Origin of the sequence: Streptococcus sp. HMSC34B10 (assembly GCF_001839505.1) — a bacterium.
GTDB classification, from domain to species: Bacteria; Bacillota; Bacilli; order Lactobacillales; family Streptococcaceae; genus Streptococcus; species Streptococcus peroris.
Genome location: NZ_KV841541.1, coordinates 1 through 56,108 on the forward strand (window position 1 = coordinate 1; position 56,108 = coordinate 56,108).

59 protein-coding genes, 1 tRNA gene, 2 pseudogenes and 2 other annotated features (1 of these 64 running past the window's edge) are annotated in these 56,108 nt (G+C 40.9%); of the genes and pseudogenes, 53 read left to right on the plus strand and 9 right to left on the minus strand.

The window, feature by feature from the left end; translation table 11 throughout:
- Positions 1-38 precede the first annotated feature (38 nt).
- From HMPREF3237_RS00005 to HMPREF3237_RS00020, 4 genes are all read left to right on the plus strand, one after another.
- Positions 39-126: transfer RNA gene (locus HMPREF3237_RS00005), tRNA-Ser, on the plus strand.
- A gap of 131 nt (positions 127-257) precedes the next feature.
- A complete protein-coding gene (locus HMPREF3237_RS00010) occupies positions 258-1,397 on the plus strand; it encodes a DUF4767 domain-containing protein (protein WP_070888390.1) in 1,140 nt (379 codons plus the stop codon).
- Positions 1,398-1,568: 171 nt separating this feature from the next.
- Positions 1,569-2,297, plus strand: a complete 729-nt coding sequence (locus HMPREF3237_RS00015; protein ID WP_070888391.1) for an ABC transporter ATP-binding protein — start codon at positions 1,569-1,571, stop codon at positions 2,295-2,297.
- The gene (locus HMPREF3237_RS00020) at positions 2,290-3,807 is read left to right on the plus strand and encodes an ABC transporter permease/substrate-binding protein (protein ID WP_070888392.1); all 1,518 of its coding nucleotides are present in this window, start codon (positions 2,290-2,292) and stop codon (positions 3,805-3,807) included. Before HMPREF3237_RS00015 ends, HMPREF3237_RS00020 begins: the two co-directional genes overlap by 8 nt.
- Positions 3,808-3,881: 74 nt before the next feature.
- On the opposite strand, the pseudogene HMPREF3237_RS09120 reads toward HMPREF3237_RS00020, so the two are convergent.
- The 3 genes and pseudogenes from HMPREF3237_RS09120 to HMPREF3237_RS00035 form a co-directional block, all read right to left on the minus strand.
- A pseudogene (locus HMPREF3237_RS09120) lies at positions 3,882-4,216 on the minus strand (glucuronide permease).
- Between the two features lie 35 nt (positions 4,217-4,251).
- Positions 4,252-4,722 carry an HXXEE domain-containing protein gene (locus tag HMPREF3237_RS00030; RefSeq protein ID WP_070888393.1) on the minus strand — a complete coding sequence of 157 codons (471 nt, stop codon included), beginning with the start codon at positions 4,720-4,722 and terminating at the stop codon, positions 4,252-4,254.
- A 15-nt stretch (positions 4,723-4,737) separates the two neighbouring features.
- Positions 4,738-5,274: a TetR/AcrR family transcriptional regulator gene (locus HMPREF3237_RS00035; protein WP_070888394.1), complete on the minus strand. Its 537-nt coding sequence runs from the start codon at positions 5,272-5,274 to the stop codon at positions 4,738-4,740.
- Positions 5,275-5,408: 134 nt separating this feature from the next.
- On the opposite strand from HMPREF3237_RS00035, the gene HMPREF3237_RS00040 reads away from it, so the two are divergent.
- From HMPREF3237_RS00040 to HMPREF3237_RS00050, 3 genes are all read left to right on the plus strand, one after another.
- On the plus strand, positions 5,409-6,308 hold the full coding sequence (locus HMPREF3237_RS00040; protein WP_070888395.1) for a cation diffusion facilitator family transporter: 900 nt from the start codon (positions 5,409-5,411) through the stop codon (positions 6,306-6,308).
- A gap of 96 nt (positions 6,309-6,404) precedes the next feature.
- The gene (locus HMPREF3237_RS00045) at positions 6,405-8,930 is read left to right on the plus strand and encodes an ABC transporter ATP-binding protein/permease (protein ID WP_070888396.1); all 2,526 of its coding nucleotides are present in this window, start codon (positions 6,405-6,407) and stop codon (positions 8,928-8,930) included.
- Positions 8,931-9,186: 256 nt separating this feature from the next.
- Entirely contained in the window at positions 9,187-10,224 is a 1,038-nt protein-coding gene (locus HMPREF3237_RS00050; protein ID WP_070888397.1) for a zinc-binding dehydrogenase, read from the plus strand.
- Between the two features lie 64 nt (positions 10,225-10,288).
- Here the strand turns inward: HMPREF3237_RS00050 and HMPREF3237_RS00055 are convergent, their stop codons facing one another.
- Positions 10,289-11,290, minus strand: a complete 1,002-nt coding sequence (locus tag HMPREF3237_RS00055; RefSeq protein WP_070888398.1) for a LacI family DNA-binding transcriptional regulator — start codon at positions 11,288-11,290, stop codon at positions 10,289-10,291.
- Between the two features lie 168 nt (positions 11,291-11,458).
- On the opposite strand from HMPREF3237_RS00055, the gene HMPREF3237_RS00060 reads away from it, so the two are divergent.
- The 5 genes and pseudogenes from HMPREF3237_RS00060 (at position 11,459) to HMPREF3237_RS09135 (ending at position 15,986) form a co-directional block, all read left to right on the plus strand.
- On the plus strand, positions 11,459-12,637 hold the full coding sequence (locus HMPREF3237_RS00060) for a galactokinase (protein WP_070888399.1): 1,179 nt from the start codon (positions 11,459-11,461) through the stop codon (positions 12,635-12,637).
- Positions 12,638-12,656: 19 nt separating this feature from the next.
- Positions 12,657-14,138, plus strand: a complete 1,482-nt coding sequence (locus HMPREF3237_RS00065) for a UDP-glucose--hexose-1-phosphate uridylyltransferase (protein ID WP_070888400.1) — start codon at positions 12,657-12,659, stop codon at positions 14,136-14,138.
- A 68-nt stretch (positions 14,139-14,206) separates the two neighbouring features.
- Positions 14,207-14,611 (plus strand): PaaI family thioesterase, encoded by a 405-nt coding sequence (locus HMPREF3237_RS00070; protein WP_070888401.1) that lies wholly within the window; start codon positions 14,207-14,209, stop codon positions 14,609-14,611.
- Positions 14,612-14,764: 153 nt separating this feature from the next.
- Positions 14,765-15,529 carry a DpnI domain-containing protein gene (locus HMPREF3237_RS00075; RefSeq protein ID WP_070888402.1) on the plus strand — a complete coding sequence of 255 codons (765 nt, stop codon included), beginning with the start codon at positions 14,765-14,767 and terminating at the stop codon, positions 15,527-15,529.
- Positions 15,526-15,986: pseudogene (locus HMPREF3237_RS09135) on the plus strand (DpnD/PcfM family protein). The gene HMPREF3237_RS00075 and the pseudogene HMPREF3237_RS09135 overlap by 4 nt, the downstream one beginning before the upstream one ends.
- A gap of 95 nt (positions 15,987-16,081) precedes the next feature.
- On the opposite strand, the gene HMPREF3237_RS00090 reads toward HMPREF3237_RS09135, so the two are convergent.
- Both HMPREF3237_RS00090 and HMPREF3237_RS00095 read right to left on the minus strand, forming a co-directional pair.
- The gene (locus tag HMPREF3237_RS00090; RefSeq protein ID WP_070888405.1) at positions 16,082-16,468 is read right to left on the minus strand and encodes a bleomycin resistance protein; all 387 of its coding nucleotides are present in this window, start codon (positions 16,466-16,468) and stop codon (positions 16,082-16,084) included.
- An 11-nt stretch (positions 16,469-16,479) separates the two neighbouring features.
- Complete coding sequence (locus tag HMPREF3237_RS00095) at positions 16,480-17,307, minus strand: exodeoxyribonuclease III (RefSeq protein WP_070888406.1); 828 nt, start codon at positions 17,305-17,307, stop codon at positions 16,480-16,482.
- 133 nt (positions 17,308-17,440) lie between these two features.
- Between HMPREF3237_RS00095 and HMPREF3237_RS00100 the strand changes: the two genes are divergently transcribed.
- The 13 genes from HMPREF3237_RS00100 (at position 17,441) to trpA (ending at position 31,066) form a co-directional block, all read left to right on the plus strand.
- Positions 17,441-17,896, plus strand: a complete 456-nt coding sequence (locus HMPREF3237_RS00100) for a DUF3290 family protein (RefSeq protein WP_070888407.1) — start codon at positions 17,441-17,443, stop codon at positions 17,894-17,896.
- A complete protein-coding gene (locus tag HMPREF3237_RS00105) occupies positions 17,893-18,528 on the plus strand; it encodes a DUF421 domain-containing protein (protein WP_006146015.1) in 636 nt (211 codons plus the stop codon). Before HMPREF3237_RS00100 ends, HMPREF3237_RS00105 begins: the two co-directional genes overlap by 4 nt.
- Before the next feature lie 63 nt (positions 18,529-18,591).
- Positions 18,592-20,337 (plus strand): ABC transporter ATP-binding protein, encoded by a 1,746-nt coding sequence (locus HMPREF3237_RS00110; RefSeq protein WP_025168736.1) that lies wholly within the window; start codon positions 18,592-18,594, stop codon positions 20,335-20,337.
- On the plus strand, positions 20,327-22,069 hold the full coding sequence (locus tag HMPREF3237_RS00115; RefSeq protein ID WP_070888408.1) for an ABC transporter ATP-binding protein: 1,743 nt from the start codon (positions 20,327-20,329) through the stop codon (positions 22,067-22,069). The genes HMPREF3237_RS00110 and HMPREF3237_RS00115 overlap by 11 nt, the downstream gene beginning before the upstream one ends.
- A gap of 105 nt (positions 22,070-22,174) precedes the next feature.
- Entirely contained in the window at positions 22,175-22,867 is a 693-nt protein-coding gene (locus HMPREF3237_RS00120) for a sugar transferase (RefSeq protein ID WP_070888409.1), read from the plus strand.
- Positions 22,868-22,907: 40 nt separating this feature from the next.
- Positions 22,908-24,134: a DegT/DnrJ/EryC1/StrS family aminotransferase gene (locus HMPREF3237_RS00125; protein WP_006146011.1), complete on the plus strand. Its 1,227-nt coding sequence runs from the start codon at positions 22,908-22,910 to the stop codon at positions 24,132-24,134.
- A gap of 37 nt (positions 24,135-24,171) precedes the next feature.
- Positions 24,172-24,404 (plus strand) — a binding site (T-box leader).
- A 90-nt stretch (positions 24,405-24,494) separates the two neighbouring features.
- Positions 24,495-24,729 (plus strand) — a binding site (T-box leader).
- A 71-nt stretch (positions 24,730-24,800) separates the two neighbouring features.
- On the plus strand, positions 24,801-26,162 hold the full coding sequence (gene trpE / locus HMPREF3237_RS00140) for an anthranilate synthase component I (RefSeq protein WP_006146010.1): 1,362 nt from the start codon (positions 24,801-24,803) through the stop codon (positions 26,160-26,162).
- A complete protein-coding gene (locus tag HMPREF3237_RS00145; RefSeq protein WP_070888410.1) occupies positions 26,159-26,725 on the plus strand; it encodes an aminodeoxychorismate/anthranilate synthase component II in 567 nt (188 codons plus the stop codon). The genes trpE and HMPREF3237_RS00145 overlap by 4 nt, the downstream gene beginning before the upstream one ends.
- A gap of 10 nt (positions 26,726-26,735) precedes the next feature.
- Positions 26,736-27,740 (plus strand): anthranilate phosphoribosyltransferase, encoded by a 1,005-nt coding sequence (trpD, locus tag HMPREF3237_RS00150; protein WP_070888411.1) that lies wholly within the window; start codon positions 26,736-26,738, stop codon positions 27,738-27,740.
- Positions 27,737-28,504: an indole-3-glycerol phosphate synthase TrpC gene (gene trpC / locus HMPREF3237_RS00155; protein ID WP_070888412.1), complete on the plus strand. Its 768-nt coding sequence runs from the start codon at positions 27,737-27,739 to the stop codon at positions 28,502-28,504. The genes trpD and trpC overlap by 4 nt, the downstream gene beginning before the upstream one ends.
- Positions 28,491-29,090, plus strand: coding sequence for a phosphoribosylanthranilate isomerase (locus tag HMPREF3237_RS00160; protein WP_070888413.1), 600 nt, complete (start codon positions 28,491-28,493; stop codon positions 29,088-29,090). Before trpC ends, HMPREF3237_RS00160 begins: the two co-directional genes overlap by 14 nt.
- Positions 29,068-30,291 (plus strand): tryptophan synthase subunit beta, encoded by a 1,224-nt coding sequence (trpB, locus tag HMPREF3237_RS00165; RefSeq protein WP_070888414.1) that lies wholly within the window; start codon positions 29,068-29,070, stop codon positions 30,289-30,291. Before HMPREF3237_RS00160 ends, trpB begins: the two co-directional genes overlap by 23 nt.
- Complete coding sequence (gene trpA / locus HMPREF3237_RS00170) at positions 30,284-31,066, plus strand: tryptophan synthase subunit alpha (RefSeq protein WP_070888415.1); 783 nt, start codon at positions 30,284-30,286, stop codon at positions 31,064-31,066. Before trpB ends, trpA begins: the two co-directional genes overlap by 8 nt.
- On the opposite strand, the gene HMPREF3237_RS00175 is transcribed toward trpA, so the two are convergent.
- Positions 31,035-31,697: a prepilin peptidase gene (locus HMPREF3237_RS00175; RefSeq protein ID WP_070888496.1), complete on the minus strand. Its 663-nt coding sequence runs from the start codon at positions 31,695-31,697 to the stop codon at positions 31,035-31,037. The two genes, trpA and HMPREF3237_RS00175, sit on opposite strands and share 32 nt — an antisense overlap.
- A 70-nt stretch (positions 31,698-31,767) precedes the next feature.
- On the opposite strand from HMPREF3237_RS00175, the gene HMPREF3237_RS00180 reads away from it, so the two are divergent.
- The 8 genes from HMPREF3237_RS00180 (at position 31,768) to HMPREF3237_RS00215 (ending at position 35,690) form a co-directional block, all read left to right on the plus strand.
- The gene (locus tag HMPREF3237_RS00180) at positions 31,768-32,223 is read left to right on the plus strand and encodes a GNAT family N-acetyltransferase (RefSeq protein WP_070888416.1); all 456 of its coding nucleotides are present in this window, start codon (positions 31,768-31,770) and stop codon (positions 32,221-32,223) included.
- 86 nt (positions 32,224-32,309) lie between these two features.
- A complete protein-coding gene (truA, locus tag HMPREF3237_RS00185) occupies positions 32,310-33,059 on the plus strand; it encodes a tRNA pseudouridine(38-40) synthase TruA (protein ID WP_070888417.1) in 750 nt (249 codons plus the stop codon).
- Entirely contained in the window at positions 33,049-33,822 is a 774-nt protein-coding gene (locus HMPREF3237_RS00190; protein ID WP_070888418.1) for a bifunctional hydroxymethylpyrimidine kinase/phosphomethylpyrimidine kinase, read from the plus strand. Before truA ends, HMPREF3237_RS00190 begins: the two co-directional genes overlap by 11 nt.
- On the plus strand, positions 33,800-34,267 hold the full coding sequence (locus tag HMPREF3237_RS00195; protein ID WP_070888419.1) for an ECF transporter S component: 468 nt from the start codon (positions 33,800-33,802) through the stop codon (positions 34,265-34,267). The genes HMPREF3237_RS00190 and HMPREF3237_RS00195 overlap by 23 nt, the downstream gene beginning before the upstream one ends.
- Positions 34,268-34,318: 51 nt before the next feature.
- Positions 34,319-34,543: a YqgQ family protein gene (locus HMPREF3237_RS00200; RefSeq protein WP_070888420.1), complete on the plus strand. Its 225-nt coding sequence runs from the start codon at positions 34,319-34,321 to the stop codon at positions 34,541-34,543.
- 5 nt (positions 34,544-34,548) lie between these two features.
- Positions 34,549-34,929 carry a rhodanese-like domain-containing protein gene (locus tag HMPREF3237_RS00205; protein WP_006145993.1) on the plus strand — a complete coding sequence of 127 codons (381 nt, stop codon included), beginning with the start codon at positions 34,549-34,551 and terminating at the stop codon, positions 34,927-34,929.
- Positions 34,930-35,019: 90 nt separating this feature from the next.
- Positions 35,020-35,247 (plus strand): hypothetical protein, encoded by a 228-nt coding sequence (locus tag HMPREF3237_RS00210; protein ID WP_070888421.1) that lies wholly within the window; start codon positions 35,020-35,022, stop codon positions 35,245-35,247.
- Positions 35,248-35,438: 191 nt separating this feature from the next.
- Entirely contained in the window at positions 35,439-35,690 is a 252-nt protein-coding gene (locus tag HMPREF3237_RS00215; protein WP_070888422.1) for a hypothetical protein, read from the plus strand.
- A gap of 31 nt (positions 35,691-35,721) precedes the next feature.
- Here HMPREF3237_RS00215 and HMPREF3237_RS00220 read toward each other — a convergent pair whose 3' ends face one another.
- Positions 35,722-36,447 carry a pseudouridine synthase gene (locus HMPREF3237_RS00220; RefSeq protein ID WP_070888423.1) on the minus strand — a complete coding sequence of 242 codons (726 nt, stop codon included), beginning with the start codon at positions 36,445-36,447 and terminating at the stop codon, positions 35,722-35,724.
- A gap of 160 nt (positions 36,448-36,607) precedes the next feature.
- On the opposite strand from HMPREF3237_RS00220, the gene typA reads away from it, so the two are divergent.
- Both typA and HMPREF3237_RS00230 read left to right on the plus strand, forming a co-directional pair.
- On the plus strand, positions 36,608-38,449 hold the full coding sequence (gene typA, locus HMPREF3237_RS00225; protein ID WP_070888424.1) for a translational GTPase TypA: 1,842 nt from the start codon (positions 36,608-36,610) through the stop codon (positions 38,447-38,449).
- Between the two features lie 19 nt (positions 38,450-38,468).
- Positions 38,469-38,723: a DUF3165 family protein gene (locus HMPREF3237_RS00230; RefSeq protein WP_004251425.1), complete on the plus strand. Its 255-nt coding sequence runs from the start codon at positions 38,469-38,471 to the stop codon at positions 38,721-38,723.
- Between the two features lie 53 nt (positions 38,724-38,776).
- Here HMPREF3237_RS00230 and HMPREF3237_RS00235 read toward each other — a convergent pair whose 3' ends face one another.
- On the minus strand, positions 38,777-39,745 hold the full coding sequence (locus HMPREF3237_RS00235) for an aromatic acid exporter family protein (protein ID WP_070888425.1): 969 nt from the start codon (positions 39,743-39,745) through the stop codon (positions 38,777-38,779).
- Between the two features lie 229 nt (positions 39,746-39,974).
- Here HMPREF3237_RS00235 and HMPREF3237_RS00240 point away from each other — a divergent pair, with 229 nt between their 5' ends.
- The 18 genes from HMPREF3237_RS00240 to HMPREF3237_RS00325 form a co-directional block, all read left to right on the plus strand.
- Positions 39,975-40,541 carry a mechanosensitive ion channel family protein gene (locus HMPREF3237_RS00240; RefSeq protein ID WP_070888426.1) on the plus strand — a complete coding sequence of 189 codons (567 nt, stop codon included), beginning with the start codon at positions 39,975-39,977 and terminating at the stop codon, positions 40,539-40,541.
- Between the two features lie 51 nt (positions 40,542-40,592).
- Complete coding sequence (locus HMPREF3237_RS00245; protein WP_045590426.1) at positions 40,593-41,498, plus strand: magnesium transporter CorA family protein; 906 nt, start codon at positions 40,593-40,595, stop codon at positions 41,496-41,498.
- A gap of 16 nt (positions 41,499-41,514) precedes the next feature.
- Complete coding sequence (locus HMPREF3237_RS00250; protein WP_006145982.1) at positions 41,515-42,042, plus strand: YqeG family HAD IIIA-type phosphatase; 528 nt, start codon at positions 41,515-41,517, stop codon at positions 42,040-42,042.
- 2 nt (positions 42,043-42,044) lie between these two features.
- Positions 42,045-43,151 (plus strand): ribosome biogenesis GTPase YqeH, encoded by a 1,107-nt coding sequence (gene yqeH, locus HMPREF3237_RS00255; protein ID WP_070888427.1) that lies wholly within the window; start codon positions 42,045-42,047, stop codon positions 43,149-43,151.
- A 213-nt stretch (positions 43,152-43,364) separates the two neighbouring features.
- On the plus strand, positions 43,365-43,676 hold the full coding sequence (gene yhbY / locus HMPREF3237_RS00260; RefSeq protein WP_000060171.1) for a ribosome assembly RNA-binding protein YhbY: 312 nt from the start codon (positions 43,365-43,367) through the stop codon (positions 43,674-43,676).
- A gap of 51 nt (positions 43,677-43,727) precedes the next feature.
- Complete coding sequence (locus HMPREF3237_RS00265; RefSeq protein WP_006145980.1) at positions 43,728-44,357, plus strand: nicotinate-nucleotide adenylyltransferase; 630 nt, start codon at positions 43,728-43,730, stop codon at positions 44,355-44,357.
- Positions 44,357-44,950: a bis(5'-nucleosyl)-tetraphosphatase (symmetrical) YqeK gene (yqeK, locus tag HMPREF3237_RS00270; RefSeq protein ID WP_006145979.1), complete on the plus strand. Its 594-nt coding sequence runs from the start codon at positions 44,357-44,359 to the stop codon at positions 44,948-44,950. Before HMPREF3237_RS00265 ends, yqeK begins: the two co-directional genes overlap by 1 nt.
- Positions 44,951-45,451 carry a cysteine hydrolase family protein gene (locus HMPREF3237_RS00275; RefSeq protein ID WP_006145978.1) on the plus strand — a complete coding sequence of 167 codons (501 nt, stop codon included), beginning with the start codon at positions 44,951-44,953 and terminating at the stop codon, positions 45,449-45,451. It abuts the gene before it with no gap.
- A 12-nt stretch (positions 45,452-45,463) separates the two neighbouring features.
- Positions 45,464-45,817, plus strand: coding sequence for a ribosome silencing factor (gene rsfS / locus HMPREF3237_RS00280; RefSeq protein ID WP_006145977.1), 354 nt, complete (start codon positions 45,464-45,466; stop codon positions 45,815-45,817).
- 110 nt (positions 45,818-45,927) lie between these two features.
- Positions 45,928-46,668: a class I SAM-dependent DNA methyltransferase gene (locus HMPREF3237_RS00285; protein WP_070888497.1), complete on the plus strand. Its 741-nt coding sequence runs from the start codon at positions 45,928-45,930 to the stop codon at positions 46,666-46,668.
- A gap of 9 nt (positions 46,669-46,677) precedes the next feature.
- Positions 46,678-47,775, plus strand: a complete 1,098-nt coding sequence (locus HMPREF3237_RS00290) for a nucleotidyltransferase (protein WP_070888428.1) — start codon at positions 46,678-46,680, stop codon at positions 47,773-47,775.
- Positions 47,776-47,989: 214 nt separating this feature from the next.
- On the plus strand, positions 47,990-49,603 hold the full coding sequence (locus HMPREF3237_RS00295) for a ribonuclease Y (RefSeq protein ID WP_070888429.1): 1,614 nt from the start codon (positions 47,990-47,992) through the stop codon (positions 49,601-49,603).
- 135 nt (positions 49,604-49,738) lie between these two features.
- Complete coding sequence (gmk, locus tag HMPREF3237_RS00300; protein ID WP_006145973.1) at positions 49,739-50,365, plus strand: guanylate kinase; 627 nt, start codon at positions 49,739-49,741, stop codon at positions 50,363-50,365.
- 24 nt (positions 50,366-50,389) lie between these two features.
- Positions 50,390-50,704 (plus strand): DNA-directed RNA polymerase subunit omega, encoded by a 315-nt coding sequence (rpoZ, locus tag HMPREF3237_RS00305; RefSeq protein WP_006145972.1) that lies wholly within the window; start codon positions 50,390-50,392, stop codon positions 50,702-50,704.
- A gap of 84 nt (positions 50,705-50,788) precedes the next feature.
- Entirely contained in the window at positions 50,789-53,185 is a 2,397-nt protein-coding gene (locus HMPREF3237_RS00310) for a primosomal protein N' (protein ID WP_070888430.1), read from the plus strand.
- An 11-nt stretch (positions 53,186-53,196) separates the two neighbouring features.
- On the plus strand, positions 53,197-54,132 hold the full coding sequence (gene fmt / locus HMPREF3237_RS00315) for a methionyl-tRNA formyltransferase (protein ID WP_070888431.1): 936 nt from the start codon (positions 53,197-53,199) through the stop codon (positions 54,130-54,132).
- Positions 54,125-55,438 (plus strand): 16S rRNA (cytosine(967)-C(5))-methyltransferase RsmB, encoded by a 1,314-nt coding sequence (rsmB, locus tag HMPREF3237_RS00320; RefSeq protein ID WP_070888432.1) that lies wholly within the window; start codon positions 54,125-54,127, stop codon positions 55,436-55,438. The genes fmt and rsmB overlap by 8 nt, the downstream gene beginning before the upstream one ends.
- A 15-nt stretch (positions 55,439-55,453) precedes the next feature.
- Positions 55,454-56,108: the 5' portion of a Stp1/IreP family PP2C-type Ser/Thr phosphatase gene (locus HMPREF3237_RS00325; RefSeq protein ID WP_070888433.1), read on the plus strand. It continues 83 nt past the right edge of the window; 655 of the gene's 738 nt are visible here — the first part of the coding sequence; the start codon lies at positions 55,454-55,456; the stop codon falls past the right edge of the window.

A 56,108-nucleotide genomic window follows, 5' to 3' on the forward strand; every position in this document is an offset into this window, starting at 1 on the left:
TGAGGTCGGTGGTTCGAGTCCACTCGTGCCCATTAATAGGAGAATTACTCAAGAGGCTGAAGAGGACGGTTTGCTAAATCGTTAGGTCGGGTAACTGGCGCAAGGGTTCGAATCCCTTATTCTCCGTAATTAAAGAGCTATATAGCTCTTTTTTTATTTCCTTGATTTTATATTATTCTTCCTATAAAAGTTAAATATTTGATATAATGTAAGTGAAATTGCTATATTAACTATGTTTAACTGTAAAGGAGTTCTTTATGAAAGATAAGAGAGTCTTAGGAGGCTTGTTAGTTCTATTCTTTAGTTTTTTTACGTTTGGTTGTAGAAATCATAGTGGTAATGATATGAGTTTATCAACAAGTGTCAGTCAATCAATTACAGATGAACAAACAAGCGTGGAGTCTAAGAAAAGTTTTAAAGAATTTTACAAGCCAGTTTTTGATAATTACCAAAAAATACTATCTACACCGAAGGATGTTAATGCAATTGCTGATCTCTATAAGAGTTTACAAGGCACTGAACGGCCTATCAATAGTTGGTCAGTTGAAAATGCGATTTATCAAGCAGATAAGATACGATATGCATATGCGGATCTTAATCAAGATGGTGTAGAGGAATTGCTAGTTGGTATTGAGCAATCAAGTGGTGAGTATTTTATTTCGGGTCTCTATTATCTTGTGAATGAGAAACCGATACTTTTAGCAGAAGGTTTTGTAGCGGGCCATGGTGGTGCTAGAAATTCTATGAATATCTATAAGGATGGAGATATACTAGAATTAAGCTGGTCCTCTGGATCAGGTGAAGGCAGAGGGGTACTTTATCATATGAATCCGAACCAGCAAGCAGCAAATAAAATTCAGGAACAGAACATTCGTGTTCCAGGTAACAAAAGTTTGCATTCTGATTTTGGTAAATCAGAGTCAGAATTAATGAATTTCAATCAACTAGATTGGCAGAAATTTGAAGGTTCTAGTGGCTCGACGACTATCACGGGAGAAAAACAAAAAGCTCCTTGGAATGCTAGTAAATCTGCTAAATTAGAAGCATTCATTAAGGGCTGGGGAGAAAGGCTAGGCCAACCGAATTATAAAAAGGGAATTTCAGGAGGAGATGTAGGGGCTGACCACCTCTATACACTTAGGGATGATGGACCAAGTGAGAAAATGAATGCTGAGTATACGGATACAGGTCTAGGAAATGCCCAGTACCGAATTGTAGAGCGTTATAGTAATTGGGATAAATACCCAGATGTGCATAGTTACTTTTTTGCGATAACTAACACAGGAGAAACGATTGTTTTTCATTCACCAACGACAAATGGTGGAATCATGTACTTAAAACCGACAGAAAATACAGAAATCCAAGCAGAGTTTAAACGTTTGGTGGAAGAAGAATAATCAATCATAATGGAGAGTTTGGCCTTAGCCAAACTCTTTTTCTTATATATGATTTCAAATCAAAATTGTTGACAGATGTAATTTCTAGTATTACAATATCATAATAATGATTATACTCTTATAAAAAGTTAGATAAGGATCTTAGCTTTTAAGGAGATGGTGAGGAAGAATATGATTGAATATAAACATGTAGCCTTGCGCTACACGGATAAGGATATTTTAAAAGATGTCAATCTCCATATTGAAGATGGAGAATTCATGGTGCTAGTGGGTCCTTCAGGATCAGGGAAAACCACCATGATCAAGATGATCAATCGGCTACTTGAGCCGACTGATGGCAATATCTACATGGATGGGAAACGGATCAAGGACTATGATGAACGCGAATTACGTCTGTCTACTGGTTATGTCCTTCAAGCTATTGCCCTCTTTCCAAACTTGACCGTTGCGGAAAATATTGCTCTCATTCCTGAGATGAAGGGCTGGAGTAAGGAGCAAATCACATCGAAAACGGAAGAGCTCTTAGAAAAAGTAGGCCTTCCAGCTTCTGATTACGCCAATCGTAAACCCCACGAGCTGTCAGGTGGGGAACAACAACGTGTTGGCATTGTGCGAGCCATTATTGGAGAACCCAAAATCTTACTGATGGATGAGCCGTTTTCAGCTTTGGATGCTATTTCCCGCAAGCAGTTGCAGGATCTCACCAAAAACTTACACAAGGAGTTCGGTATGACCACCATCTTTGTAACACATGATACGGACGAAGCCATAAAATTAGGGGATCGCATTGCCGTTTTACAGGATGGAGAAATTCGCCAGGTTGCAGAACCTGAAACCATTTTACAAGCACCTGCGACAGACTTTGTAGCAGACTTGTTTGGAGGTAGCCGTCATGTCTAATTTGATTTCAACATTTCAAGAGCGTTTTGGGGACTGGGTAACGGCCCTAGGACAGCACTTGCAATTATCTCTTTTAACCTTATTAGTAGCTATTTTTCTGACTATCCCGCTTGCTGTTTATCTAAATAGTCACAAAAAAGCAGCGAACTGGGTGCTACAAGTGGCTGGTATCTTCCAGACCATTCCTTCCATGGCTCTTCTGGGACTTTTCATTCCATTGATGGGGATTGGAACTTTGCCAGCCCTTACAGCTCTTGTTATTTATGCTATTTTCCCGATTTTGGAGAATACAATCACAGCCTTGAATGGTATTGATCCTAGTCTTGAGGAAGCAGGGGTTGCTTTTGGTATGACCAAGTGGGAGCGACTCAAGAAGTTTGAAATTCCACTGGCTATGCCTGTCATTGTATCGGGAGTTCGGACAGCGACTGTCATGATTATAGGGACAGCGACACTAGCCGCTCTTGTTGGAGCTGGAGGTTTAGGTTCCTTTATCCTTTTGGGAATTGATCGTAGGAATGCTAGTTTGATTTTAATCGGAGCAATCTCATCAGCCATTTTGGCGATTCTCTTTAATGCTGTTCTCAAATGGTTGGAAAAGGCAAAGTTGCGTACGATTGTTGCAGCCTTTGCTGTTATGTTCCTTGGCTTGGGAGCTAGTTATGCTCCAAGCATGATTCCTAACAAAGAGAAAGAAAATCTGGTTATAGCTGGGAAGTTGGGACCTGAACCTGAGATTCTCATGAATATGTATAAACTTCTCATCGAGGAAAATACCAATATGACGGTGACGGTTAAACCTAACTTTGGGAAGACTGACTTTCTTTATCAAGCTTTGAAAAAAGGTGACATTGATATTTATCCTGAGTTTTCGGGTACTATAACTGAAAGTTTATTGCAGCCCTCTCCAAAAGTTAGTCATGATCCAGAGAAGGTTTATGAAGTAGCGCGTGATGGTATCTTAAAGCAGGATCAACTCGCTTTTCTTAAGCCTATGGCTTATCAAAATACTTATGCAATAGCTGTACCAAGAACGATTGCACAAGAATATGGCCTTAAGACGATTTCAGATTTGAAAAAGGTTGAGGGTCAGCTCAAGGCAGGATTTACACTCGAATTCAATGACCGTGAGGATGGCAATAAAGGATTAAAAACTCTTTATGGCTTGAATCTTAATGTTGTTACTATGGAGCCCGCTTTACGCTACCAAGCTATTCAATCAGGTGATATCCAGATAACGGATGCTTATTCGACGGATGCGGAGATTGCTCGCTATGATTTGGTAGTTTTGGAGGATGATCAACACCTCTTCCCTCCTTATCAAGGAGCTCCGCTCATGAAAGCTGAATTACTTGAAAAACATCCTGAGTTGGAAGCTGTTCTTAATAAACTAGCTGGGAAAATCACGGAGAGCCAGATGAGTCAGATGAACTACCAGGTTGGTGTGGAAGGCAAATCAGCTGAAGAAGTAGCACGTGAGTTTTTGGTGCGAGAAGGGATTCTAAAGTAATCAATTCTCAAAGGATTATTGGATTAGTTGATACTCTTAACAGTAAATAAAAAGGATCAGACGATCCTTTTTTATTATATCCAGGCTAACAAAAGTGTAAGCACAAGTGCGATTCCAATTCGAATCAGATGGTGGGTTGAAATTGGAAGTTTTCTTTTTGTTTGCCATTCCAATAGGCTCCGTAGCAAATCAAACCACAGCCGATTAGTCAAATGAATAGTGCGACAATCAGCAAAAAGCAGTAGAGGATGAGAGATAAGGTTGCAATGCTACTTCCGATAAGGAGAAGCCGATTTCCTATAGTGTTTTTGCTCTTTCTTTATTCTGAAAGGCTGGTCAATAAATGAAGAAGGGCAAAAACAAGGGCTAAGAAGACTGTGATGATGCCAAAAATAAGATAAAGTGACATAGAAGTTTCTTTTCTAGGATATGATTGCCTGAGTGCTATTTTTTATGACTGATTTTATGTAGAATTATAAATGATAATACAAGATTTACAAGGATAAGTGATAAGGTAATGAAAGAGTACCAATAAAGATTGATGGGTACGTTATTTTTGAGATAGAATAGAGAAAATAAACTCGTAAAAATGCCAGTCAACAATCCGGGGACATATTTTCGAATGACAATTGTCTGAATAAGATGTCCGACCACATGATAGATATAAGCAATTACAATGGTTGCGTAAATGGTATAGTTGTTAAACCAGCAACTAAGGAAAAGCGAAAGAAGTAGGATCAGAAATTGCTCCAAGACAATGGCATTGAAAGCAAAAGGAGTGTAATAAGGTAGGATTCGATTGTTTGGATACTGGATTGATATTTTTTTGACAAAGGTTGGCATCCAAACGATTTCTTCGAGTTCGTGAAGCATGAATAGGGCTGGAAAAAGAAAATAAAATTGCACGATGGACATTGAAAACACTCCTTTCTAATTCGAATCCACTTTCAGAATTTCCAAATAAAACTGGACCACTTCTCGCTCAGTATGGATTTTTCCTTCTCTCAGCCACCAGGTCAAGGTCTCGATGAAATTCGTAACGACAAAGTGTTGAAGATAGGATGACGGAATCTTGGGATGAACTGTTTGCAAGTATGGGACGACCATAGGGTAGACATGGTGTCTGAGTTCTTTTTGCAGTTGGCGGAGAAAGTAGTCATTTTTTGATAAGAGAAGACTGGTAATATGGTCTTGATTTTTCTTAAAATGCAAAAAGATATGCGCCAAATAATCCTCGGTTGAGAGGTGCTCTTCACGTTCAAAGAGGTGATGGAAAAGGTACCGACAGAGTTCATCTAGGAGTAATTCCTTACTTTCATAATGACTGTAAAAGGTTGAACGACCAACGTCTGCCAAGTCGATAATTTCTTGAACGGTAATGGTTTCGTATCTTTTAGAATTTAGTAGCTGTAAGAATGCTTGATAGATAGCTTTTTTTGTCTTATTGATACGGCGATCTTTTTTCACTTGATGTACATTTGAAACAAAATGTTCAGAATCGTACGAACTGAACGAACTGCTTCTATCCTTTCTTTGAGTGGTGGGGGATAATAAGAATGAACAAGGTGTTCATAAGACTATTATACCAAAGGAGAGTAAAAATGACTTCAAAAGGTGCAGTTTGGTTGGTATTTCTTCTAAATAGTGTCTTTGCTATGATTGAGTTTATCTCAGGGGGAATTTTCCATTCGAGTGCGGTTTTAGCGGATGCTGTTCATGATACAGGAGATGCTTTGGCTATTGGTCTATCAGCACTTCTTGAAAGTATTTCCAATCGCGAAGAAGACAGTCGCTATACTCTTGGTTATAAACGCTTTAGCCTTTTAGGTGCGCTCGTTACTGCTGTCATCTTGATGACTGGTTCCATGATGGTGTTGCTGGAAAATATCAGTAAGCTTTTCCATCCGCAAGTAGTTAATAGCCAAGGGATGTTTTGGATTGGTGTTATTGCAATTGTTATCAATGTGATTGCGAGTCTGATTGTTGAAAAGGGGAAAACCAAGAACGAATCCATTCTCAGTCTCCATTTTTTGGAAGATACTTTGGGTTGGTTAGCCGTTATTCTGATGGCCATTATTCTCAGATTTACAGACTGGTATATCCTAGACCCGCTTTTATCACTCGCTATTTCTTTGTTTATTCTTTCAAAAGCCATTCCACGTTTTTGGTCTACGCTCAAAATTTTCCTCGATGCTGTGCCAGAAGGAGTAGATATCCAGAAGATCAAGAGTGATTTGGAGCAATTGGACCATGTCGCTAGCGTCAATCAGCTCAATCTCTGGACCATGGATGGCTTGGAGAAAAATGCCATTATCCATGTTTGTCTAGAACATGTCAAACATATGGAAGTTTGTAAAGAATCCATTCGAGACTTACTCAAAGATTGTGGCTTTCAAAATGTCACCATTGAGGTCGATGAAGATCTGGCGACTCACCGAGCCCATAAACGCAATATGGCAGAGCTAGAAGCAAATAGAAACCATGGACATGATCATTCATAAGAAGTTGATTATCCATTTGTTGAATTGTAAATTTAACATATTTACTCCATTATAAAATTATGATAGACTACTTATAACACTGAAAGGATAGAGTCGATGTTACAGTTACAACATATTTCAAAAGTTTATCATACGGGTAATCAAGAGTTTCACGCGCTGAAGGATATCTCGATTCGCTTCCGTGAAAATGAGTTCGTCTCGATTCTCGGGCAATCGGGTTCAGGAAAAACTACCCTCTTAAATATCATTGGTGGACTCGACCAATACACTTCGGGTGATTTACTTATCCAAGGAGAATCAACAAAGCAATTTAAAAATCGCGATTGGGATAGCTACAGAAACCACACGATTGGATTCGTCTTCCAGTCGTATAATCTCATCGGCCACCAAACGGCACTCTCAAACGTCGAGATTGCAATGACGCTCTCTGGTGTTTCCAAATCGGAACGCAAGAAACGTGCCATCGAAGCGCTCGAACGCGTTGGATTAAAAGACCATTTATATAAGAAACCAAACCAAATGTCTGGGGGACAAATGCAACGGATTGCGATTGCGCGTGCCCTTGTCAATAATCCAAAAGTCGTTTTAGCCGACGAACCGACTGGAGCGCTCGATTCTGAGACTTCTGTTCAAATCATGGAGTTATTAAAGGACATCGCCAAGGAACGTCTCGTGATCATGGTGACGCATAACCCGAAACTGGCACAGACGTACTCCACTCGAATCGTACAAGTATTAGATGGAAATATCTTAAGCGACTCGAATCCATACGAACCAATCGAAGAATCTAAACAAGGGGACATTCAGTTCACGAAGACGAAGATGAGCTATCTGACGGCCCTTGCCCTTTCCTTTAATAATCTATTGACGAAAAAAGGCCGTACCTTCCTGACTGCCTTTGCCGGTTCCATCGGAATTATCGGGATTGCCCTTATCTTGGCACTTTCAAATGGTGTGAGTGGCTATGTAAAAAAGACACAGGAAGATACCCTCGTCTCTCTTCCGCTAACGATTAGCGAGAAGAATCAGAGCAATCTGCTAGCAACCTCTCCAGATCTAAGTGAGAAACCCTATAAAGACAATAACGAGCTTGGTATCAATACCGTTTTAACCAAATTATTGAAAAAACAAATCGGAAAAAATGACCTAGCCTCCTTCAAGTCTTATTTAGACGAACACGCTTCAGAGGTTCAAGCTCTTACCAAAGATATTCGCTACCGTTACAACTTGCAACCATATATTTATGCAACAGATACGTCAAACGGTCCTAAAAGCATCCTTCCTTCAACTTTAGCGGATGAAGTGGACACAAGCAACCAAACGATTAAGGGTTACTTACAAAATATCGATTATTGGAGTGAGCTTTCTAGTGATTCGAATATGCTTGAAAGTCAATACGATGTGCTAGAAGGACGTTTCCCTCAAGATAAATCAGAAATCGTTCTGATTGTTGATGAAAATAACGAAATCAGTGATTTACTTCTCTATAGTTTACGTATCAAAGATCCTAGCGAATTAAACGATGCAAAAAAATTAGATGAACTAGGATCTCAAACGTATCAATATAGTGATTTTATCGGAAAAACATTCAAAGCAGTCGTAAATACAAATCGATTCGCAAAAGAGAACAACCGATGGATGAATAAAATTAATAATGCTTCTTATATGAAAACTCAAATCGAGAACGGCCTCGAACTTAAAATCGTCGGCGTTCTTCGTCAAAAAGAAGGCACCAGTTCTGGTGTGAACTCTCCTTCTGGTGGTGTGGCTTACACGAGCGCCCTTATCGATTACACTTCTGAGCAAATTCAAAACAGTGCCATCGTGAAAGAGCAAGAAGCCAACCCAACCATCAATGTATTTACTGGAAAAGCATTTGCCAAAGATCCAAAACCATTCAATTCGGCTGATTTAACTCAAGAAGAAAAAATCCAATTGGCAAAAATGACGCCTGAACAACAAGCGCAATACATCCAACAATACAATGACAACTCGGCTGCCACTTACGAGGAAAATCTCGAAAAATTGGGTGTCATCGACAAATCCAAACCGGCTGCCATCGAGTTCTACACCTCTTCCTTCCAACAAAAACAAGAGTTGAAGGACTTCATTAATGCCTACAACACGGACAAGAAAGATGCTGGTGAAGACGATAAAGCCCTCGCCTACTCCGATGATATCCAAACCATTATGTCCTCCATTACAACAATGGTTGGCGTGATTACAACGGTACTTGTTGGTTTCGTAGCCATCTCGCTCATCGTATCATCGATTATGATTGCGATTATCACCTACATCTCGGTTCTTGAGCGTACCAAAGAAATCGGAATCCTACGTGCAATGGGGGCTTCGAAGAAAGACATCCGTCGTATCTTCACCGCTGAAACAGCCATCGAAGGATTTATCTCCGGGGTACTCGGTATCGCCATTACGCTCCTTGCGACGATTCCAATCAATACGATTGTTGCAAAAATGACTAACGTAGAAAATGTGGCGCAATTACCATGGGAAGCAGCACTTATCCTCATCGGTACCTCCATTATCCTTACCATGTTAGCAGGTCTCATCCCTTCACGTATCGCCGCGAAGAAAGACCCAGTCGAATCGCTCCGCAGCGAATAAGAACAAAACTCAAAAGGTGGATAAAGGGAAACATCCTTTATTCACTTTTTCTATTGCTTAGAATCTAATCAAAACAGAATCAGGAAATTTCACCTCACACGAATAAAGAAATTTTCGATGAAGCGTTATTTTCAAAAAAGAATATACGATATTGCCGTTAACTAGTGCCTTATCGCTCTTAAGAAGTAGTTGGTAGGAGCGGAAACTTGTAAAAAAGTGTATACTTGAAGTAGTTAAAATGAAGAGGTATATGTTAATGAAAGCAGCAGTCTATAAAAAAGCAGGTCAGGTTGGGCTTGGAGAAATTAAGCGTCCAACCATACAAGAAGCAGATGATGTGATTATCCGTGTCGTTCGTGCTTGCGTTTGTGGTTCAGACCTTTGGAGTTATCGCAATCCAGATATTAAAGCGGGACATAAAAATAGTGGACACGAAGCGATTGGAATCGTTGAAGAAACTGGAGAAACCATAACAACGGTGAAACCAGGTGATTTTGTGATTGTACCATTTACTCATGGTTGTGGGGAGTGCGATGCCTGTCAGGCTGGATTTGATGGGTCCTGTGATAATCATATTGGAAATAATCTAGGAGGGAATTTTCAAGCTGAATATATCCGCTTCCACTATGCTAACTGGGCCCTGGTTAAAATTCCTGGACAACCCTATGATTATACAGAAGGAATGCTGAAATCACTTTTAACACTTGCTGATGTCATGCCGACCGGTTACCATGCAGCACGTGTGGCTAATGTGCAAAAAGGCGACAAGGTTGTCGTTATTGGGGATGGGGCTGTTGGCCAATGTGCTGTCATTGCAGCTAAGATGCGTGGAGCTTCTCAAATTGTCCTGATGAGTCGTCATGAAGATCGTCAAAAGATGGCCTTAGAGTCGGGTGCGACAGCTGTTGTAGCTGAGCGAGGAGAAGACGGAATTGCCAAGGTACGTGAAATTCTTGGCGGTGGAGCAGATGCGGCACTTGAGTGTGTCGGTACGGAGGTGGCTGTTGAGCAAGCACTGGGTGTCCTTCATAATGGCGGTCGCATGGGATTTGTAGGAGTTCCACATTATAAAAATCGTGCTCTTGGTTCGACATTTATGCAGAATATCTCTGTTGCAGGTGGAGCAGCTTCTGCGACAACATACGATAAGCAATTCTTGCTCAAAGCTGTCCTTGACGGTGATATCAATCCAGGTCGTGTCTTTACTTCAAGTTACAAACTGAAAGATATCGACCAAGCTTATAAAGACATGGACGAACGCAAGACTATCAAGTCTATGATTGTGATGGAATAAAAAAGAAAATCCTAATGGAGATTTGAGAATCTCCATTAGGATTTTTTATGTTCAACTGGTGTGCTTAATGCAAGGTGCTTTCTCTTACAGTCAATTTGGTACCTAGCATGGTGAGGCTTGGAATTTTACGACCGTGAAGGACTTCCCTATTCAAAATATCCATTCCTGTACGTCCCATTTCTTCGGTGTAGACGGTGATACTGGAAAGGGGTGGGAACACTTGCTTGGTTAGAATGGTATCATTAAAGGAAATAATGCTGACGCGCTCTGGAATGCTGATGTTGGCTTCTTGAAGGGCGCGAAGGGCACCAATGGCCAAACTATCACTAGCTGCAAAAAAGTCTGGTGGAAGTTGATCTCCTAGTTTTTCGATAGCCTCTTTCATCAAGTCGTATCCAGATTGGGCAGTAAATAGACCTTGGAAAATAAATTTCTCGTTATAAATTCCTTTTTCTTGTGTATAGGATTTAAAGTAATCTAAACGCTTATCCGCGATGACTTCTTCCTGGTCAGTGGTTGTTTCAAGTCCAGATAAGATACCAATCCTTTCAAGCTCGTAATCAGTAAAGTAATCAACGACCTGTCTGACAGCATTATAAAAATCCGTAATGACACAGGTGTGGCCCAAGTTTAGTGTATCACTATCGAGGAAGACAAGAGGTTTATGATAGCTTTCGAAGGAAGTGATTTGTGCCTTGCTAAACTTCCCAATACAGAGAATTCCAATGACCTCTTCGCTAAGTGTGAATGGTTGATCATTAAAATAGCGCAAGATATCGTAATCTAGTTCTTGGGCTCTCTTTTCAATACCAAGTCGAATCTGATAGTAGTAGAGGTCCTCTAGCTCTCCTTGCTCACTGATCCATTGGATAATAGCAATCTTTTGTTTGAGTTTATGAGATTCACCAGTTTTGAGGTGTTTGGTATAGCCTAGTTCTTCGGCAACTGTTAAAATACGATGTCGGGTTTCTTCCGTGACAGATAGACTCTGATCGCGATTGAGAACGCGGGATACCGTTGCAATTGAGACAGAGGCAAGTTGAGCGATATCTTTGAGCGTAGCCATAATTCCCCTCCTTTTTAGGTTATTATAGCATATTTTTCTATCTTTTTACCTGTTGTTTAGTAAAATATCGGTAAAAATGTTGACCTAAGTAAAAGCCTTAGGTACAATAGAAGAAAACGATTACAGGATAAACTTTTTTACCTAACAAATTGTCAAAGGAGAATTCATATGACACAACATCTTACTGCTGACACACTTAGCAAGGATTTTCTTGCTGTTTTTGGTCAAGAAGCAGACCAAACCTTCTTCTCACCTGGTCGTATCAACTTGATTGGGGAACATACTGACTATAATGGTGGCCATGTTTTCCCGGCAGCTATTTCACTAGGAACTTATGGAGCAGCTCGTAAGCGTGATGACCAAGTATTACGTTTCTATTCCGCAAACTTTGAGGACAAAGGAATCATCGAAGTTCCTCTTGCTGACCTTAAATTTGAGAAAGAACACAATTGGACCAATTATCCAAAAGGTGTTCTTCATTTCTTGCAAGAAGCTGGGCATGTGATTGATAAAGGCTTTGATTTCTATGTCTATGGGAATATCCCCAATGGTGCTGGTTTGTCATCTTCAGCTTCTTTGGAGTTATTGACAGGTGTTGTAGCAGAATATCTCTTTGATCTAAAATTGGACCGTTTAGATTTAGTAAAAATCGGGAAATTGACAGAGAATAACTTTATCGGTGTGAACTCTGGTATCATGGACCAATTTGCGATTGGTATGGGGGCTAACCAACGTGCCATTTATCTAGATACTAATACTCTAGAATACGACCTGGTTCCCCTTGATTTGAAAGACAATGTCGTTGTCATCATGAACACCAACAAACGTCGTGAATTGGCTGATTCGAAGTACAATGAACGCCGTGCGGAATGTGAAAAAGCAGTAGAAGAACTCCAAGTTGCCTTGGATATCCAGACTTTAGGTGAATTGGACGAGTGGGCTTTTGATGAATATAGCTACCTTATCAAAGACGAAAATCGTTTAAAACGTGCGCGCCATGCTGTTCTTGAAAATCAACGGACCCTGAAGGCACAAGCAGCACTTCAAGCGGGAGATTTACATAAGTTTGGTCGTTTGATGAATGCCTCTCATGTGTCTCTGGAACATGATTACGAAGTGACTGGCTTGGAATTGGATACTCTTGTCCATACAGCTTGGGAACAAGAAGGTGTCCTCGGTGCTCGTATGACAGGAGCAGGTTTTGGTGGTTGCGCGATTGCCTTGGTTCAAAAAGAAGCTGTGAATGCCTTTAAAGAAGCTGTTGGAAAACGCTACGAGGAAGTCGTTGGCTACGCTCCAAGCTTCTATATTGCTGAAGTTGCAGGTGGTAGCCGTGTACTTGAATAGTCGAAAGGAGGCTTTATAAGTGACTTTAGTCGAAAAATTTGTAACACAAGTTATTGAAGAAAGTTCTTATGAGGAGTTGGATCGTATCTATCTGACCAATCGTGTTTTGGCACTGGTTGGAGATGGCGTTTTGGAAGTTGAAATCAATGTTTCTGAGTTGATTGACCTAAAAGACCAATTAGTCGAGGAAGCCGTTCGATTAGAAACAATTGAAGATGGTCAGACTGCGCGTGAAATCCTCGGTGCAGACCTCATGGACTTGGTGACTCCGTGTCCAAGTCAGGTTAATCGTGACTTTTGGGATACCTATGCTCAGTCACCAGAGCAGGCGATTGCAGACTTTTACCAACTCAGTCAGAAGAATGACTACATCAAACTCAAAGCCATTGCGAAAAACATCGCTTATCGTGTTCCTTCTGACTACGGTGAACTTGAGATTACCATCAATCTGTCTAAGCCTGAAAAGGATCCTAAGGCGATTGCGGCAGCCAAGCTAGTTAAGTCTAGTAACTATCCTCAATGTCAGCTCTGTATGGAAAATGAAGGGTATCATGGCCGTGTCAACCATCCTGCTAGGAGTAATCATCGTATTATTAGATTTTCAATGGATGGGCATGAGTGGGGCTTCCAATATTCGCCTTACGCTTACTTTAATGAGCACTGTATTTTCCTAGATAGCAAGCATCGTCCTATGGCTATTAGTCGCCACAGTTTTGAGAGACTGCTGTCTATTGTGGAGCAATTTCCAGGCTACTTTGCTGGTTCAAATGCGGACTTACCAATCGTTGGGGGTTCTATTCTGACCCATGATCACTATCAAGGTGGTCGCCATGTTTTCCCAATGGAGTTAGCTCCTTTGCAACAAAGCTTCCACTTCCAAGGTTTTGAGAATGTCAAAGCTGGAATCGTTAAGTGGCCTATGTCGGTCATCCGATTGACTTCAGATTCGAACGAAGATTTGACGAACCTTGCTGAGAAAATCTTACTTTCTTGGCGGCAGTACTCAGATCCAAGTGTACAGGTATTGGCGGGAAGCAATGGGATACCGCATCACACCATTACACCGATTGCCCGTAAACGAGATGGACAGTTTGAGTTGGATTTGGTCTTGCGAGACAATCAAACCTCCCCAGAACATCCAGATGGTATATATCATCCCCATAAGGATGTGCAACATATCAAGAAGGAAAATATCGGCTTGATTGAGGTTATGGGCTTGGCTATCTTGCCACCTCGCTTGAAGGACGAACTGGAGCAAGTTGCAGCTTATCTAGTTGGAGAGGATGTTTTAGTTGCAGATTATCACCAAGAATGGGCAGATGAGTTGAAAAAATCCAATCCTGACGTGACCGACAAAGCCCAAGCACTTAATATTGTCCAAGAATCTGTGGGTAAAATCTTTGCTCGTGTTTTAGAAGATGCAGGGGTTTACAAGCAAACAGAAGAAGGACAAGCAGCCTTTATGCGCTTTGTAGAGCAGGTCGGAATTTTATCTGAATAAGTGCTTCTTCCTTGCATAGGCCTATAAAAAGTAGTATGATAGTGTCGTTTAAAAAGCAGGAGGACAGTATGAAAGATTTTCATTTTGATGCGATATCAGCTTTTGAAAATTACGAAATTGAAACAATGAGAGACGGTCATGTCCTGGTGACGACAAAAGTAGTGGACTCCTCCCTCAACTACTATGGAAATGCCCATGGAGGCTATCTCTTTACCTTGTGTGATCAGGTAAGTGGCTTGACAGTTATCTCCTTAGGCTTAGATGGAGTGACACTCCAATCTTCTATCAACTATCTCAAGGCTGGAAAACTAGGCGATGTCCTTTTCATCAAGGGAGAATGTGTCCACCAAGGCCGTACCACTTGTGTGGTCGATGTTGATATCACCAACCAAGATGGGCGAAATGTCTGCAAGGCAACCTTCACCATGTTTGTCACAGGACAACGATCTGAAGATAGACAGGTGAGGATATAAAAGAAAGAATGAGTAGGAAAATTATCCTACTCATTTTAACTTGTAAGAGGAGTGAAATACCAAGCTAATGATTATGTTTCTGTGGTATAATAAACATAGTTTATCTTAATAGCTAATATCAAGTGAATTCTCATTTTAGTGAGGAATTTTTAAATGAATTTACAGTTTAATTTAGAATTAGTCGAAGCTTATAAAAGTAATAGCCAAAAGGCTCGTATCTTAACAGAGGATTGGGTTTACCGTCAGTCTTATTGTCCTAATTGTGGGAGAAAATCATTAAATCATTTTGAAAACAATCGGCCTGTAGCAGATTTTTTCTGTCATGACTGTAGTGAGGAGTTTGAGCTAAAAAGTAAAAAAGGAAATTTCTCATCAACAATTAATGATGGTGCTTATGCAACAATGATGGAACGCGTGCAAGCGGATAATAATCCTAATTTCTTTTTTTTAACTTACACAAAAAATTTTGAGGTGGATAATTTTCTCGTTCTTCCTAAACAATTTGTTACACCAAAATCGATTATTCAAAGGAAACCACTTGCTCCAACTGCTAGACGAGCAGGTTGGATTGGTTGTAATATTGATTTGTCACAAGTACCATCCAAAGGTAGGATATTTCTTGTGCAAAATGGTCAAGTTAGAGACCCAGAAACAGTTACAAAAGAATATAAACAAAGTTTATTTTTAAGGAAAAACTCTCTTTCATCAAGAGGTTGGACCATAGAAATTCTAAATTGTATAGATAAGATAGAAGGTTCAGAATTTACTCTTGAAGATATGTATCGTTTTGAAGGTGATTTAAAAAATATCTTTGTTAAGAACAATCATATCAAAGAAAAAATTCGGCAACAGCTTCAAATATTAAGAGATAAAGAAATAATAGAATTTAAAGGTAGAGGAAAGTATCGGAAATTATGAAAACGAAACAACTTGTTGCATCAGAAGAGGTGTATGATTTCTTAAAAGTCATCTGGCCTGATTATGAAACAGATAGTAATTATGAAAACTTATGTGTAATGGTTTATACTTTATCAGACCCTGATTGTGTGAGGTGGTTATCTGAAAATATGGAATTTGGTGATGAGAAGCAACTTTCTTTATTGAATAAAAAATATAGCTGGGGATATGGAGATGAATTACCAGAGTGGTTGAAAAGCCCAAAACATAGATTATTGCTAATTAGTGAGTTATTGGAGAGAAACTTAAGATGAAAAAGTATACTATAGAAATTACTGAAACTCTAACTCGTATAGTGAGTATAGAAGCTGAGACTGAATATGAGGCAGAACGTATTGTGAGAGAAAAGTATAAGAATTGTGAAATAGTTCTTGATGCTGATGATTTTGTGGGCTATGAAACCCATATATTTGAATAGGTGAGCGCATGAAAGACAGCTAGATTAGGATTTAGTAATAAAAAAGAGGCCTACGCCTCTTTTTTATTACTTTTCTACTCTAGTGACCTATTATCTTATTCACTAAATCTTAAAAAATAGCCATCTGGGTCTAAAACTGCAAATTCATGAGGATAGATATATTGTTCACCAACTCGAAATTCTCTTTTAGTCAAAGGACGATGAATAGGATAGTTAGACTCGATTACTTTCTGATAGAGTCTGGGGACATCCTTGATACCAAAGGAAATATTGACACCACGCCCGAAAGGGTAGGTTAGTTGGGCTAATTCTTCTGTGCTGCCTTCTTCTAGCATAAGTTGGCAGTCTTCAAGCGAGAGGAAGAGAAATTTTTCCTCTGGACGCTCGTATTCGACAGAGAATCCCAATAAGTCGCAGTAGAAGGAACGAGACTGTTCTAGATTCGAGACTATAAACTCGGGAATAACTGCATTGTAGTTCATAAAGAAAATCCTTACAATTCAATTTCCAAGACAATTGGTGTGTGGTCTTGGCGTGGGCCTGAGTCAATCATGTCTGACTTGGTAACCTTATCTGCTACACGGTTACTTGTGAGCCAGTAGTCGATTCTCCAGCCTGTGTTGTTGATTTTTGAAGTTTTGCTGCGTTGTGCCCACCAAGTATAGCGTTCTGGCACATCGCCATGGATATGGCGGAAGGTATCTGTAAATCCTTTGGATAAAAGGTTTGTAAATCCTTCACGTTCTTCGTCTGTGAAACCTGGTGAACGGTGGTTGCTGGCTGGGTTGGCAAGGTCAATTTCCTTGTGGGCAACGTTGTAGTCACCTGTAGCAAGGACTGGTTTTTTCTTGTCTAATTCAGCCAAGTACTCCGCATATTTGACATCCCAGACTTGACGTTCTTCCAAGCGTTTGAGTCCATCTCCAGCGTTTGGTGTGTAAACTTGAGTCACGAAAAATGTATCAAATTCTAGGGTGATGATACGGCCTTCAGAGTCCATAGTAGAAGGGGCGCCAATTTCTGGGAAGCTAATGTTTGGAGTGAGTTCTTTCTTATAGAGGAACATGGTTCCAGCATAGCCTTTACGGGCAGGCTCTTGAGAGGAACGCCAAGTATTTTCATATCCAGGGAAGAGTTCTTCTAACACCTCGAGGTGTTTTTTAGTAGGTCCTGTAGCTGAAAGCTTGGTTTCTTGGATGGCGATGATATCAGCATCTTCGGCTACCAAGGTTTGTAGGACGTCTTGAGAGAGTTTAGCGCGTGCTGAATCGCTCGTTAGCGCTGCGTTTAGGGAATCAATATTCCATGAGATCAGTTTCATAATGTTTACCTTTTCATTCAGATTATAGACAATATTATACCAGAAAAAGGCCCAATTCCCCAGCGTATGGTTTGAAAAATCAAGTTTATTGCTTTATAATAAAGAATGATTTTAGAAAAAGGAAAGAAAGTGAATGAAATTTTATTCGTATGCCTATGTTCTCAGTCAGATTAACCAGCAAAATGGAGTTATGATTGGTATTGGGATTCTTCTATTAATCGTTACTGCATTTTTTGCTTTTAAGGCTTATCGTGACAGACGGAGTACAAAATTTCGTGAGCTTGTCATTATTTCCATCCTTTCGTTGATAGCGATGATTTTGGTGAGTATTACGAGCTATCAGAGCAATCAGGCTTCTAATAATCGATTTCAAACATCGCTTCATTTTATAGAAATCGTTTCAAAGGACTTAGGAGTGGACAAGTCAGAGGTTTATGTCAATACATCGGCTACGACTGATGGAGCTCTGCTTAAGGTAGGGGACAACTATTACCGTGCCATGAATGGCAATAAGCCAGACAAGTATCTTCTAGAAAAAATTGAATTGCATCAAACAGATGACATTGAACTAGTGGAGGTGAACCAATGACACTGAACTATATTGAAATTTTTATCAAACTAGCTTTGGGTCTGGTTTCTCTTGTTTTTGTTATCAATGTAACCGGTAAGGGAAACCTAGCTCCCAATTCTGCTACAGACCAAATTCAAAACTATGTTCTTGGTGGGATTATTGGGGGTGTCATCTATAATAGCTCTATCTCCATTCTCCAGTATACCGTTATCTTGATTATGTGGACTATTCTTGTCTTGACGCTGAAATGGCTCAATAACAATGTCCGTTTTGTTAAACACTTGATTGATGGTAAACCAACTTTACTCATCAAAAATGGACAAATCGATCCCGAAGCCTGTCGCTCTGTTGGACTCTCTGCAGCGGATGTTGCACTAAAACTCCGTAGCCAAGGGATTTTTCAACTCAAGCAAGTCAAGCGGGCCGTTCAGGAACAAAATGGCCAGCTAATCGTGGTGCAGATGGGTGATGAAAATCCCAAATACCCTGTGGTAACTGACGGGGTGATTCAGTTGGATGTCCTAGAGTCTATCGGTCGTAGCGAGGAGTGGCTCCTCGATAATCTTAGTAAACAAGGCTATGATACTGTTTCAAACATCTTTATCGCAGAATACGACAAAGGTGTTGTAACAGTCGTGACTTATGAATAAGAAAAACCTGGGGCAATGTGTCTCAGGTTTCAATTTGCAGATGTAGAACTAGAAAGGAAAAACATGACCATTATCCGAAAACTCTGGTGGTTTTTCAAATTAGAAAAGCGCCGTTATTTAATAGGTATTCTAGCTTTAACCCTAGTTGCAGTTCTGAATTTAATTCCGCCGATGGTCATGGGGCATGTCATTGATGCCATTACCTCTGGCCAGTTAACGCATCAGGATCTTCTTCTCAATCTCATCTATCTAGTATTTGCTGCGATTGGACTCTATTATCTTCGCTATGTCTGGCGTATGTATATCTTGGGAACTTCTTATCGCTTAGGGCAAATCATGCGGTCTCGTTTGTTTGAACACTTTACCAAGATGTCTCCCTCTTTTTACCAGACCTATCGGACAGGGGATTTAATGGCCCACGCGACCAATGATATCAATTCTCTCACCCGATTGGCGGGTGGTGGTGTAATGTCTGCGGTAGATGCGACGATTACAGCACTGGTCACCTTGCTCACTATGTTTTTCAGTATTTCATGGCAGATGACACTGGTAGCCATTATTCCATTGCCATTCATGGCGATTGCGACGAGTCGTTTAGGTCGAAAAACACACCGAGCTTTTAGCCAATCACAAGCAGCCTTTTCTGAGTTAAATAATAAGGTTCAGGAGTCTGTTTCAGGAATTAAAGTAACCAAGTCCTTCGGCTACCAGGCTGATGAGTTGGATTCATTTCAAACAGTGAATGAACGAACCTTCCAAAAGAATATGCAAACCATGAAATATGATAACCTATTTGATCCCATGGTCTTACTTTTTGTTGGTTTTTCCTATGTTCTCACCCTTTTAGTCGGTTCACTCATGATTCAGGCAGGAAGTGTGACGGTTGGGAATTTAGTCACCTTTATTAGTTATTTGGATATGTTAGTCTGGCCTTTAATGGCGATTGGTTTCTTGTTTAACATCACCCAGAGAGGAAACGTGTCTTATCAACGTATTGAAAATCTCTTGACGCATGAGTCTGAAGTTAAAGATCCAGAACATCCACTCCCTAGTATTCAGAATGGTCGTCTGGAGTATGCCATTGATCATTTTGCCTTTGAAGATGAAGATACGCTACATGAAATTCATTTTACCTTAGAAAAAGGTCAGACCTTAGGGTTGGTTGGTCAAACAGGTTCCGGAAAGACTTCTCTTTTAAAATTGCTTTTACGAGAGTATGATGTCAACCAAGGAGCTATCTACTTAAATGGGCATGACATACGAGAATATCGCTTGACCGATCTTCGTGGTTTGATTGGCTATGTTCCTCAAGACCAGTTTCTTTTTGCGACTTCTATCCTCGAGAATGTTCGTTTTGGAAATCCAAGTTTAACAGTTCCACAAGTGGTAGAAGCGACGAAGCTTGCTCAAGTCTATCAAGATATTACAGAGATGCCTCAGGGATTTGACACCATTATCGGTGAAAAAGGGGTCAGCTTATCGGGTGGGCAAAAACAACGTTTGGCCATGAGTCGTGCCATGATTTTAGATCCAGATATCTTGATTTTGGATGATTCTCTTTCAGCGGTGGATGCTAAGACAGAGTACGCCATCATAGACAATCTTAAGGCTACTCGCAAGGATAAGACAACCATTATTACCGCTCACCGTCTTAGTGCAGTTGTCCATGCAGACTTAATTTTGGTTCTACAGGATGGCCGGATTATTGAACGCGGGAAACACGATGATTTGTTGGCTTTGGGTGGCTGGTATGCCCAAACCTATGAATCACAACAGTTAGAAATGAAAGGAGAAGAAGATGCAGAATAAGCACCAACAGTGGATGGTATTGAAACGCCTCATTCGTTATCTCAAACCTTATACCTGGCTTACGATTTGTGCGCTTGCCTTTCTCCTATTTACAACGATTATTAAGAGTGTTATTCCTCTTGTTGCTTCTCAATTCATTGACCATTATCTCCATGATCTCAATCATGTGGCTATTTTGATGTTGCTTGGTTATTATTGCCTTTATATCTTGCAAATGCTTGTGCAATACGTGGGAAATCTCCTCTTTGCGCGCGTGTCCTATAGTATCGTCAGAGATATTCGACGAGATGCCTTTGCTAATATGGAAAAACTGGGGATGTCCTTCTTTGATAAGACACCTGCAGGTTCCATCGTGTCTCGTTTGACCAATGATACTGAGACCATTAGTGATATGTTTTCAGGAATTCTCTCAAGCTTTATCTCAGCAGTCTTTATCTTTGTGACGACCCTTTACACCATGATGATCTTGGATTATCGCTTAACAGGACTAATCATTTTATTTCTACCCTTGATTTTTGTTTTGGTTAATCTTTATCGAAAAAAATCGGTCCATATCATCGAAAAAACGAGGAGCCTCTTATCAGATATCAATAGCAAACTTGCAGAGAGTATCGAAGGAATTCGAATTATTCAGGCTTTCAATCAAGAAAAACGGTTACAGGAAGAATTTGACAAAATCAATGAAGAACATTTTGTTTATGCCAACCGTTCCATTTCAGTTGACTCTCTATTTTTGAGACCTGCGATGAGTCTACTCAAGCTCCTTGGTTATGCTGTCTTGATGGCTTATTTTGGCTATCGGGGTCTTTATATGGGAATCACTGCAGGGACTATGTATGCATTTATCCAGTATATCAATCGTCTCTTTGATCCCTTGATCGATGTATCACAGAATTTTTCGACCCTTCAAACTTCTATGGTTTCAGCAAGTCGTGTCTTTGCTATGATTGATCAAAGGGAGTACGAACCAGAACAGCAGTCTAAGGATGTACAGCTAACTGAGGGAAATGTCCGCTTTGAACATGTCTCTTTCTCCTATGATGGGAAACATCAGATTTTGGATGATATTTCCTTTACGGTCAATAAGGGAGAAACTATCGCCTTTGTCGGTCATACTGGTTCTGGGAAATCTTCTATCATCAATGTTCTCATGCGTTTTTATGAATTTCAGTCAGGTCGTGTCTATATAGATGATGTCGATATCCGAGACTATAGTCAGAAAGAATTGAGAAATAATATTGGGCTAGTCTTACAGGAACCCTTTCTTTATCATGGTACGATTAAGTCGAATATTGCCATGTATCAGGATCTCAGTGAAGAGGAAATTGAAAAAGCAGCGGTTTTTGTGGATGCCGATCCCTTCATTCAGAAATTGCCGGATGGCTATAATGCTCCTGTTTCTGAGCGTGGTTCAAGCTTTTCAACGGGACAACGTCAACTTCTGGCTTTTGCTCGTACGGTAGCCAGTCAACCCAAAATTCTGATTTTGGATGAAGCAACTGCTAATATTGATTCTGAAACAGAAACACTCGTTCAAAATTCCTTAGCGAAAATGAGAAAAGGACGGACAACCATTGCGATTGCTCACCGCCTATCTACTATTCAAGATGCCAACTGTATCTATGTCCTAGACAAGGGACGAATCATCGAGAGTGGGACCCACGAGGAACTTTTAGCCTTGGGAGGTACTTACTACAAAATGTATAGTCTTCAGGCAGGGGCACTATCCTAAGGAAGAATTCCTTGGAAATTCAGATTTCTTGTACAGGCTCTTTCATTTTGTGGTATAATGTAGAATGTTTAAAGATTCCATTTTAAAAAACAGAGGAGGATGTGCATGCTGAGATGGGATGAACTACCTCAAGAGATGCAATTGAGCGAGGTAAAACCATATTACCAGCTTGTCTCTAAAAGAAAAGGTTCACTGGTCCTCAAGCGTTGTCTAGATTTCTTTCTAGCCTTAGTCTTGTTAATCTTGACCTCACCCGTGTTTTTGGTTCTAAGCATTTGGATCAAGCTCGATAGTAAAGGACCAGTCATTTACAAGCAGGTGCGGGTAACCCAGTACAACCGTCATTTCAAGATATGGAAATTCCGTACCATGGTAACCGACGCTGATAAAAAAGGAAGCCTAGTGACTTCTGCAAATGATAGCCGTATTACCAAAGTTGGAAATTTCATTCGTCGTGTTCGTTTGGATGAACTGCCGCAATTGGTCAATGTTCTCAAAGGAGAGATGTCCTTTGTAGGCACTCGTCCTGAAGTACCACGCTACACAGAGCAATATAGTCCTGAGATGATGGCCACTTTGCTATTGCCAGCAGGGATTACATCGTTTGCAAGTATTAACTATAAGGACGAGGACGCCATCATCAGTCAAATGACTGCAAAAGGTATGACCGTTGATCAGGCTTATGTGGAAAGGGTCCTTCCAGAGAAGATGCACTTTAATCTAGCCTACTTACGTGATTTTAATTTCTTCGGAGATATTAAAATCATGTTCCAGACTGTAATTGAAGTTTTAAAATAAAGTAGTTCTAAGACTTAAAACCGATAAAAGGAGTAAAACAATGCCAAAGTATAATATTCCATTTTCACCACCTGATATTACTGAAGCTGAAATTGCCGAAGTAGCAGATACCCTTCGTTCTGGTTGGATCACAACAGGTCCAAAGACAAAAGAATTGGAACGTCGTCTATCTCTCTTCACTAAGACACCTAAAACAGTCTGCCTCAACTCTGCCACAGCAGCCCTTGAATTGATTTTGCGCGTGCTTGAAGTGGGGCCTGGTGATGAAGTTATCGTTCCAGCTATGACTTATACAGCTTCATGTAGTGTCATCACTCACGTAGGTGCGACACCAGTTATGGTTGATATCCAAGGTGATACTTTCGAAATGGATTATGACAAGCTTGAACAAGCGATTACTGAGAAGACTAAGGTTATCATCCCAGTGGAACTTGCGGGAATTATCTGTGACTATGATCGTTTGTTTCAAGTTGTTGAGAAGAAACGTGACTTATTTACAGCTACTAGCAAGTGGCAAAAGGTCTTTAATCGTATTGTTATAGTATCTGATAGTGCCCATGCTTTAGGTTCAACCTACAAAGGGCAACCAGCTGGGGCCATTGCAGACTTTACGTCATTCTCTTTCCACGCAGTCAAGAACTTTACAACTGCTGAAGGGGGAAGTGCAACTTGGAAAGCTAATCCAGCTATTGATGATGAAGAAATGTACAAGGAATTCCAGATTCTTTCTCTTCATGGTCAAACCAAAGATGCGCTTGCTAAGATGCAACTAGGTTCATGGGAATATGATATTGTAAAACCTGCCTATAAGTGTAACATGACAGATATTATGGCTTCGATTGGTTTGGTACAATTGGACCGTTATCCTGGCTTGCTTCACCGTCGTAAAGAGATCGTGTCTCGTTATGACCGTGGATTTGCAGGAACTCGGATTCATCCCTTAACTCATCAGACAGATACTGTTGAATCTTGTCGTCACCTTTACGTTACCCATGTAGAAGGTGCTAGTCTCGAAGAGCGAAATCAGATTATCCAAGAATTGGCTAAGGCAGGAATCGCAAGTAACGTTCATTACAAGCCCCTTCCACTTTTGACAGCTTATAAGAATCTTGGCTTTGATATGGCAAACTATCCTAAGGCTTATGCCTACTTTGTAAACGAGATTACACTACCACTTCACACGAAATTAACGGATGAAGAAGTGGATTATATCATTGAGACTTTTGTTAGAGTTTCAGAAGAGGTTCTTGGTTCTTCAAAAAAATAACAAAAAGGTCTTGACAAAGAAAAAGCAAAATTTTATAATAATCTAAACAAATCAGAAAAGTAATTATTTTTTAATCTTCAGGGAGCCTGTGGTTACTGTGAACAGGTGATTGAGAGTAATGAAATTGGGCTGGTTTGGAAATATGAATTTGAAACAATGAAAATTCGGTGCGCACACCTTACAGTGCAACTTGTTGATAGACAAGGCAGAGATGTAAAGGGGATAGTCTCTTTACAATTGAGGTGGCACCGCGTCCCGAACGCCCTCACACAGATTTTTCTGTGTGAGGGCTTTTTGTTTATCCTCGAATTGGTAGTTCTAAAAAATGGGCCAAGGAAAGATAAAAATAGCATCAAGTTTTAAATTTTTAAAAAGATGGGAAAGATACAGAGATTTCTCTCACAGAGAGCTTGTGGTTGCTGAAAACAAGCAGAGAAAACTGTAAGGTTGGGTCCATCTGAAAATGAGAGAAGAAAACATGATTCTCAAGGGAGTGCCCTTTATCGCACAGCCTGTTACAAGAAGGTTCTGAGACAGGAATGAGAGATAGGAGAAATCCTATAATTGAGGTGGCACCGCGAATTTCGTCCTCACGCAAGTTATTTTGCGTGGGGATTTTTTGTAGAATCAACACGGGATCTAAGAAGAACTGAAAGGGGAATTACAATGGAACGAATCATTCATGGAGATGTTTTATCACCAATCTTGGCTTATATGCGCTTAAACGGAAAACACAAGGTCATACTTGAAAGTATCCCAAGAGAAAAAGAAAATGCTCGATTTTCTATCTTAGCCTATAACCCAGTTTTTGAGATTAAGTTTGAAAATGGAGTTCTTTATCAGAATGGTCAGGTAATTGATCGAGATCCTTTGGATTTCCTCTATGAGGTGACTCATAAGAGCCAGCACCATTCAGACCTACCTTTTGGTGGTGGAGCTATCGGATTTGTTGGCTATGATATGATTTCTCTCTATGAAGAAATTGGCCAGCTTCCTGAGGATACGATTGGGACGCCAGATATGCATTTCTTTGTTTACGAGAGTTATATGGTATTTGACCACAAGAAAGAAAAAATTCATATCATCGAGGATGCTCTCTACAGTAATCGAAGCAATGAAGAACTAGAAGTGGCTTTAGATCAGGTTTTAGAAGAGTTGAAAATCCCTGCTCCAAATGAATTTGAAGATTTGGACGTTTCTCCACTTCAGTTTAGACCACATATCTCTCCACAGAAATTTGAAGAAATGGTAGAAACAGCTCGCGACTTGATTCGCAACGGAGATATGTTCCAATGTGTGCTTAGCCAGCGCTTCTCCGCAGAGGTAACTGGAAATCCTTTTGACTTCTACAGAAATCTCCGAGTGACCAATCCATCAAATTACCTCTACTTTTATGATTTTGGAGATTATCAAATTATCGGTGCCAGTCCTGAGAGCTTGGTTTCCGTCAAGAATGGTATCGTGACAACCAATCCAATTGCAGGTACGCGACCTAGAGGCACTAATGACGAGGAAGATGCAGCACTTGCAAGTGATCTACTTTCTGATGAAAAGGAAACGGCAGAACACCGAATGTTGGTGGATTTGGGACGAAATGATATCGGTAGAATTGCTGAAACAGCCAGTGTCCAAGTAACTAAGTATATGGAAGTGGAACTTTTCCGTTATGTCATGCATTTGACCAGCGTGGTTAAAGGACATTTATTACCAGAACTGACTGCCATGGATGCCTTGAAGGCGACACTTCCGGCAGGAACAGTATCGGGAGCACCAAAGATTCGGGCCATGAAACGCATCTATGAACTAGAAACAGAGAAGCGAGGCGTATACGCAGGGGCTATCGGTTACCTATCAGCAACTGGAGACATGGATTTTGCCATTGCAATTCGAACCATGATTCTCAAAAATAAAACAGCCTACGTACAGGCTGGTGCAGGAATTGTTTATGATTCTATCGCCCAAAACGAATACCAAGAAACCATTAACAAAGCTAAATCTATGACTAGAATGGGAGAACTAAGACCATGATCTTATTGATTGACAATTATGATTCATTTACCTATAACCTGGCTCAATACATTGGGAATTTCGCCCCTGTTGAAGTTTTGAGAAATGATGATCCACATCTTTATGAAGAAGCTACAAAGGCAGATGGATTGGTCTTTTCTCCTGGTCCAGGTTGGCCAGCTGATGCTGGGAAAATGGAAGAAATGATTCGTGATTTTGCAGGTAAGAAACCTATTCTAGGGATTTGTTTGGGGCACCAAGCCATTGCAGAAGTCTTTGGTGGTAAGTTGGGCTTGGCTCCTAAAGTTATGCACGGGAAACAAAGTCAAATCCGATTTGAAACTCCATCAGTTCTCTATCAAGGGATTGAGGACAATCGTCTAGTCATGCGTTACCACAGTATTTTAATTGAAGAGATGCCAGAAGAGTTTGAAGTGACAGCTCGTTCGACAGATGACCAAGCTATTATGGGGATTCAACACAAAAACTTGCCGATTTATGGCTTGCAGTATCATCCAGAAAGTATTGGAACGCCAGATGGTCTATCTTCTATTCAGAATTTTATCGAGAAAGTTGTAAAGTGAGGAACACAAAATGAAAGAAATTATTGAAAAATTAGCCAACTTTGAAGATTTATCAAGTGTTGAAATGACAGATGTGATCGAACGCATCGTGACAGGGCGAGTGACAGAAGCACAAATCGCTTCACTACTTTTAGCTCTTAAAATGAAGGGAGAAACACCTGAAGAAAGAACAGCCCTCGCTCAAGTCATGAGAGGACATGCTCAACACATTCCAACAAATATTCAAGATGCTATGGATAACTGTGGTACAGGTGGAGATAAGTCATTTAGCTTTAATATCTCAACAACTGCAGCTTTTGTCTTGGCAGGTGGTGGCATTAACATGGCCAAACATGGCAATCGTTCTATCTCTTCTAAATCTGGTTCAGCAGATGTTTTGCAAGCTTTGGGAATCAATATTGACCTTAAACCATCACAATTGGGTAAGGTATTTGACCAAACTGGAATCGTCTTTCTCTTTGCAAAAAACATGCACCCAGCCATGAAATACATTATGCCAGCTCGTTTGGAGTTGGGAATTCCAACTATCATGAATTTGACAGGTCCACTCATTCACCCAATGGTCTTGGAAACACAGCTTCTAGGAATCAGTCGTCCTGAACTTCTGGAAAGTACTGCTCAGGTTTTGAAAAACATGGGTCGCAAACGTGCTATCGTAGTAGCTGGTCCAGAAGGATTAGATGAGGCTGGTTTGAATGGTACTACCAGCATTGCCCTTCTTGAAAATGGTGAAATCACTTTGTCAACCTTTACTCCAGAAGATTTGGGAATGGAACGCATTGCCATTGAGGACATTCGTGGTGGAAATGCTCATGAGAATGCAGCCATTCTTGTTAGCGTTCTCAATAACGAACCAAGTCCATTCTTGGAAACAACAGTCTTAAATGCTGGCCTTGGTTTTTATGCCAATGGTAAGGTAGATAGTATCAAAGACGGAGTTGAAATGGCACGCCAAGTGATTGCTAGTGGTAAGGCTCTTGAAAAACTCAGACTATTACAGGAGTATCAAAAATGAGTCAGGAATTTTTGTCACGTATCTTAGAGCAGAAGGCGCGTGAAGTTGAAAAGATGGAACGAGAGGAACTTCAGCCCTTGCGTGAAAGCTATCGCTTAGCTGAATATTTGAAAAACCATCAAGAACGTCTGCAAATTATTGCAGAGGTCAAGAAGGCGAGTCCAAGTATGGGTGATATCAACTTGGATGTGGATATCGTTCAACAGGCCCAGACTTACGAGGCTAACGGTGCTGTTATGATTTCTGTTCTGACAGATGAAGTTTTCTTCAAAGGTCATTTGGATTATCTGCGAGAGATTTCTAGTCAGGTAAACATCCCGACACTGAATAAGGATTTTATTATCGATGAAAAGCAAATCATCCGTGCTCGCAATGCAGGTGCGACCGTCATCTTGCTCATCGTAGCGGCCTTATCAGAAGAACGTCTCAAGGAACTCTATGACTACGCGACAGAGCTTGGTCTGGAAGTCTTGGTGGAAACTCATAATCTAGCTGAACTAGAAGTGGCTCACAGACTCGGTGCTCAAATTATCGGTGTCAACAATCGCAATTTAACCAGCTTTGAAGTCGACTTGCAGACCAGTGTAGACTTGGCTAAATACTTCAAGGACGATTGCTTGTACATTTCCGAATCTGCTATTTTCACAGGGCAGGATGCAGAGCGAGTAGCACCATACTTTAACGGAATTCTGGTGGGAACGGCTCTCATGCAGGCAGAAGATGTAGCCCAGAGAATCAAGGAGTTGCAAATTGACAAAGGTTAAGATTTGTGGATTATCGACAAAAGGAGCAGTAGAAGCAGCTGTGTCGGCAGGAGCCGACTACATCGGTTTTGTCTTTGCACCTAGTAAAAGACAGGTGACCTTGGAAGAGGCTGCTGAGTTGGCTGAGCTCATTCCTGTAGATGTAAAGAAGGTTGGAGTATTTGTTTCACCCAGTCGGGCAGAACTGTTAGAAGCGATTGATAAAGTTGGCTTGGACTTGGTACAGGTTCACGGTCGAGTGGCAGATGATTTATTTGAGAATTTACCTTGTGCAAGTATTCAGGCTGTTCAAGTAGACGGGGATGGACATGTACCCAATTCTCAGGCAGATTATCTACTCTTTGATGCACCTGTCGCAGGAAGTGGTCAAACATTTGATTGGGGGCAACTGGATACGACAGAACTATCTCAGCCTTTCTTCATCGCAGGTGGACTTAACGAAGATAATGTAGAAGAAGCAATTCAACACTTTACTCCCTATGCAGTAGATGTATCAAGTGGGGTAGAGACAAACGGACAAAAAGATCATGAAAAGATTAGAAGATTTATAGAGAGGGTAAAACATGGCATATCAAGAACCAAATAAAGATGGATTTTACGGGAAATTCGGTGGACGCTTTGTCCCAGAAACATTGATGACAGCAGTATTGGAATTGGAAGAGGCTTATCGTGAAAGTCAGGCAGACCCAAGTTTCCAAGAGGAATTAAACCAACTTTTGCGCCAGTATGTAGGACGTGAAACTCCCCTTTACTACGCAAAAAACTTGACCCAGCATATCGGCGGAGCCAAGATTTACCTTAAACGTGAAGACCTCAACCATACAGGCGCCCACAAGATTAACAATGCCTTAGGACAAGTTCTTCTGGCTAAACGCATGGGAAAGAAGAAAATTATCGCTGAAACAGGTGCTGGTCAGCATGGTGTAGCAACTGCAACTGCTGCAGCCCTCTTCAACATGGAATGTACTATCTATATGGGTGAGGAAGATGTTAAACGCCAAGCACTCAATGTCTTCCGTATGGAACTTTTGGGAGCCAAGGTGGAAGCTGTAACAGATGGTTCGCGCGTGCTCAAAGACGCGGTCAATGCAGCCCTTCGTTCTTGGGTAGCCAACATCGACGATACCCACTATATCCTTGGTTCTGCCTTGGGGCCTCATCCATTCCCAGAAATCGTTCGTGACTTCCAAAGTGTTATCGGTAGAGAAGCTAAACAACAGTACCGTGAATTGACAGGGCAAGATTTACCAGATGCCCTAGTAGCCTGTGTTGGTGGTGGTTCGAATGCTATCGGGCTTTTCCATCCATTTGTGGAAGATGAGTCAGTGGCTATGTATGGAGCTGAAGCAGCAGGACTAGGTGTGGATACAGAGCACCACGCAGCTACTTTGACTAAGGGTCGTCCAGGTGTTCTCCACGGTTCTCTCATGGATGTACTCCAAGATGCCCATGGACAAATCTTAGAAGCCTTCTCTATCTCAGCAGGTTTGGACTACCCAGGTATCGGTCCAGAACATTCTCATTACCACGATATCAAGCGTGCGACCTATGTTCCTGTGACAGATGAGGAAGCCTTGGAAGGATTCCAACTCTTGTCTCGTGTGGAAGGGATTATCCCAGCTTTGGAGTCTAGTCATGCTATCGCCTTTGCAGTGAAATTGGCCAAAGAACTTGGACCAGACAAGTCTATGATTGTCTGTCTATCAGGTCGTGGGGACAAGGATGTGGTTCAAGTCAAAGACCGCTTGGAAGCAGATGCAGCAAAGAAGGGAGAAACTCATGTCTAAGACACTAACAGAAAAATTGAACGCTATTAAAGCAGCTGGAAAGGGCATTTTTGTTCCTTATATCATGGCTGGAGATCACGAAAAAGGTTTGGATGGACTAGCTGAAACAATCCACTTTTTAGAAGACTTGGGGGTATCTGCCATTGAGGTAGGAGTTCCATTCTCGGATCCGGTTGCAGATGGTCCTGTTATCGAAGAAGCAGGCTTGCGCAGTCTAGCTCGCGGAACCTCTACCCAGGCTTTGGTTGAAGCCTTGAAAACTATTGAAACAGAGGTTCCGCTTGTCATCATGACCTACTTTAACCCCCTCTTTCAGTACGGTGTGGAGAAATTGGTTAAAGACCTTTCTGATACAGCGGTTAAGGGCTTGATTATCCCAGACCTGCCTCATGAACATGCTAACTTTGTAGAGCCCTTTTTGGCAGGTACAGACATTGCCTTGATTCCCCTAGTAAGCTTGACGACAGGAATTGAGCGTCAAAAAGAACTCATTGAGGGAGCTGAAGGTTTTGTATATGCTGTTGCTATCAATGGGGTCACAGGGAAATCAGGAAATTACCGAGATGACTTGGACAAGCACTTGGCTCAACTGCATCAAGTGGCTGACATTCCAGTCTTGACAGGATTTGGTGTATCCACACAGGCTGATGTAGAACGCTTTAATGCGGTATCAGATGGCGTCATCGTCGGTTCCAAAATTGTTAAGGCTTTACATGAAGGTCAAGTGGCAGAAATTGCAGACTTTATACGAGAAGCAGTAGCTTACCAAAAATAATCAGACAAGCAGCCAGTAAGAGGAAAGGCACAAAAGGAAGTCTTTCCTTTTTCTTTAGTAGGAGAAAGGCTAGGATGCCTGTAGTAGAGGCAAATTGAATTAAAATCAATATTTCTGTAAGTGTAAAAACGAGTGCACAAGAAGCCAGAAAGAGAAAATCACCGGCTCCTATGCGGATATTGATAAAGTGAGCCAAAATTCCCAAGATAAGAAAGAAAATCATAACTAGATTCCAGCCACAGCAAACCATGAGAATTAAGTGAAAAATTAGCCAGACTAGCAGGGGGTATTCTTGATGGCGAAAGTCGTAGATGCCCAAGGTCAAGCCAGCAGCGATCAGGATGATTTGCCCCAAAGTTAAAAAATCGCAAGAAAAAGCCAGAAAGAGAAGTCCTAGGGACAACTCAAAAAGGGCATAACAGACAGGATAGCGAGCCTTGCAGTAACGACAGCGAAAGCAACCAATCACTTGAGAGATAATCGGAATCAGATCCAGTGGTCTCAAGCGAGTTTGACAAGAATCACAGTGACTAGCAGGAAAGACAATGGATTTCTCAGGAAAACGGTCAATGACCAAACCTAGAAAGGAAGCGAGAATGCTTCCAACAAGAAAAAAGTAAAGATGAATCATACTTATTAATTCGGAAAAAATATGAGAAATAGTATAATAGTTGGATAGAGAAGGAGTTTTAGGAGCAAATATGAACATTCACTTTGAAAAAGGCCTTCAGTTAGAAAATGCCCAAGTCATTTGTCGTTGGTCTAATGCTTTGGGAGAAAGTTTTCAGAAGCAATGGATGGGGCCGAAGATTTCTTATCCCTTGATTGTCCAATCCTTACAAAAGATGGAAGGAATTTTTTCCATTTTTGCTGAAGAAGAGTTTGTAGGCGTCATACAGAAAATCAAACTAGAAGATAAAAATATTCATGTTGGAAGATTTCTCATAGCTCCTCATAGGCAGGGGAAAGGATTAGGTCGAAAAGCTTTCCAGTACTTTCTTCAAAAAATGTTTGAAAATGAAGAAATAGAAAGTATTTCCCTAACGGTTTTTGAGTCCAATCCAATAGCAAAAAAACTCTATCAAAAAGAAGGATTTAAAGTCGTTCAAACCATTGAAAATCCTGAGCGAAAATTCATCATGAAAAAGGTCAGATAGAACATAAATAACTTCGAAGGAGCGTCCCCGGACAATTTTGTTTTCTAAAACTTGTTGTCTGTGTCATTTCTTGATAGAATAGAGGTATGACTAGATATAAAGCTATAATTTCTTATGATGGCTATGCTTTTGCTGGTTTTCAGCGGCAACCTCACGCGCGTAGTGTTCAAGAGGAAATTGAAAAAACCTTGACAAGGCTTAATAAAGGTTTAGGCGTTACGATTCATGGTGCGGGTCGGACGGACAGTGGTGTTCATGCATTAGGTCAGGTCATCCACTTTGATCTTCCCTATCAGATGGATGAGGAGAAACTTCGCTTTGCTCTGGATACTCAAAGTCCTGAAGATATCGATGTGATTTCGATTGAGATTGTGGCTGATGATTTTCATTGCCGTTATGCCAAGCATAGCAAAACCTATGAGTTTATCGTAGATAGAGGACGGCCAAAAAATCCTATGCGCCGTCATTATGCTACTCACTTTCCTTATCCACTCGATGTGGAGCGGATGCAGCTTGCTGTAAAAAAACTGGAGGGAACACATGACTTTACTGGTTTTACAGCATCAGGAACTAGCGTAGAAGACAAGGTCAGAACCATCACAGAAGCTAGTCTTAAGGTTGATGAGACGGGGCAATTTTTAACCTTTACCTTTTCTGGCAATGGTTTCCTCTATAAGCAGATTCGAAATATGGTTGGAACCTTGCTTAAGATTGGCAACAATCGGATGCCAATCGAGCAGATTGACCTCATCTTGGAGAAAAAGGACAGACAGTTGGCGGGCCCGACTGCTGCGCCAAATGGATTATATTTAAAGGAGATTCGTTATGAAGAATAATCGTATTTTAGCACTTTCAGGAAATGATATTTTTAGTGGTGGTGGACTTGCAGCAGACCTTGCAACCTATACCTTGAATGGTTTGCATGGATTTGTAGCTGTCACTTGCTTAACAGCCTTGACGGAAAATGGTTTTGAAGTTTTTTCAACAGAAGACACAATCTTCCAACAAGAGTTGGATAGCCTTGCTAAAGTTGAGTTTGGAGGAATCAAAATTGGTCTTTTGCCAACGGTGAGTGTAGCTGAGAAAGCCCTAAACTTTATTAAATCGCGTCCTGGAGTTCCAGTAGTTTTGGATCCTGTATTGGTTTGTAAGGAGACACATGATGTGGCTGTTAGTGAACTTTGCCAAGAATTGATTCGCTTTTTCCCTTATATTAGTATTTTAACACCCAATCTTCCAGAAGCTGAATTGCTTGCAGATCAAAAGATTGAGACTTTAGAAGATATGAAGCAGGCAGCTCAAAAACTACATAGTCTTGGTGCTCCAGCTGTGGTTATTAAGGGCGGAAATCGCCTCAGTCAAGATAAGGCATTAGATGTATTTTATGATGGTAAGAACTTTACAGTTTTGGAAAATCCTGTTATTGAAGGACAAAATGCAGGTGCTGGTTGTACCTTTGCCTCAAGCATTGCTAGTCAATTAGTCAAGGGAGAGGAGCTATTACCAGCGGTTGAGAGTTCTAAAGCCTTTGTGTACCGTGCTATCGCACAAGCAGATCAATATGGAGTAAGACAATATGAAGCAAACCAAAACAAGTAAAATCGCCCTATTATCAATACTGACTGCCCTCTCGGTAGTTTTAGGTTATATTGTCAAAATCCCGACCCAAACAGGAATCTTAACTCTTTTAGATGCTGGTATCTTCTTCACTGCTTTTTATTATGGAAAACGAGAAGGAGCTATAGTCGGAGGTCTAGGAGGTTTCATTATTGACCTGATTTCAGGTTATCCTCATTGGATGTTTTTCAGCTTGCTTTTCCATGGCTTGCAGGGTTACTTTGCAGGTTTTAAAGGAAAATGGCAGTGGCTTGGATTAGTTTTGGCAACTTTTCTCATGGTAGCTGGATATGCATGTGCGACTTCTTGGATGAAAGGTTGGGGCGCAGCCCTGACAGATATTCCTCACAATGTGTTGCAGAATTTTATTGGAATGATTGTTGGGTATCTTCTTTATCAAAGTATCAAGAAAATTAGTAAGCAGTAAAAAGCGAGTCTTCCAAGGGACCTATTGAAAAATCTCTGAATTTTTGCTAAAATGAAAGCTATGAAAACACTCTATGATGTGCAACAATTTCTCAAGCAGTTCGGCATCATTGTCTATATGGGCAAGCGTCTCTATGATATTGAATTGATGAAGATTGAACTATATCGAATCTATGATGCAGGTTTGATGGACAAGCTAGATTACCTAGAAGCGGAAGCTATTCTTCGTAGAGAGCACAAGTTAGAATTAGACAATTTAGAAAAAAATGGAGATTAAAGATTATGGTAACTTTGGTATTATGGGGACTTATAGTGGCAATGTTGGCATGGATGGGATACAACTATCTTCGTATTCGCCGTGCAGCGAAAATTGTAGACAATGCAGAGTTTGAATCTTTGATTCGAACAGGGCAGTTGATTGATGTACGTGATCCAGTAGATTTTCACAGAAAGCATATCTTGGGAGCGCGTAATATTCCTTCAACACAGATAAAGACGAGTTTGGCAGCTCTTCGTAAGGATAAGCCTGTTCTTCTGTATGAAAACCAACGTGCGCAACGTGTCACAAATGCAGCGCTTTTCTTGAAAAAACAAGGTTTCTCAGAAATCTATATCCTCTCTTATGGATTGGATTCTTGGACTGGGAAGGTGAAATCTAATTAACAATGTGAAAAAAACTTGTCACATATGTTTAATATAGAAATATGACTTTTTATAGTATAATAGTAATATAAATTTTAAGGAGTTTTTATTATGCAAGAAAAGAAAAAAGCATCGCTTGTTTTAGGTATCCTATCTATCGTCCTTGGTTTGTTATCTCCAATCGTAGGTCTGATTTTGGGTATCATTGGATTAGTATTGGGTAATTCACACCAAAATCAATCTGGACTAAATTATAAAACAGAAAAAATTCTCAATATCGTAGGGATTGTCATTTCAGTCCTTAACTGGATTGCAGGAGTCGTTTTGATGATGCACTAATCAGGATTCTAACAAAAAAAGCTTTATTTTTAAAGCTTTTTTGTTTTACCCATTTTCTTCACGTAGTTTTTAATCATTTCTAATTCTTTTGATTAGGGATGGTTACAGAGAGGAAATACTTGTTACCTAATAGATATAGCCAACTTATATGGTATAATGAATCTGTAATAAATTTAAGGAGTTTTTATAATATGAATACAGAAGAAAAGAAAAAAGCGCCAATTGTTTTGAGTATCCTATCTATCATATTTGCCTTTGGATTTCCAGTGTTCAGTATTATTTTTGGTATTTTTGGTTTGGCATTGGCTAATTCACATCAAAAAGAGTCTGGACTAGACTATAAGACAGAAAAAATTCTCTCTATTTTAGGGATTGTGTTAGGGATTGTGATTTCTGCACTTATCTGTATCGTACTTATCTCACAACTTTCGAGAATTAATTAAAAAAAAGCTTTATTTTTAAAGCTTTTTTATTTTATTCACTTTCCTCTAAGTAGTTTTTAATGATTTTCAATTCCTCTTGAGTCAAGGGTCGGTATTGACCTTCTGCTAACTCTGAATCTAATGTAAAATCCCCGAACTGAACTCTTTTTAAGGCAGTTACCTTGACACCGACTGAGAGAAACATTTTCTTGACCTGATGAAATTTCCCTTCAGAGATGGTGATGGTGGCTCTGCTGAGGCTAGGGCTTGCTACTTGAATCTCAAGTTGAGCTGGTTTACAGGCAGTTCCATCTAAAAAGATAATCCCATCTTTGAACTGTTGGATGTGGTCGGATGAGAGCAGTCCATTGACTTCAACTTGGTAAGCTTTATCTACATGATATTGAGGATGGAGAAGTTGAAAACCCAGGGGCCCATTATCCGTCAAGAGAAGAAGACCTGTTGTATCTCGATCCAGTCGACCAATTGCATAGAGTTGCTCTGACTGGAAATGTTTAGGCAGTAGGTCCATGACCGTTGGTAGTTCCTTGTCCTTTCTTGCAGTCACGACTCCATTTGGCTTATGGAGCATGAGGTAGATGTGCTCATATCCTTGGATTTGGCGCCCTTGAAAGACTAGTTGCTGTAATCCTGTGTCAATATTTTGTGCAAGGGAAGAAGCCGCTTTCCCATCTATAAAGATTTCTTTTTTTAGGAGAGCCTGTCTCATAGCTTTCCGACTGATTTTTTCCTGGGCTAATAATTTATCTAAACGCATATCAGCCTATCTTATCACAAGATGCCATTTTTGAAAAGAAAAGGCATGGGAAGAAAAGTTTTTGAAAACATTTACACTTACTTGAGTTAAGTCATTTGCCTAAAATTGTGGTATAATCGTTCAGTTAGAAAATAAATTTTTGAATATAACAGAGGAAATCATGACAAAATTAAGAGAAGATATCCGCAACGTAGCCATTATTGCTCACGTTGACCACGGAAAAACAACCCTCGTTGATGAATTGTTGAAACAATCATCAACACTTGATGCACGTACAGAACTAGCTGAGCGTGCTATGGACTCAAACGATATCGAAAAAGAGCGTGGAATTACGATTCTTGCGAAAAATACAGCAGTTGCCTACAACGGAACTCGTATCAACATCATGGACACACCAGGACACGCGGACTTCGGTGGAGAAGTTGAGCGTATCATGAAAATGGTTGACGGTGTTGTTTTGGTTGTAGATGCCTACGAAGGAACTATGCCACAGACTCGTTTCGTATTGAAAAAAGCCTTGGAACAAGACCTTGTGCCGATCGTTGTAGTTAACAAAATCGATAAGCCATCTGCTCGTCCAGCAGAAGTAGTAGACGAAGTCTTGGAACTCTTCATCGAGCTTGGTGCGGATGATGACCAACTTGACTTCCCAGTAGTCTATGCTTCAGCAATCAACGGAACATCTTCATTGTCAGATGATCCAGCCGACCAAGAAAAGACTATGGCGCCAATCTTTGATACCATTATTGACCACATTCCAGCTCCAATCGATAACTCAGATGAGCCACTTCAATTCCAAGTGTCTCTTCTTGACTACAATGATTTCGTTGGTCGTATCGGTATCGGACGTGTCTTCCGTGGTACTGTTAAGGTCGGAGACCAAGTTACCCTTTCTAAATTGGATGGTACAACCAAGAACTTCCGTGTGACGAAACTCTTTGGTTTCTTTGGTTTGGAACGCCGTGAAATCCAAGAAGCCAAGGCTGGTGACTTGATTGCCGTATCAGGTATGGAAGATATCTTTGTCGGGGAAACAATCACTCCAACAGATGCAGTTGAAGCTCTTCCAGTTCTTCACATCGACGAACCTACTCTTCAAATGACCTTCTTGGTTAACAACTCACCATTTGCTGGTCGCGAAGGTAAATGGGTTACTTCTCGTAAGGTTGAAGAACGTCTTCAAGCTGAGTTGCAAACAGACGTATCTCTTCGTGTAGATCCAACAGACTCACCAGATAAATGGACAGTTTCAGGACGTGGGGAATTGCACTTGTCTATCTTGATTGAAACCATGCGTCGTGAAGGTTATGAGCTTCAAGTGTCTCGTCCAGAAGTTATCGTCAAAGAAATCGATGGTGTGAAATGCGAGCCATTTGAGCGCGTGCAAATCGATACTCCAGAAGAATACCAAGGTTCTGTTATCCAAAGCCTTTCTGAACGTAAGGGTGAAATGTTGGATATGATTTCAACTGGTAATGGTCAAACTCGTTTGGTCTTCCTAGTTCCTGCGCGTGGTTTGATCGGATACTCAACTGAGTTCTTGTCAATGACTCGTGGTTACGGAATCATGAACCATACCTTCGACCAATACTTGCCATTGATTCCAGGGGAAATTGGTGGACGTCACCGTGGTGCCCTTGTTTCGATCGATGCTGGTAAGGCTACAACCTACTCTATCATGTCTATCGAAGAACGTGGTACTATCTTTGTAAACCCAGGTACTGAGGTTTACGAAGGAATGATCATCGGTGAAAACTCTCGTGAGAATGACTTGACTGTTAATATCACGAAAGCAAAACAAATGACTAACGTTCGTTCAGCTACTAAGGACCAAACAGCGGTTATCAAAACTCCTCGTATCTTGACACTTGAAGAATCACTTGAGTTCTTGAATGACGATGAGTACATGGAAGTAACGCCTGAATCGATTCGTTTGCGTAAGCAAATCCTCAACAAGGCAGAGCGTGAGAAAGCAAACAAAAAGAAAAAATCAGCTGAATAAGAGCTAGAAAGAGATAAAAATGGTCTATTTAATCATAGGGATACTCTTATTATTACTCTATGTATTTGCGACACCTCAAAGTATCAAGGGGACGGTCAATGTTGTAATATTAGTCTTTGGACTTGTTGCCCTCGTAATCTTGTTGCTCTTGTCTGCCCTACAGATTTTCCAACTTCCAGCAGAAATCTTTATTACATTGGGAATGCTGGCTCTTACTTACTTTAGTTTGAGAGACATCAGTCTCATGTCGATTCGAAAGAAGCGAGAAAATTAAATCTATTCATAACAAAAAACTTCTATCAGCAACTCAGTTGCCGATAGAAGTTTTTATTTGTTACTGTTTTTGTCAGAATAACGTTGGTAGAAATCTACTTTTATCTGGATAAAATGTTCTAATTCACGAAAGAGTTGTAGAAGCGTAGCCCGTGTCTCAAACTCTTCTCTAGTTTTAGGGAGAGAGCGATTGCGAAACACCTCTAGGTAGCTCTCAATATCATTCAATAAGTTGTAGGCTGGATTTGTTTGACTCAATTGGCTAGCTGTTTTTGAAAAGAGTTGAGCGACAATCAAACTCTCGCTAGCGGCTAGTTGGCATGTGTTAATCTGTTGAGCCATATTTCTCAAGATACGCGTTTGTCTTTGCCGCATCTCAAAGTAGTGGATATGATAATCTGTCTGGTGAAAGAGATGGTCAGAGTGATCGAGATAAACCAACTTAAGAGCATCCTCAAGTAGTTGATCAAGTTCATTTACAAGTTGAGCCTGATTACGGCCATCTCCTCTTTTCAGATAGTAAGAAAGCCGTAGAAGAACATCTCTGAGTTTTTCTTCAACAAGAGTATGATAATGTTGAATGTCTTTTTCACGTGAAGGCATGTAGAGATTGACCAGAAGTGCAAAACCAGTACCGATTAGGAAGAGTAAGAGCTCATTCAGTAAAAGTGTTGGTGATGTTGTTTGTTGGATTAAGAGATGGCTGACCAGGACGCTACTAGGAGTAATCCCAATTTCCCAACCGAGTTTATAGGCTAGAGGAACATAGATTGCTAAGTAAAGTCCAAAGCTCCAGATATGATAGCCAGTCAGTTGGAAAGCTATAACACCAACTAAGAGAGCTAGAAGAGTTGAAAAGAGACGATTGCGGGCTAGCTTGATCGTGCTTCTTCGAGTATCAGAAAGACTCAAGATAGCAATGATACCAGCTGATACAGCTGACGACAAATCAAAAAAGTATGCTAGAAAACAGGCAAAACAGGTTGCCAGGACTAATTTTAAAGTACGTTGTGTGATAGACATAGAATACTTCCTTGAGATAAATGATTTAATATTTTAATGGTCGGTATGGTAAAAAAGTCTATTCCAATAGAATCATTAAGAAAATAATTAGTTCTTCTTGTAGTGGTTTGATTATAGTATAAATATGTTTTGAAATCAAGTCAATCTATTGATAATATTGGCAGAATGAATATTTGCCAAACTGGTTCAGATATCGTTTTGTGGTATAATAATTAGAAAGGAGTTTACTATGCCAACATTTATTCAAAATTATATCGATAAGTTAAATATCAGCAGTATTCTAGAAGAGTTGTTTTCAAAATCAGTCTCTCTAGTCCTTCTTTTTATTGTCTTTTATATCGTTAAAATAATTCTCCATCAAGTTGTGAAAAGAGTCGTTAAACCATCCTTAAAATTCTCCCAGAAAGATGAGGCGCGCCAAAAGACAATTTCTAGATTGATTGAAAATATTTTGAACTACACCCTCTATTTCTTTTTACTTTACTTTGTTTTATCTACTCTAGGCTTACCTGTATCAAGTCTTCTGGCAGGTGCTGGGATTGCTGGGGTGGCAATCGGGATGGGTGCTCAAGGCTTCTTGTCAGACGTGGTCAATGGCTTTTTCATCCTCTTTGAGCGCCAGTTAGATGTTGGAGATCAAGTTGAGTTTACGAATGGTCCGATTACAATCTCTGGTAAGGTTGTGAGTGTCGGTATTCGTACGACTCAACTGCGCAGTGAGGATGGAGTCCTTCACTTTGTTCCCAATAGAAGTATCACGGTTGTCAGCAATTTTTCAAGGAAAGAAGAGAACTGAAATTTTACCTCTTTTATGGTACAATAGAAAGAGTTTGGTAAAGGAGAAACGATGTTTTTAGATGAGCAATTAGGAAATGATTGTGTTTGGATCAATCTAGATGTAGAAAAAATTAAAAATCTTGAAGATTTATCTGAAATCTACGGATTGGATAAGGAAACCATCGAATATGCGCTGGATAAAAATGAACGTGCCCATATGGATTATAACCGTGAGAATGGGACTGTGACCTTTATCTACAATGTTCTGGATTTAGAAAAGGACAAGGATTACTATGAAGCCATTCCCATGACCTTTATCGTTGAAAACAAACGAATGATTACCATCAGCAACCATAAGAATGCTTATGTCATTGATCAGATGTTAGCTTATCTGGATAGCCATGAGTCGCTTTCTATTTACAAGTTTCTCTTTGCTGGTTTAGAGATTATCAGTAACGCTTATTATCCTGTCATTGAAGAGATGGATAAAAGTAAGGACGAAATTAGTGCTTTGCTACGTCAAACTACAACAAAGAAAAATCTCTTCGCCCTCTCTGACTTGGAGACAGGTATGGTTTACTTGACAGCAGCGGCAAAACAAAATCGACTCCTCTTGGAACATATCCAGGGCCATGCTCTTTATCGGAGATTTAATGATGTCGAACGAGAGCAGTTTGATGATGCCATGATTGAAGCCCATCAGTTGGTGTCTATGACAGACTTGATTTCTCAAGTCTTGCAACAACTCTCAGCTTCTTACAACAACATCCTAAACAATAACTTGAATGATAGTTTGTCAATTTTGACTATTATCTCCGTCTTACTAGCAGTACTTGCGGTTATTACAGGTTTCTTCGGAATGAATGTTCCTCTACCATTTACAGAAGAGCCAAATGCTTGGATTTATATCTTAATGGCTAGCTTGATTTTATGGGCAGCCTTATCTCAATGGCTGAAGAAAATTACTAGAAAATAAAAGAAAAGGAGCCAAAATGGTGATTGAAAACTACATGCCAGACTTTGCTGTAGAAGCAGTTTATGATTTGACAGTAGAAAGCCTGCAAAAACAGGGAATAAAAGCTGTTTTGGTGGATTTAGATAATACTCTCATTGCGTGGAATAACCCTGATGGGACTCCAGAAATGAAGCAGTGGTTACATGACCTTCGTGATGCTGGTATTCGTATCATCGTAGTGTCTAATAACTCTAAGAAACGAGTTCAACGTGCAGTCGAAAAATTTGGGATTGACTATGTTTATTGGGCTTTGAAGCCCTTTACTTTCGGGATTAATCGTGCCATGAAGGAATTCCGCTATGAGAAAAACGAAGTGGTCATGGTTGGGGATCAGCTTATGACGGACATTCGCGCGGCTCATCGTGCGGGGATTCGCTCGATTTTGGTCAAACCCTTGGTCCAACATGACTCTATCAAAACGAAGTTTAACCGCGCTCGTGAGCGCCGTGTCATGAAACAAATCACTGAAAAGTACGGGCCTATCACATATAAAAAAGGAATCTAACTATGGAAGAAATTCTCTGTATTGGCTGTGGAGCAACCATTCAGACGACAGATAAGACCGGTCTAGGCTTTACCCCTCAGTCAGCACTCGAAAAAGGTTTGGAAATAGGTGAAGTTTATTGCCAACGTTGTTTCCGTCTCCGTCACTACAATGAAATTACAGATGTCCAGTTGACGGATGATGATTTCCTCAAACTCTTGCACGAGGTAGGAGATAGTGATGCCTTGGTGGTCAATGTTATTGATATTTTTGACTTCAATGGCTCTGTTATCCCAGGTTTGCCACGCTTTGTATCAGGTAATGATGTGCTCTTAGTCGGAAATAAAAAAGATATCCTACCTAAGTCAGTAAAGGCTGGGAAGATTAGCCAATGGCTCATGGAACGTGCCCACGAAGAAGGTCTACGTCCTGTGGACGTTGTTCTGACTTCAGCGCAAAACAAGCAAGCTATTAGAGAAGTGATAGACAAGATTGAGTACTACCGTAAGGGGCGCGATGTCTATGTGGTTGGGGTAACCAATGTCGGGAAATCAACTCTTATCAATGCCATTATCCAAGAAATCACGGGTGACCAAAATGTCATCACAACTTCACGTTTCCCAGGAACAACCTTGGATAAGATTGAAATTCCACTTGACGATGGTTCTTATATCTACGATACACCAGGAATTATCCATCGCCACCAAATGGCCCACTACTTGACGGCTAAAAATCTCAAGTATGTCAGTCCTAAAAAGGAGATAAAACCGAAAACCTACCAGCTCAATCCTGAGCAAACCCTCTTTTTAGGTGGCTTGGGACGTTTTGATTTCATCGCAGGAGAAAAGCAAGGTTTTACAGCCTTCTTTGATAATGAACTCAAACTTCATCGTACCAAGCTTGAAGGAGCAAATGACTTTTACGACAAGCACCTGGGAACCCTCCTCACACCACCAAATAGCAAGGAAAAAGAAGATTTTCCAAAACTGGTCCAACATGTATTTACCATCAAGGATAAGACCGATCTGGTCATCTCAGGACTCGGTTGGATCCGTGTAACAGGAACTGCCAAAGTAGCCGTCTGGGCCCCAGAAGGCGTCGCCGTCGTCACACGAAAAGCCATTATTTAAACATAGAAAGGAAAGGGTTATCTTTATAAAGGCGAGCACTGCGAGCCCATAGAAGATACTTTTCACCGTGGTGTTAGTTGGTACAAGTGATTGTACCAACTGCGGAAAATTTGAGACCTTAGGCTCAAATTTTAGTCATGAAAGTCCAGAGGACTTTGCTGACGTCCGTCACCACTTCAGAAAAGTATAAAAAGAAACTCTTTTAAATGAATTATGTCATTAACATCGAAACAACGTGCCTTCCTCAACAGCCAGGCACACACCCTCAAACCCATCATCCAAATCGGGAAAAATGGTCTCAACGACCAAATCAAAACCAGCGTACGTCAAGCACTAGACGCTCGTGAATTGATCAAGGTTACTCTCTTGCAAAACACAGATGAGAATATCCACGAAGTAGCTGAAATATTGGAAGAAGAAATCGGTGTGGACACAGTTCAAAAAATCGGACGCATCTTGATTTTGTATAAACAATCAAGCAAGAAAGAAAATCGCAAGATTTCTAAAAAAGTTAAAGAAATCTGAGAATGACACTCCCAAAAACTGTTTTTACAGAAGAGTAAAGGAGATTAACCTATGGCAATCGAATTATTAACTCCCTTTACGAAAGTGGAGTTAGAGCCAGAAATCAAGGATAAAAAACGGAAACAAGTCGGTATCTTGGGTGGAAATTTTAACCCTGTTCACAATGCCCATCTGATTGTTGCAGATCAAGTGCGCCAACAGTTGGGATTGGATCAGGTTCTGCTCATGCCCGAATACCAACCACCTCACGTAGATAAAAAGGAAACCATTCCTGAACACCATCGCCTCAAGATGTTAGAATTGGCGATTGATGGAATCGAAGGTATAGCTATTGAGACCATAGAGCTAGAGCGTAAGGGGATTTCCTACACCTACGACACCATGAAGCTTCTAACAGAGAAGAATCCAGACACAGATTACTATTTCATTATCGGTGCCGATATGGTAGACTATTTGCCTAAGTGGTACCGAATTGATGAGTTGGTGGAACTAGTTCAGTTTGTAGGGGTTCAACGTCCGCGTTACAAGGCAGGGACTTCTTATCCAGTTATCTGGGTGGATGTACCTCTCATGGATATTTCATCTAGCATGGTGCGTGATTTCATTGCCCAAGGACGCACACCTAACTTTCTCCTACCTAAGCCTGTATTAGACTATATCGAGAAAGAAGGACTTTACTAATGGCATACCAGGACTATATCAACTGTTCCCGTGAGGAATTATTGAAAAAAATGGCAGAGCTTCTACCTGAGAAGCGTTTGACCCATTGTTTGGGTGTAGAGCGCGCAGCCATTGAACTTGCAGAACGATTCGGAGTGGATGCCGAGAAAGCAGGTCTAGCAGGTCTCCTTCATGACTATGCTAAAAAGTTGTCAGACCAGGAATTTCTAGACTTGATTGACCGTTATCAACTTGACTCTGATCTTAAAAACTGGGGCAATAATGTCTGGCATGGCATGGTCGGTATCTACAAGATTCAGGAAGATTTAGATTTACAAGATTCTGAAATCCTACGAGCTATTGAAATTCATACAGTTGGAGCTGGTCAGATGACGGACCTTGATAAGGTCATCTACGTCGCAGATTACATCGAGCATAATCGTGCCTTTCCAGGGGTGGACCAGGCGCGTGAGATTGCTGAACTATCGCTAAATAAGGCGGTGGCCTACGAGACAGCTCACACAGTAGAGCATTTAGCTCACCAGGGATTTCCCATCTATCCCCAAACCCTTGAAACCTATAACGCCTATGTGCACTATTTGAAAGAGGACTAAATGAAGACAGCTTTTATCATCATTGATGTTCAGAATATTTTAGTGGAAACCGGTTTTCAGACAAATAGTCTATTGGAAAAAATTTCTTATTTACAAAACCAGGCTAGAAGCAAGAATATCGAAATTATCTATGTTCAACATATTGAGAACTCTGAAGCTCAAACATCAAAAGATTGGCAGTTATCTGCGCTTTTAAATCGAAAACCTGATGAAAAGGTCTTTCAAAAGAAGTATAACAGTATTTTCAAAGAAACTGGCTTAAAAGAATACTTGGATAAACAGGGGATTGAAAAATTAGTTTTATGTGGTATGCAGACAGAATATTGTGTGGATACCTCTGTCAAGGTTGCATTTGAATATGGCTATCAGCTTATTATTCCAGAAGGAACTTGCACAACGTTTGATGGCGATGATATTCCAGCAGAAACGATAAATGAATTTTATGAGGACATTTGGGAGGAGCGCTTTGCAGATGTCCTAGATTACAAACATATTTTCTAAAAAGAGGACTAAATGAAGGAAAAAGAATTACTAGAACTAGTCGTGAAAGCGGCTGATGAGAAACGTGCCGAGGATATCCTCGCACTTGATGTACAAGAATTGACGAGTGTGACTGACTATTTTGTTATCACCAGTTCTATGAATAGCCGTCAGTTGGATGCTATCGCTGATAATATTCGTGAAAAAGTAGCTGAAGCAGGCCTTAAAGGCAGCCATGTCGAAGGCGATGCAGCCGGTGGCTGGGTCTTGTTAGACCTCGGTGGTGTCGTAGTGCATATCTTCTCAGAAGAAATGCGTGCCCATTATAATCTAGAAAAACTATGGCATGAGGCTAATTCTGTAGACATTTCAGAAGCCTTAGCATAGGAGATGAACTCAGTTGTAATCAACTGGGTTTTATTTGCTTAATTTAGAAGAAAATCGTTAGAAAGGTGAGAGCGAGTGGTATTTCCAGAGGTGCTCTTGGTATCATGATTATGGCAACATACGAAACCTTTGCGGCTGTTTACGATGCTGTGATGGATGATAGTTTATACGATAAATGGATGGATTTTTCCCTCCGTCATTTGCCCAAAACTAAGGAGAGAAAGAAACTCTTGGAATTAGCTTGTGGGACAGGTATCCAGTCCGTTCGCTTTTCTCAAGCAGGCTTTGATGTGACTGGGCTTGATTTAAGCGCGGATATGTTGAAGATTGCCGAAAAGAGAGCAGTATCAGCCAAGCAAAAGATTGATTTTATGGAAGGCAATATGCTGGATTTATCCAAGGCAGGTCGATACGACTTTGTGACCTGCTATTCCGATTCTATCTGCTATATGCAGGACGAAGTAGAAGTCGGAGACGTCTTTAAGGAAGTGTATAATGTCCTCAACGAAGACGGAGTTTTCATCTTTGATGTGCATTCAACCTACCAAACAGATGAAGTCTTTCCAGGCTATTCCTATCATGAAAATGCGGAAGACTTTGCCATGCTCTGGGACACCTATGAAGATGATGCACCACATTCTATCGTGCATGAGTTGACCTTTTTTATCAAGGAAGCGGATGGTTCCTTTAGTCGTCACGATGAAGTCCATGAAGAGCGTACTTATGAGGTTTTGACCTATGATATTCTGCTGGAACAGGCTGGTTTTAAGTCTTTCAAACTCTTTGCGGACTTTGAGGACAAGGAGCCAACAGAAACTAGCACCCGTTGGTTTTTTGTGGCACAGAAGTAGGAGAACATCATGACCATTACAGGTATTATCGCGGAGTTCAATCCTTTTCATAATGGCCACAAATACCTGCTAGAACAGGCTGAGGGACTGAAAATCGTAGCCATGTCTGGGAATTTCATGCAGCGTGGGGAGCCTACTATCGTGGATAAGTGGACACGGGCCCAGATGGCGCTGGGAAATGGGGCGGACTTAGTAGTAGAATTGCCCTTTTTAGTCAGTGTCCAAGCAGCAGATTTTTTCGGTCAGGGTGCAGTGGCTATCTTGGCTCGTTTGGGGATTAACACCCTTGCTTTCGGGACAGAGGAAGTTCTGGATTATCAGAAAATTGCAGACCTATACTCAGAACGTGGTCAAGAGATGGAGAAATTTGTGGATAATTTACCTGATTCACTCTCCTACCCTCAGAAAACCCAAGCCATGTGGAAGGAATTTGCAGGTCTTGATTTTTCTGATGATACGCCTAATCATGTCCTTGCTCTAGCCTATGCCAAAGCAGTTGCTGGACGAAATATCAAGCTTCATCCAATCAAACGTCAGGGGGCAGGCTACCATTCGGTGGACAAGGATGTTGACTTTGTATCTGCAACAGCCCTCCGTCAGCACCAATCAGACCGAGATTTCTTAGAACGCTTTATGCCTTCTGTCACTCTTTTTGAACAGACGTGTAAGGTGAGTTGGGATAACTATTTTCCCTTGCTCCACTACCAAATCTTGTCAAATCCAGACTTAACCACTATCTATCAGGTCAATCAGGAAATGGCAGTGCGCATCAAGGAGGCTATTAAGACAGCCCAATCTGTAGAGGAATTAGTCGAAACAGTTGCGACCAAACGGTACACCAAGGCGCGTGTACGACGACTCTTGACTTATATCTTGGTACAGGCTAGAGAAAGCGACTTGCCAGAAGGCATCCATATCCTTGGATTTACCGAAAAAGGCAGACAACACCTCAAATCTCTGAAAGAGCAAATCCGTCTAGTTAGTCGAATCGGTAAAGAACCCTGGGATACGATGACTCAAAAGGCAGACCAGATTTACCAGCTAGGGAACCAAGGTATAAGAGAGCAGAATTTTGGCAGAGTGCCAATTAAAATTGAATCAAATTAACTCTACTAAGTGGTAGGCTTTTTACTTATTTTTTTGTAAAAAATTCTTTAAAAATTTAGTTAGGGGGAATAGCTTATTTTACTAGGGAAACTGAAGAAAACAACTCTCAAAATGACCAAAACAACTTTTATTTTGGTTTGTGAAAAAGATTTTTTTGTGGTAGAATATAAAAGAATGTATTTCATTCGATAAACAAATATAATGAGGTAAAAACATGGAAATCATGACGATTGGGATTGTTGTTTTTGCCGTCATCATTGGTTTAGTCATTGGATATGTCAGCATCTCAGCCAAGATGAAATCATCTCAAGAAGCTGCAGAGTTGATGCTTTTAAATGCTGAACAAGAAGCAACTAATTTACGTGGACAAGCTGAACGTGAAGCGGATTTGTTAGTAAATGAAGCCGAACGTGAAAGTAAGTCTCTTAAAAAAGAAGCACTATTGGAGGCCAAAGAGGAAGCCAGAAAATACCGTGAAGAAGTGGACGCTGAATTTAAGTCAGAGCGTCAAGAACTCAAGCAAATCGAAAATCGTTTGACAGAACGTGCTAGCAGTCTTGATCGCAAAGATGACAATTTGACGAACAAGGAAAAAACACTTGAACAAAAAGAACAAAGTATTTCTGATAGAGCAAAAAACCTTGATGCACGTGAAGAGCAATTAGAGGAAGTCGAAAGACAAAAAGAAGCTGAACTAGAACGCATTGGTTCCCTTTCTCAGACAGAAGCGAGAGATATTATCCTCGCTCAAACTGAGGAAAACTTAACCAAGGAGATTGCTAGTCGCATTCGTGAAGCAGAGCAGGAAGTTAAGGAACGCTCAGACAAATTAGCAAAGGATATTTTATCCCAAGCTATGCAGAGAATTGCTGGTGATTATGTAGCTGAGTCTACAAACTCAACAGTCCAACTTCCTGATGATACGATGAAAGGTCGCATTATCGGACGTGAAGGTCGAAATATTCGTACCTTTGAAAGTTTGACGGGTGTTGATGTGATTATTGATGATACACCTGATGTCGTAACCTTGTCAGGTTTTGATCCGATTCGTCGCGAGATTGCCCGTATGACGATGGAAACCTTGCTCAAAGATGGTCGAATTCATCCAGCTCGTATCGAAGAGTTGGTTGAGAAAAATCGTCTAGAGATTGACAATAAAATTCGTGAATACGGGGAAGCAGCAGCCTATGAGATTGGCGCACCAAATCTTCATCCTGACTTGATGAAGATTATGGGACGTTTGCAATTCCGTACATCTTACGGACAAAATGTTTTGCGTCACTCCATCGAAGTTGCGAAGCTATCTGGTATTATGGCTAGTGAGCTTGGTGAAAATGCTACTCTCGCTCGTCGTGCAGGATTCCTCCACGATATCGGAAAAGCTATTGACCGTGAAGTCGAAGGTAGCCACGTTGAAATTGGTACGGAGTTGGCTCGCAAGTATAAAGAACATCCGGTTGTTGTCAATACTATTGCAAGTCACCATGGTGATGTAGAGCCAGAGAGCGTCATTGCAGTTATCGTTGCTGCAGCAGATGCTTTAAGTGCTGCTCGCCCAGGTGCTCGTAGCGAATCTCTCGAAAGTTACATCAAACGTCTTCATGATTTGGAAGAAATTGCGAACGGCTTTGAAGGAGTTCAAAATAGCTTTGCCCTTCAAGCGGGACGTGAAATCCGCATCATGGTCAATCCAGGTCAAATTAAGGATGACAAAGTTACAATCCTAGCTCACAAAGTTCGTGAGAAAATTGAAAATAACCTTGATTACCCAGGAAATATCAAGGTAACTGTAATTCGCGAGCTTCGTGCAGTAGATTATGCAAAATAAATAAGAAAGAGCAGTTGAAAAATTACTGCTTTTTTGTTACACTAGATAGAAAGATTGTAGTAAGCAGAAATGGCTTTACACTGTGAATTCTGATGAATTTTCGAGTCATTTTACAAACTATCTAAAGGAGACATCATGGCAGACCGTGGCTTACTAATCGTTTTTTCAGGCCCTTCTGGAGTTGGAAAAGGAACGGTTAGGCGAGAAATTTTTGAGAGTTCTGAAAATCAATTCCAATATTCTGTATCTATGACAACACGGGCTCAACGTCCAGGTGAAGTAGACGGAGTCGACTATTTCTTCCGTACGCGTGAAGAATTTGAAGAATTGATACGTCAAGGACAGATGTTAGAGTATGCAGAGTATGTAGGTAACTACTATGGCACTCCTCTGACTTATGTTAATGAAACTCTTGATAAAGGAATTGACGTTTTTCTCGAAATTGAAGTGCAGGGAGCTCTCCAGGTTAAGAAAAAAGTTCCAGATGCAGTCTTTATTTTTTTGACACCACCAGATTTGGAAGAATTACAAGACCGTCTCGTAGGTCGTGGTACCGATAGCGCAGAAGTGATTGCCCAACGTATCGAAAAAGCCAAAGAAGAAATTGCTTTGATGCGTGAGTACGACTATGCCATTGTCAATGATCAGGTTCCTCTTGCTGCAGAACGTGTCAAACGTGTGATTGAAGCTGAACATTTCCGTGTCGATCGTGTCATCGGTCATTATCAGGATATGCTGCCAAAATCTCCAACAATTCGATAAAAATTAGAAAACAGGTACAAACAAATGATGCTTAAACCCTCTATTGATACCTTGCTTGACAAGGTCCCATCAAAATATTCACTCGTAATTTTAGAAGCAAAACGTGCCCATGAACTTGAATCTGGTGCACCTGCAACCCAAGAATTTAAATCCGAAAAATCAACTCTTCGTGCTTTGGAAGAAATTGAATCTGGGAATGTAACCATCCACCCAGATCCAGAAGGAAAACGCGAAGCTGTTCGTCGTCGAATCGAAGAAGAAAGACGATTGAGAGAAGAAGAAGAAAAGAAAATCAAAGAGCAAATCGCGAAAGAAAAAGAAGAAGGTGAAAAAATTTAAGGTTGGGGGGACTCAATCTTATTTTTTCTATTGCAAGAATACTCAATCAATTAAAAGGATTTAACTAGCGGAGGAGGTGAGGATATGACTATTGCAAAAATCATTGTGGATGTCCCCTTGATGCAGACGGACCAACCATACAGTTATAAGGTTCCTGAGGAATTTGCAGGGATGCTGGAAGTCGGTATGCGAGTTCACGTTCCCTTTGGAAAGGCCAATCGCTTGATTCAAGGGATCGTACTTGGAATGGAGTCTCAATCTGATGCAGATGTGGCAGACGAAGATTTGAAAGAGATTGCCGAGGTGCTGGACTTTTCTCCTGTCTTAACGGAGGAACAACTCTGGTTGGCCGAAGAACTACGTAAGTCAGTCTTCTCATACAAAATTTCTATCTTAAAAGCCATGCTCCCTGGATTTTTGAACTCTAGTTATGATAAAATCCTCTATCCTCTGGAAGGCTTGAGTCAGGAAGATAAAGAGCGATTGTTCGGTTCGCAAGAATCTCTAGCCTTTTCATCTCTCGACCTAGAAAAGCAGGCTGAGATGATGCGATTGACTCGAAAAGGACTCTTGAAGCTAGAGTATCAGGCTGTAGACCAGAAGAAGGTCAAAACACAGTCTTGGGTTCAAGTGAATCTTGATAAATTAGAAAAGCTAGAAATCTCAAATCGTGCCAAGAAGAAATTGGAACTGCGAGAATATTTATTAGCACATCTTGAAACAGTTCCATTAGCTGATTTGTTAAAACATTACTCACGCGAACAAATTAACTTCTTTGTGGAACATGGTGCAATCACCATGGTGCAAAAGGAAGTCCAGCGCTCAGCTGCCTACTTTGAAGGAATCGAGTCAAATCAAGCCTTAGAGTTAAACCCAGAGCAAAAAGAAGCCTGTGAGGCGGTTGTTGGAGCGATTGGAAAGAAACATCCTCCATTTCTTCTACAAGGAATCACTGGAAGTGGGAAAACCGAGGTTTACCTGCAGATTATCCAAGGTGCCTTGGATATGGGAAAAACAGCGATTGTTCTTGTACCAGAGATCTCTCTGACACCTCAAATGACCGAGCGCTTTATTGCTCGTTTTGGTGAGCAAGTTGCCATCCTCCACTCAGGCTTGTCCAACGGTGAAAAGTACGACGAATGGCGCAAGGTGGAGCGTGGAGATGCTCAGGTAGTCGTTGGGGCTAGATCTGCTATTTTCGCTCCTTTGAAAGATTTAGGCGTTATCATTATCGATGAAGAGCATGAGGCTAGTTACAAGCAAGACAGCAATCCGCGTTATCATGCTAGGGATGTGGCTATTTTACGAGCTCAGTACAATCGAGCTGCCCTAGTCCTTGGTTCTGCAACACCAAGTCTAGAAAGCCGTGCGCGTGCTGGCAAGGGTGTTTATCAGCATTTGCGCCTGACTAAACGTGCCAATCCTTTAGCAAGTGTTCCTGAAGTTCAACTGATTGACTTCCGTGATTACATCGGGCAGAATGAAACATCAAACTTTACACCTCCTCTGATTGAGGCCATTCAAGATCGCCTGGCTAAAAAAGAGCAGGTTGTTCTCATGCTCAATCGCCGTGGTTATTCTAGCTTTGTCATGTGTCGGGAATGTGGGACTGTTGATACATGTCCTAACTGTGATATCTCCTTGACGCTACACATGGATACCAAAACCATGAACTGCCATTATTGTGGCTTTTCGAAGGAAATTCCACATGTCTGTCCAAACTGTCAGAGTCGTAGCATTCGTTATTATGGAACAGGGACTCAAAAGGCCTATGATGAGCTAACAGAACTCTTTCCAGAGGCACGCATTCTACGCATGGATGTGGATACAACTCGTAAGAAGGGCAGTCACCAAACTCTACTAGACCAGTTCGGAAAAGGAGAGGCAGATATTTTACTGGGGACACAGATGATTGCCAAGGGATTGGATTTTCCAAATGTGACCTTGGTTGGTGTTCTCAATGCGGATACAGCCTTGAATCTACCTGACTTCCGTTCTTCTGAGAGGACTTTCCAACTCTTGACACAGGTAGCCGGTCGTGCCGGTCGCGCTGAAAAAGCAGGTCAGGTCTTGATTCAGTCCTATAATCCTAATCATTATGCCATTCGTTTTGCAAAGGATCAGGACTACGAAGGTTTTTATGCCTATGAAATGGGAATCAGACGTCAGTTGGGTTACCCACCTTATTATTTCACTATTGGTATTACCTTGTCTCAGAAGAAAGAAGAAGAGGTTATCAAACGTGCTTATCAAGTCATGGAAATTTTGCGGTCAGGTTTATCGGATGCTAGTATCATCCTTGGACCAACGCCTAAACCTATTGCTCGCACTCATAACCTCTATCATTACCAAATTTTGATTAAATACCGTTTAGAAGATGAGTTGGCTTCTACCCTTAATCAGGTCTTAGCTCTAACTCAAGAACGAGAAAATAGCGAACTTCGTCTCAGTATTGACCACGAACCACAACAATTTTTATAAAAGGAGAAAAGATGACAAAACTAATCTTTATGGGAACGCCTGACTTTTCAGCGACCGTTTTAAAGGGCCTTTTGACAGATGATCGCTACGAGATTGTTGCGGTTGTAACTCAGCCAGACCGTGCTGTCGGCCGTAAAAAAGTTATCCACGAAACCCCGGTTAAACAAGCAGCCAAAGAGGCAGGACTTCCTATCTACCAACCTGAAAAATTATCGGGTAGTCCAGAGATGGAAGCTATCATGAATTTGGGAGCTGATGGGATTGTGACTGCAGCTTTTGGGCAATTTCTCCCAAGCAAACTTCTTGATAGCATGGATTTTGCAGTCAACGTTCATGCTTCTCTTCTTCCTAAACATCGTGGTGGTGCTCCTATTCATTATGCCTTGATTCAAGGTGATAAAGAGGCAGGAGTGACCATTATGGAAATGGTCAAGGAAATGGATGCAGGAGACATGATTTCTCGTCGCAGTATTCCCATTACCGATGAGGACAATGTTGGAACTTTGTTTGAAAAATTGGCCATTGTCGGTCGTGATTTGCTTTTGGATACCCTCCCCGCTTATATAGCTGGTGAAATTCAGCCAGAACCGCAAGATCCAAGCCAAGTAACTTTTTCACCAAATATCAAACCAGAGGAAGAAAAATTGGACTGGAACAAGAGCAATCGTCAACTTTTCAACCAAATCCGTGGGTTGAATCCATGGCCAGTTTCCCACACTTTTCTAAAGGGAGAACGCTTCAAAATCTATGAAGCCCTGCCAGTAGAAGGTAATGGAAATCCGGGTGAGATTATCTCTATCGGTAAAAAAGAATTAATCATCGCAACTGCAGAAGGGGCTCTGTCTCTCAAACAGGTTCAACCAGCAGGAAAACCTAAAATGGACATTGCTTCTTTCCTCAACGGCGTGGGACGAAGTTTGGCAGTAGGAGTACGCTTTGGTGAATAAAGTAGAAACGGCTAGAAGTCTAGCTTTAGAGGTATTGGAGGACGTTCTTGTCAATCAAGCTTACTCAAATATCACCTTAAATAAACACCTTAAGGGAAGCCAATTGTCAGTAGTTGACAAAGGTTTGGTGACAGAGCTGGTGTATGGTACCGTAGCTCGAAAACTCACATTAGAGTGGTATATTTCTCACTTTATTGAGGATAGAGACAAGCTAGACAAATGGCTCTATGTTTTGCTTCTCATGAGCGTCTACCAACTCCAATACTTGGATAAGCTTCCTGATCATGCAGTGGTCAATGAAGCGGTAGAAATTGCAAAATCTCGTAAGAAAGGCAGTGAAAAACTTGTCAATGCTGTTTTGCGCCGTATTTTGCGTGAGGGTTTGCCAGATATTACTAGTATCAAACGTAAAAATAAGCGTGATTCTATCGCCTACTCTTTGCCAGTGTGGTTAGTTTCTAAGCTCAAGGAAGAGTATGGAGAAGAGCGAGCGCAAGCGATTTTTGAAAGTCTTTTGCAACGGAATAAAGCCAGTATCCGAGTGACAGATTTGAGCCGAAAAGAGGAAATCAAAAAATTGCTCGGTGCAAGTGATTCCATTTTGTCGGTTGCAGGTTTGGTCAAAGAGCAGGGGCATTTTGCAGGCCATGACTTATTTTCAGAGGGACTTATTACCATCCAAGATGAATCTAGTCAGTTAGTAGCGCCAACACTCGCATTACAAGGAGATGAGCAAGTTTTAGATGCTTGTGCAGCTCCTGGTGGGAAAACGGCTCATATAGCTTCTTATCTCACAGTGGGTCAAGTCACAGCTCTGGATCTCTATGACCACAAACTCACCTTAATTCAAGAGAATGCAGAACGTTTAGGCGTAGCAGACCGTGTACAAACGCAGAAACTGGATGCTCGAAAAGTGCATGAATTTTTTGGTGAGGATCAATTTGATAAGATTCTAGTTGACGCCCCTTGCTCGGGGATTGGACTTTTGCGTCGGAAACCAGATATCAAATACAACAAAGACACAGCTGATTTCGCGTCATTACAGGAAATTCAGTTGGAAATATTAGGTAGTGTTTGTCAAACGCTACGTAAAGGTGGTATAATAACTTATAGTACCTGCACTATTGTCTCTGAGGAGAACTTTCAAGTGGTTCAAGCATTTTTAGAAAGTCATCCAGAGTTCGAGCAGGTTAAACTAGAACACGAATGCAAGGATATCCTAAAAGATGGCTGCATCCTCATTACTCCAGAATTGTACGGAAGTGATGGATTCTTTATCAGCCAATTTCGTAAGATATCCAATTAGGAAGGAACTGACACAATGGAAATTTCATTATTAACAGATGTGGGTCAGAAACGTACAAATAATCAAGACTATGTCAATCTTTTTGTCAACCGTGCCGGTCGTACGATGATTATCTTGGCTGACGGGATGGGAGGACACCGAGCAGGTAATATTGCCAGTGAGATGGCAGTTACGGACTTAGGTGTTGCCTGGGTAGATACTCAGATCGATACCGTGAATGAAGTTCGTGAATGGTTTGCAGAACACCTAGAAATTGAAAATCAAAAGATTTATCAATTGGGGCGTGATGAAGCATATAAAGGGATGGGTACAACTCTAGAAGCCCTTGCAATCATTGATAATCAGGCTATTTATGCCCACATTGGAGATTCTCGTATCGGCTTGATTCGTGGTGAGGAATACCATCAATTAACAAGCGATCATTCTTTGGTGAATGAATTACTCAAGGCAGGTCAATTAACACCTGAAGAGGCCGAGTCTCATCCACAAAAGAATATTATTACCCAGTCTATCGGACAAAAAGATGAGATTCAACCAGATTTAGGGATTGTAAGCTTGGAGGCTGGTGATTATCTTGTTATGAATAGTGATGGCCTAACTAACATGATTTCAGGAAGCGAGATCTACGACATCGTGACAAGTGATATTCCACTTGATGACAAGGCAGAAA

What these genes read in the sequence shown, in the direction of transcription:
- HMPREF3237_RS00250 (WP_006145982.1), top strand. Translation starts at nt 41,515, where the DNA reads ATGGTGATTGAAAACTACATGCCAGACTTTGCTGTAGAAGCAGTTTAT.
- HMPREF3237_RS00050 (WP_070888397.1), top strand. Translation starts at nt 9,187, where the DNA reads ATGAAAGCAGCAGTCTATAAAAAAGCAGGTCAGGTTGGGCTTGGAGAA.
- HMPREF3237_RS00275 (WP_006145978.1), top strand. Translation starts at nt 44,951, where the DNA reads ATGAAGACAGCTTTTATCATCATTGATGTTCAGAATATTTTAGTGGAA.
- HMPREF3237_RS00020 (WP_070888392.1), top strand. Translation starts at nt 2,290, where the DNA reads ATGTCTAATTTGATTTCAACATTTCAAGAGCGTTTTGGGGACTGGGTA.
- HMPREF3237_RS00120 (WP_070888409.1), top strand. Translation starts at nt 22,175, where the DNA reads ATGCTGAGATGGGATGAACTACCTCAAGAGATGCAATTGAGCGAGGTA.
- HMPREF3237_RS00215 (WP_070888422.1), top strand. Translation starts at nt 35,439, where the DNA reads ATGAATACAGAAGAAAAGAAAAAAGCGCCAATTGTTTTGAGTATCCTA.
- trpC (WP_070888412.1), top strand. Translation starts at nt 27,737, where the DNA reads ATGAGTCAGGAATTTTTGTCACGTATCTTAGAGCAGAAGGCGCGTGAA.
- trpE (WP_006146010.1), top strand. Translation starts at nt 24,801, where the DNA reads ATGGAACGAATCATTCATGGAGATGTTTTATCACCAATCTTGGCTTAT.
- HMPREF3237_RS00145 (WP_070888410.1), top strand. Translation starts at nt 26,159, where the DNA reads ATGATCTTATTGATTGACAATTATGATTCATTTACCTATAACCTGGCT.
- trpA (WP_070888415.1), top strand. Translation starts at nt 30,284, where the DNA reads ATGTCTAAGACACTAACAGAAAAATTGAACGCTATTAAAGCAGCTGGA.
- HMPREF3237_RS00295 (WP_070888429.1), top strand. Translation starts at nt 47,990, where the DNA reads ATGGAAATCATGACGATTGGGATTGTTGTTTTTGCCGTCATCATTGGT.
- gmk (WP_006145973.1), top strand. Translation starts at nt 49,739, where the DNA reads ATGGCAGACCGTGGCTTACTAATCGTTTTTTCAGGCCCTTCTGGAGTT.
- fmt (WP_070888431.1), top strand. Translation starts at nt 53,197, where the DNA reads ATGACAAAACTAATCTTTATGGGAACGCCTGACTTTTCAGCGACCGTT.
- HMPREF3237_RS00010 (WP_070888390.1), top strand. Translation starts at nt 258, where the DNA reads ATGAAAGATAAGAGAGTCTTAGGAGGCTTGTTAGTTCTATTCTTTAGT.
- HMPREF3237_RS00285 (WP_070888497.1), top strand. Translation starts at nt 45,928, where the DNA reads ATGGCAACATACGAAACCTTTGCGGCTGTTTACGATGCTGTGATGGAT.
- HMPREF3237_RS00290 (WP_070888428.1), top strand. Translation starts at nt 46,678, where the DNA reads ATGACCATTACAGGTATTATCGCGGAGTTCAATCCTTTTCATAATGGC.
- HMPREF3237_RS00105 (WP_006146015.1), top strand. Translation starts at nt 17,893, where the DNA reads ATGACACTGAACTATATTGAAATTTTTATCAAACTAGCTTTGGGTCTG.
- HMPREF3237_RS00015 (WP_070888391.1), top strand. Translation starts at nt 1,569, where the DNA reads ATGATTGAATATAAACATGTAGCCTTGCGCTACACGGATAAGGATATT.
- HMPREF3237_RS00245 (WP_045590426.1), top strand. Translation starts at nt 40,593, where the DNA reads ATGTTTTTAGATGAGCAATTAGGAAATGATTGTGTTTGGATCAATCTA.
- HMPREF3237_RS00100 (WP_070888407.1), top strand. Translation starts at nt 17,441, where the DNA reads ATGAAATTTTATTCGTATGCCTATGTTCTCAGTCAGATTAACCAGCAA.
- HMPREF3237_RS00075 (WP_070888402.1), top strand. Translation starts at nt 14,765, where the DNA reads ATGAATTTACAGTTTAATTTAGAATTAGTCGAAGCTTATAAAAGTAAT.
- trpB (WP_070888414.1), top strand. Translation starts at nt 29,068, where the DNA reads ATGGCATATCAAGAACCAAATAAAGATGGATTTTACGGGAAATTCGGT.
- HMPREF3237_RS00040 (WP_070888395.1), top strand. Translation starts at nt 5,409, where the DNA reads ATGACTTCAAAAGGTGCAGTTTGGTTGGTATTTCTTCTAAATAGTGTC.
- HMPREF3237_RS00045 (WP_070888396.1), top strand. Translation starts at nt 6,405, where the DNA reads ATGTTACAGTTACAACATATTTCAAAAGTTTATCATACGGGTAATCAA.
- HMPREF3237_RS00190 (WP_070888418.1), top strand. Translation starts at nt 33,049, where the DNA reads ATGAAGAATAATCGTATTTTAGCACTTTCAGGAAATGATATTTTTAGT.
- HMPREF3237_RS00265 (WP_006145980.1), top strand. Translation starts at nt 43,728, where the DNA reads ATGGCAATCGAATTATTAACTCCCTTTACGAAAGTGGAGTTAGAGCCA.
- HMPREF3237_RS00125 (WP_006146011.1), top strand. Translation starts at nt 22,908, where the DNA reads ATGCCAAAGTATAATATTCCATTTTCACCACCTGATATTACTGAAGCT.
- rsfS (WP_006145977.1), top strand. Translation starts at nt 45,464, where the DNA reads ATGAAGGAAAAAGAATTACTAGAACTAGTCGTGAAAGCGGCTGATGAG.
- rpoZ (WP_006145972.1), top strand. Translation starts at nt 50,390, where the DNA reads ATGATGCTTAAACCCTCTATTGATACCTTGCTTGACAAGGTCCCATCA.
- HMPREF3237_RS00115 (WP_070888408.1), top strand. Translation starts at nt 20,327, where the DNA reads ATGCAGAATAAGCACCAACAGTGGATGGTATTGAAACGCCTCATTCGT.
- HMPREF3237_RS00110 (WP_025168736.1), top strand. Translation starts at nt 18,592, where the DNA reads ATGACCATTATCCGAAAACTCTGGTGGTTTTTCAAATTAGAAAAGCGC.
- HMPREF3237_RS00095 (WP_070888406.1), bottom strand. Translation starts at nt 17,307, where the DNA reads ATGAAACTGATCTCATGGAATATTGATTCCCTAAACGCAGCGCTAACG.
- HMPREF3237_RS00060 (WP_070888399.1), top strand. Translation starts at nt 11,459, where the DNA reads ATGACACAACATCTTACTGCTGACACACTTAGCAAGGATTTTCTTGCT.
- truA (WP_070888417.1), top strand. Translation starts at nt 32,310, where the DNA reads ATGACTAGATATAAAGCTATAATTTCTTATGATGGCTATGCTTTTGCT.
- typA (WP_070888424.1), top strand. Translation starts at nt 36,608, where the DNA reads ATGACAAAATTAAGAGAAGATATCCGCAACGTAGCCATTATTGCTCAC.
- yhbY (WP_000060171.1), top strand. Translation starts at nt 43,365, where the DNA reads ATGTCATTAACATCGAAACAACGTGCCTTCCTCAACAGCCAGGCACAC.
- HMPREF3237_RS00230 (WP_004251425.1), top strand. Translation starts at nt 38,469, where the DNA reads ATGGTCTATTTAATCATAGGGATACTCTTATTATTACTCTATGTATTT.
- HMPREF3237_RS00070 (WP_070888401.1), top strand. Translation starts at nt 14,207, where the DNA reads ATGAAAGATTTTCATTTTGATGCGATATCAGCTTTTGAAAATTACGAA.
- HMPREF3237_RS00195 (WP_070888419.1), top strand. Translation starts at nt 33,800, where the DNA reads ATGAAGCAAACCAAAACAAGTAAAATCGCCCTATTATCAATACTGACT.
- HMPREF3237_RS00090 (WP_070888405.1), bottom strand. Translation starts at nt 16,468, where the DNA reads ATGAACTACAATGCAGTTATTCCCGAGTTTATAGTCTCGAATCTAGAA.
- HMPREF3237_RS00235 (WP_070888425.1), bottom strand. Translation starts at nt 39,745, where the DNA reads ATGTCTATCACACAACGTACTTTAAAATTAGTCCTGGCAACCTGTTTT.
- HMPREF3237_RS00205 (WP_006145993.1), top strand. Translation starts at nt 34,549, where the DNA reads ATGGTAACTTTGGTATTATGGGGACTTATAGTGGCAATGTTGGCATGG.
- HMPREF3237_RS00175 (WP_070888496.1), bottom strand. Translation starts at nt 31,697, where the DNA reads ATGATTCATCTTTACTTTTTTCTTGTTGGAAGCATTCTCGCTTCCTTT.
- HMPREF3237_RS00055 (WP_070888398.1), bottom strand. Translation starts at nt 11,290, where the DNA reads ATGGCTACGCTCAAAGATATCGCTCAACTTGCCTCTGTCTCAATTGCA.
- HMPREF3237_RS00240 (WP_070888426.1), top strand. Translation starts at nt 39,975, where the DNA reads ATGCCAACATTTATTCAAAATTATATCGATAAGTTAAATATCAGCAGT.
- HMPREF3237_RS00200 (WP_070888420.1), top strand. Translation starts at nt 34,319, where the DNA reads ATGAAAGCTATGAAAACACTCTATGATGTGCAACAATTTCTCAAGCAG.
- HMPREF3237_RS00220 (WP_070888423.1), bottom strand. Translation starts at nt 36,447, where the DNA reads ATGCGTTTAGATAAATTATTAGCCCAGGAAAAAATCAGTCGGAAAGCT.
- HMPREF3237_RS00310 (WP_070888430.1), top strand. Translation starts at nt 50,789, where the DNA reads ATGACTATTGCAAAAATCATTGTGGATGTCCCCTTGATGCAGACGGAC.
- trpD (WP_070888411.1), top strand. Translation starts at nt 26,736, where the DNA reads ATGAAAGAAATTATTGAAAAATTAGCCAACTTTGAAGATTTATCAAGT.
- HMPREF3237_RS00210 (WP_070888421.1), top strand. Translation starts at nt 35,020, where the DNA reads ATGCAAGAAAAGAAAAAAGCATCGCTTGTTTTAGGTATCCTATCTATC.
- yqeK (WP_006145979.1), top strand. Translation starts at nt 44,357, where the DNA reads ATGGCATACCAGGACTATATCAACTGTTCCCGTGAGGAATTATTGAAA.
- yqeH (WP_070888427.1), top strand. Translation starts at nt 42,045, where the DNA reads ATGGAAGAAATTCTCTGTATTGGCTGTGGAGCAACCATTCAGACGACA.
- HMPREF3237_RS00180 (WP_070888416.1), top strand. Translation starts at nt 31,768, where the DNA reads ATGAACATTCACTTTGAAAAAGGCCTTCAGTTAGAAAATGCCCAAGTC.
- HMPREF3237_RS00030 (WP_070888393.1), bottom strand. Translation starts at nt 4,722, where the DNA reads ATGTCCATCGTGCAATTTTATTTTCTTTTTCCAGCCCTATTCATGCTT.